At 70.9% G+C, this 56,604-nt stretch carries 49 protein-coding genes and 7 tRNA genes (1 of these 56 cut by a window edge); 14 read left to right on the top strand and 42 right to left on the bottom strand.

The window, feature by feature from the left end; genetic code table 11:
* From secF to pgsA, 14 genes are all read right to left on the bottom strand, one after another.
* Window positions 1–767 carry the 5' portion of a protein translocase subunit SecF gene (gene secF / locus ACWD3C_RS22970; protein WP_451146712.1) on the bottom strand. The gene continues 346 nt to the left of window position 1, outside the view, so the window shows 767 of its 1,113 coding nt (coding positions 1–767); the start codon lies at window positions 765–767; its stop codon lies off the left edge, out of view.
* A 1-nt stretch (window position 768) separates the two neighbouring features.
* Complete coding sequence (secD, locus tag ACWD3C_RS22965) at window positions 769–2,520, bottom strand: protein translocase subunit SecD (RefSeq protein ID WP_451146710.1); 1,752 nt, start codon at window positions 2,518–2,520, stop codon at window positions 769–771.
* A gap of 144 nt (window positions 2,521–2,664) precedes the next feature.
* Window positions 2,665–3,162, bottom strand: coding sequence for a preprotein translocase subunit YajC (yajC, locus tag ACWD3C_RS22960; RefSeq protein ID WP_451146708.1), 498 nt, complete (start codon window positions 3,160–3,162; stop codon window positions 2,665–2,667).
* A 166-nt stretch (window positions 3,163–3,328) separates the two neighbouring features.
* Complete coding sequence (ruvB, locus tag ACWD3C_RS22955) at window positions 3,329–4,423, bottom strand: Holliday junction branch migration DNA helicase RuvB (protein ID WP_451146706.1); 1,095 nt, start codon at window positions 4,421–4,423, stop codon at window positions 3,329–3,331.
* Between the two features lie 191 nt (window positions 4,424–4,614).
* A complete protein-coding gene (gene ruvA, locus ACWD3C_RS22950) occupies window positions 4,615–5,220 on the bottom strand; it encodes a Holliday junction branch migration protein RuvA (protein ID WP_451146704.1) in 606 nt (201 codons plus the stop codon).
* The gene (gene ruvC, locus ACWD3C_RS22945; RefSeq protein WP_451146702.1) at window positions 5,217–5,747 is read right to left on the bottom strand and encodes a crossover junction endodeoxyribonuclease RuvC; all 531 of its coding nucleotides are present in this window, start codon (window positions 5,745–5,747) and stop codon (window positions 5,217–5,219) included. The genes ruvA and ruvC overlap by 4 nt, the downstream gene beginning before the upstream one ends.
* Window positions 5,748–5,951: 204 nt before the next feature.
* Window positions 5,952–6,704, bottom strand: a complete 753-nt coding sequence (locus tag ACWD3C_RS22940; protein ID WP_451146698.1) for a YebC/PmpR family DNA-binding transcriptional regulator — start codon at window positions 6,702–6,704, stop codon at window positions 5,952–5,954.
* Between the two features lie 48 nt (window positions 6,705–6,752).
* Window positions 6,753–7,358, bottom strand: coding sequence for a pyridoxal 5'-phosphate synthase glutaminase subunit PdxT (gene pdxT, locus ACWD3C_RS22935; RefSeq protein WP_451146696.1), 606 nt, complete (start codon window positions 7,356–7,358; stop codon window positions 6,753–6,755).
* 6 nt (window positions 7,359–7,364) lie between these two features.
* The gene (gene pdxS / locus ACWD3C_RS22930; protein WP_451146694.1) at window positions 7,365–8,279 is read right to left on the bottom strand and encodes a pyridoxal 5'-phosphate synthase lyase subunit PdxS; all 915 of its coding nucleotides are present in this window, start codon (window positions 8,277–8,279) and stop codon (window positions 7,365–7,367) included.
* 426 nt (window positions 8,280–8,705) lie between these two features.
* A complete protein-coding gene (locus ACWD3C_RS22925; protein WP_451146692.1) occupies window positions 8,706–9,251 on the bottom strand; it encodes a hypothetical protein in 546 nt (181 codons plus the stop codon).
* A 78-nt stretch (window positions 9,252–9,329) separates the two neighbouring features.
* Window positions 9,330–10,286, bottom strand: coding sequence for a formylglycine-generating enzyme family protein (locus tag ACWD3C_RS22920; RefSeq protein WP_451146690.1), 957 nt, complete (start codon window positions 10,284–10,286; stop codon window positions 9,330–9,332).
* Window positions 10,287–11,447, bottom strand: coding sequence for a glycosyltransferase family 4 protein (locus ACWD3C_RS22915; RefSeq protein WP_451146688.1), 1,161 nt, complete (start codon window positions 11,445–11,447; stop codon window positions 10,287–10,289).
* Window positions 11,444–12,391: a phosphatidylinositol mannoside acyltransferase gene (locus ACWD3C_RS22910; protein ID WP_451146686.1), complete on the bottom strand. Its 948-nt coding sequence runs from the start codon at window positions 12,389–12,391 to the stop codon at window positions 11,444–11,446. Before ACWD3C_RS22910 ends, ACWD3C_RS22915 begins: the two co-directional genes overlap by 4 nt.
* Entirely contained in the window at window positions 12,388–13,134 is a 747-nt protein-coding gene (gene pgsA / locus ACWD3C_RS22905) for a phosphatidylinositol phosphate synthase (protein ID WP_451146722.1), read from the bottom strand. Before pgsA ends, ACWD3C_RS22910 begins: the two co-directional genes overlap by 4 nt.
* A 244-nt stretch (window positions 13,135–13,378) precedes the next feature.
* Between pgsA and ACWD3C_RS22900 the strand changes: the two genes are divergently transcribed.
* The gene (locus ACWD3C_RS22900; protein ID WP_451146684.1) at window positions 13,379–15,574 is read left to right on the top strand and encodes an elongation factor G-like protein EF-G2; all 2,196 of its coding nucleotides are present in this window, start codon (window positions 13,379–13,381) and stop codon (window positions 15,572–15,574) included.
* A 264-nt stretch (window positions 15,575–15,838) separates the two neighbouring features.
* The gene (locus tag ACWD3C_RS22895; RefSeq protein WP_451146682.1) at window positions 15,839–17,515 is read left to right on the top strand and encodes a hypothetical protein; all 1,677 of its coding nucleotides are present in this window, start codon (window positions 15,839–15,841) and stop codon (window positions 17,513–17,515) included.
* Between the two features lie 455 nt (window positions 17,516–17,970).
* Here ACWD3C_RS22895 and ACWD3C_RS22890 read toward each other — a convergent pair whose 3' ends face one another.
* Entirely contained in the window at window positions 17,971–18,531 is a 561-nt protein-coding gene (locus ACWD3C_RS22890; protein ID WP_451146680.1) for an HIT family protein, read from the bottom strand.
* Between the two features lie 67 nt (window positions 18,532–18,598).
* Between ACWD3C_RS22890 and ACWD3C_RS22885 the strand changes: the two genes are divergently transcribed.
* Window positions 18,599–19,258, top strand: coding sequence for a potassium channel family protein (locus tag ACWD3C_RS22885; protein WP_451146678.1), 660 nt, complete (start codon window positions 18,599–18,601; stop codon window positions 19,256–19,258).
* Between the two features lie 30 nt (window positions 19,259–19,288).
* Here ACWD3C_RS22885 and thrS read toward each other — a convergent pair whose 3' ends face one another.
* From thrS to ACWD3C_RS22870, 3 genes are all read right to left on the bottom strand, one after another.
* Window positions 19,289–21,265: a threonine--tRNA ligase gene (thrS, locus tag ACWD3C_RS22880; RefSeq protein WP_451146676.1), complete on the bottom strand. Its 1,977-nt coding sequence runs from the start codon at window positions 21,263–21,265 to the stop codon at window positions 19,289–19,291.
* Window positions 21,266–21,360: 95 nt separating this feature from the next.
* Window positions 21,361–22,590, bottom strand: coding sequence for a hypothetical protein (locus ACWD3C_RS22875; RefSeq protein ID WP_451146674.1), 1,230 nt, complete (start codon window positions 22,588–22,590; stop codon window positions 21,361–21,363).
* Entirely contained in the window at window positions 22,587–23,153 is a 567-nt protein-coding gene (locus ACWD3C_RS22870; protein ID WP_451146672.1) for a DUF4365 domain-containing protein, read from the bottom strand. Before ACWD3C_RS22870 ends, ACWD3C_RS22875 begins: the two co-directional genes overlap by 4 nt.
* Before the next feature lie 168 nt (window positions 23,154–23,321).
* Here ACWD3C_RS22870 and ACWD3C_RS22865 point away from each other — a divergent pair, with 168 nt between their 5' ends.
* Window positions 23,322–24,047: an exonuclease domain-containing protein gene (locus ACWD3C_RS22865; protein ID WP_451146670.1), complete on the top strand. Its 726-nt coding sequence runs from the start codon at window positions 23,322–23,324 to the stop codon at window positions 24,045–24,047.
* A 103-nt stretch (window positions 24,048–24,150) separates the two neighbouring features.
* On the opposite strand, the gene ACWD3C_RS22860 is transcribed toward ACWD3C_RS22865, so the two are convergent.
* A tRNA-Val gene (locus ACWD3C_RS22860) sits at window positions 24,151–24,222 on the bottom strand.
* Between the two features lie 39 nt (window positions 24,223–24,261).
* Entirely contained in the window at window positions 24,262–24,720 is a 459-nt protein-coding gene (locus tag ACWD3C_RS22855) for an SRPBCC family protein (protein ID WP_451146668.1), read from the bottom strand.
* A gap of 102 nt (window positions 24,721–24,822) precedes the next feature.
* On the opposite strand from ACWD3C_RS22855, the gene ACWD3C_RS22850 reads away from it, so the two are divergent.
* Complete coding sequence (locus tag ACWD3C_RS22850) at window positions 24,823–27,213, top strand: SCO7613 C-terminal domain-containing membrane protein (protein ID WP_451146666.1); 2,391 nt, start codon at window positions 24,823–24,825, stop codon at window positions 27,211–27,213.
* 82 nt (window positions 27,214–27,295) lie between these two features.
* Here the strand turns inward: ACWD3C_RS22850 and ACWD3C_RS22845 are convergent, their stop codons facing one another.
* From ACWD3C_RS22845 to ACWD3C_RS22815, 7 genes are all read right to left on the bottom strand, one after another.
* On the bottom strand, window positions 27,296–30,043 hold the full coding sequence (locus tag ACWD3C_RS22845; RefSeq protein ID WP_451146664.1) for an exo-rhamnogalacturonan lyase family protein: 2,748 nt from the start codon (window positions 30,041–30,043) through the stop codon (window positions 27,296–27,298).
* Window positions 30,044–30,166: 123 nt separating this feature from the next.
* Complete coding sequence (locus ACWD3C_RS22840) at window positions 30,167–30,814, bottom strand: hypothetical protein (RefSeq protein ID WP_451146662.1); 648 nt, start codon at window positions 30,812–30,814, stop codon at window positions 30,167–30,169.
* A 12-nt stretch (window positions 30,815–30,826) separates the two neighbouring features.
* A complete protein-coding gene (locus tag ACWD3C_RS22835; RefSeq protein WP_451146660.1) occupies window positions 30,827–31,714 on the bottom strand; it encodes a carbohydrate ABC transporter permease in 888 nt (295 codons plus the stop codon).
* The gene (locus tag ACWD3C_RS22830) at window positions 31,711–32,682 is read right to left on the bottom strand and encodes a carbohydrate ABC transporter permease (RefSeq protein WP_451146658.1); all 972 of its coding nucleotides are present in this window, start codon (window positions 32,680–32,682) and stop codon (window positions 31,711–31,713) included. The genes ACWD3C_RS22835 and ACWD3C_RS22830 overlap by 4 nt, the downstream gene beginning before the upstream one ends.
* Window positions 32,682–33,971 carry an ABC transporter substrate-binding protein gene (locus ACWD3C_RS22825; RefSeq protein ID WP_451146656.1) on the bottom strand — a complete coding sequence of 430 codons (1,290 nt, stop codon included), beginning with the start codon at window positions 33,969–33,971 and terminating at the stop codon, window positions 32,682–32,684. The genes ACWD3C_RS22830 and ACWD3C_RS22825 overlap by 1 nt, the downstream gene beginning before the upstream one ends.
* Before the next feature lie 1,418 nt (window positions 33,972–35,389).
* Window positions 35,390–35,461, bottom strand: a tRNA-Val gene (locus ACWD3C_RS22820).
* A 77-nt stretch (window positions 35,462–35,538) separates the two neighbouring features.
* Window positions 35,539–35,997, bottom strand: a complete 459-nt coding sequence (locus tag ACWD3C_RS22815) for a TIGR02611 family protein (protein ID WP_451146654.1) — start codon at window positions 35,995–35,997, stop codon at window positions 35,539–35,541.
* Window positions 35,998–36,188: 191 nt separating this feature from the next.
* Here ACWD3C_RS22815 and ACWD3C_RS22810 point away from each other — a divergent pair, with 191 nt between their 5' ends.
* A complete protein-coding gene (locus ACWD3C_RS22810; RefSeq protein ID WP_004002642.1) occupies window positions 36,189–36,602 on the top strand; it encodes an SsgA family sporulation/cell division regulator in 414 nt (137 codons plus the stop codon).
* A 256-nt stretch (window positions 36,603–36,858) separates the two neighbouring features.
* Window positions 36,859–37,419: a CGNR zinc finger domain-containing protein gene (locus ACWD3C_RS22805; RefSeq protein WP_451146652.1), complete on the top strand. Its 561-nt coding sequence runs from the start codon at window positions 36,859–36,861 to the stop codon at window positions 37,417–37,419.
* Window positions 37,420–37,721: 302 nt separating this feature from the next.
* Here ACWD3C_RS22805 and ACWD3C_RS22800 read toward each other — a convergent pair whose 3' ends face one another.
* Both ACWD3C_RS22800 and ACWD3C_RS22795 read right to left on the bottom strand, forming a co-directional pair.
* Window positions 37,722–37,877: a hypothetical protein gene (locus ACWD3C_RS22800; protein ID WP_451146650.1), complete on the bottom strand. Its 156-nt coding sequence runs from the start codon at window positions 37,875–37,877 to the stop codon at window positions 37,722–37,724.
* A gap of 181 nt (window positions 37,878–38,058) precedes the next feature.
* On the bottom strand, window positions 38,059–38,502 hold the full coding sequence (locus ACWD3C_RS22795; RefSeq protein ID WP_451146648.1) for a hypothetical protein: 444 nt from the start codon (window positions 38,500–38,502) through the stop codon (window positions 38,059–38,061).
* A gap of 251 nt (window positions 38,503–38,753) precedes the next feature.
* Here ACWD3C_RS22795 and ACWD3C_RS22790 point away from each other — a divergent pair, with 251 nt between their 5' ends.
* A complete protein-coding gene (locus tag ACWD3C_RS22790; protein WP_451146646.1) occupies window positions 38,754–39,272 on the top strand; it encodes a DsbA family protein in 519 nt (172 codons plus the stop codon).
* 49 nt (window positions 39,273–39,321) lie between these two features.
* On the opposite strand, the gene ACWD3C_RS22785 is transcribed toward ACWD3C_RS22790, so the two are convergent.
* From ACWD3C_RS22785 to ACWD3C_RS22775, 3 genes are all read right to left on the bottom strand, one after another.
* Complete coding sequence (locus tag ACWD3C_RS22785; RefSeq protein ID WP_451146644.1) at window positions 39,322–40,146, bottom strand: GNAT family N-acetyltransferase; 825 nt, start codon at window positions 40,144–40,146, stop codon at window positions 39,322–39,324.
* Window positions 40,147–40,248: 102 nt separating this feature from the next.
* Window positions 40,249–41,070 (bottom strand): aminotransferase class IV, encoded by an 822-nt coding sequence (locus ACWD3C_RS22780; protein WP_451146642.1) that lies wholly within the window; start codon window positions 41,068–41,070, stop codon window positions 40,249–40,251.
* Window positions 41,067–42,110, bottom strand: coding sequence for a chorismate-binding protein (locus tag ACWD3C_RS22775; RefSeq protein WP_451146640.1), 1,044 nt, complete (start codon window positions 42,108–42,110; stop codon window positions 41,067–41,069). The genes ACWD3C_RS22780 and ACWD3C_RS22775 overlap by 4 nt, the downstream gene beginning before the upstream one ends.
* 168 nt (window positions 42,111–42,278) lie before the next feature.
* Between ACWD3C_RS22775 and ACWD3C_RS22770 the strand changes: the two genes are divergently transcribed.
* From ACWD3C_RS22770 to ACWD3C_RS22750, 5 genes are all read left to right on the top strand, one after another.
* A tRNA-Gly gene (locus ACWD3C_RS22770) sits at window positions 42,279–42,351 on the top strand.
* 39 nt (window positions 42,352–42,390) lie between these two features.
* A tRNA-Cys gene (locus ACWD3C_RS22765) sits at window positions 42,391–42,464 on the top strand.
* Between the two features lies 1 nt (window position 42,465).
* Window positions 42,466–42,537, top strand: a tRNA-Val gene (locus tag ACWD3C_RS22760).
* Window positions 42,538–42,573: 36 nt separating this feature from the next.
* Window positions 42,574–42,645: transfer RNA gene (locus ACWD3C_RS22755), tRNA-Val, on the top strand.
* 33 nt (window positions 42,646–42,678) lie between these two features.
* Window positions 42,679–42,750: transfer RNA gene (locus tag ACWD3C_RS22750), tRNA-Val, on the top strand.
* 67 nt (window positions 42,751–42,817) lie between these two features.
* On the opposite strand, the gene ACWD3C_RS22745 is transcribed toward ACWD3C_RS22750, so the two are convergent.
* The 4 genes from ACWD3C_RS22745 to ACWD3C_RS22730 all read right to left on the bottom strand — a co-directional run bounded on the left by ACWD3C_RS22745 (window position 42,818) and on the right by ACWD3C_RS22730 (window position 45,226).
* Complete coding sequence (locus tag ACWD3C_RS22745) at window positions 42,818–43,108, bottom strand: TFIIB-type zinc ribbon-containing protein (RefSeq protein ID WP_451146638.1); 291 nt, start codon at window positions 43,106–43,108, stop codon at window positions 42,818–42,820.
* Window positions 43,109–43,203: 95 nt separating this feature from the next.
* Window positions 43,204–44,121: a phosphotransferase family protein gene (locus ACWD3C_RS22740; RefSeq protein ID WP_451146636.1), complete on the bottom strand. Its 918-nt coding sequence runs from the start codon at window positions 44,119–44,121 to the stop codon at window positions 43,204–43,206.
* 420 nt (window positions 44,122–44,541) lie between these two features.
* Entirely contained in the window at window positions 44,542–44,751 is a 210-nt protein-coding gene (locus tag ACWD3C_RS22735; RefSeq protein WP_451146634.1) for a hypothetical protein, read from the bottom strand.
* Between the two features lie 199 nt (window positions 44,752–44,950).
* A complete protein-coding gene (locus tag ACWD3C_RS22730; protein WP_451146632.1) occupies window positions 44,951–45,226 on the bottom strand; it encodes a hypothetical protein in 276 nt (91 codons plus the stop codon).
* Between the two features lie 196 nt (window positions 45,227–45,422).
* Between ACWD3C_RS22730 and ACWD3C_RS22725 the strand changes: the two genes are divergently transcribed.
* Window positions 45,423–46,838, top strand: coding sequence for a serine/threonine-protein kinase (locus ACWD3C_RS22725; protein ID WP_451146720.1), 1,416 nt, complete (start codon window positions 45,423–45,425; stop codon window positions 46,836–46,838).
* Between the two features lie 27 nt (window positions 46,839–46,865).
* Here ACWD3C_RS22725 and ACWD3C_RS22720 read toward each other — a convergent pair whose 3' ends face one another.
* The 6 genes from ACWD3C_RS22720 to ACWD3C_RS22695 all read right to left on the bottom strand — a co-directional run bounded on the left by ACWD3C_RS22720 (window position 46,866) and on the right by ACWD3C_RS22695 (window position 56,499).
* Complete coding sequence (locus ACWD3C_RS22720; protein WP_451146630.1) at window positions 46,866–47,684, bottom strand: TrmH family RNA methyltransferase; 819 nt, start codon at window positions 47,682–47,684, stop codon at window positions 46,866–46,868.
* Between the two features lie 66 nt (window positions 47,685–47,750).
* Window positions 47,751–49,013, bottom strand: a complete 1,263-nt coding sequence (cobA, locus tag ACWD3C_RS22715) for a uroporphyrinogen-III C-methyltransferase (RefSeq protein WP_451146628.1) — start codon at window positions 49,011–49,013, stop codon at window positions 47,751–47,753.
* A gap of 230 nt (window positions 49,014–49,243) precedes the next feature.
* Entirely contained in the window at window positions 49,244–53,176 is a 3,933-nt protein-coding gene (gene cobT, locus ACWD3C_RS22710; protein WP_451146626.1) for a nicotinate-nucleotide--dimethylbenzimidazole phosphoribosyltransferase, read from the bottom strand.
* A 344-nt stretch (window positions 53,177–53,520) separates the two neighbouring features.
* The gene (gene cbiE, locus ACWD3C_RS22705; protein WP_451146624.1) at window positions 53,521–54,732 is read right to left on the bottom strand and encodes a precorrin-6y C5,15-methyltransferase (decarboxylating) subunit CbiE; all 1,212 of its coding nucleotides are present in this window, start codon (window positions 54,730–54,732) and stop codon (window positions 53,521–53,523) included.
* A 113-nt stretch (window positions 54,733–54,845) separates the two neighbouring features.
* A complete protein-coding gene (locus ACWD3C_RS22700) occupies window positions 54,846–55,484 on the bottom strand; it encodes a GNAT family N-acetyltransferase (protein WP_451146622.1) in 639 nt (212 codons plus the stop codon).
* A 187-nt stretch (window positions 55,485–55,671) separates the two neighbouring features.
* On the bottom strand, window positions 55,672–56,499 hold the full coding sequence (locus ACWD3C_RS22695; protein WP_451146620.1) for a MetQ/NlpA family ABC transporter substrate-binding protein: 828 nt from the start codon (window positions 56,497–56,499) through the stop codon (window positions 55,672–55,674).
* Window positions 56,500–56,604 lie beyond the last annotated feature (105 nt).

Below are 56,604 nucleotides of genomic sequence, written 5' to 3'. Positions count from 1 at the left end.
ACCGGCAGCAGTGCAACTACTGTGGTGTTGATGGAGCGCACCAGGGTGCTGTTGATCGAGCGGTTGGCGATCTCGCTGTACGTCCAGCGGGTCTGCTTGGTGAGGTCCTTCGTCTGCTCCTTGAGGCTGTCGAAGACGACGACCGTGTCGTAGAGCGAGTAACCGAGGATCGTCAGCAGACCGATCACCGTACCCGGCGTCACCTCGAAGCCGACGAGGGCGTAGATGCCGACCGTAATGGTGATGTCGTGGATCAGGGCGACGAACGCGGCGAGCGCCATGCGCCACTCGAACGCGATCGCCAGATAGATCACGACGAGAACCAGGAAGATACCGAGGCCCTGCCAGGCCTTGTTGGCGATCTGCTCACCCCAGCTGGGGCCGACCAGGTCGGCGTTGATCTTCTCCGCGTCGACCTTCAGGTCCCTGGCGAGCTCTTCCTTGATCTGGTCGGACTTGGCGGTGTCGGTGCCGGCGATCTGGATGCGCAGGCTGCCGTTGCCGAGCTTCTGGACGATCGCGTCGTGGCCGGAGGCCTCTTCCGCGTACTCCTCGGCCTGGGCGACCGACACTCTGGTCTCCGGGGTGGTGAAGACCGCACCACCCTGGAACTCGATGCCCATATTCAGGCCGCGGACCGCGAGGCCCACGATGGCCAGGATGGTGATCAGGATGGAGACGCCGTACCAGAGCTTGCGGTTGCCGACGAAGTCGTAGCCGACCTCGCCGCGGTGGAGCCGGGCGCCGAGGTTGCCGAGCTTCGACATCTCACGCCTCCTTCGGTTCGACGGGGACGGCGGGACGGCGGGTACGGCGCAGCGGGGGCTCGACGCCCAGGCTCTTCGGATCGAAGCCAGACCAGCGGTGGCCGTTGGCAAAGAACTTCTTCCGGGCGAGGATCGTCAGCAGCGGCTTGGTGAACAGGAAGACGACGACCACGTCGAGCAGGGTGGTGAGGCCCAGCGTGAACGCGAAGCCCTGGACCTTGCCGACGGAAACCACGAAGAGCACCGCGGCGGCGAGGAACGACACGAAGTCGGAGACCAGGATGGTGCGCCGGGCACGCGGCCAGGCCCGCTCGACGGCGGGGCGCAAGGTGCGGCCTTCCCGGATCTCGTCCCGGACGCGTTCGAAGTACACGATGAACGAGTCCGCCGTGATACCGATCGCGACGATCGCACCGCAGACGGCCGGCAGGTTCAGCGCGAAGCCGATGGCCGGACCGAGCAGCGACATGATCGCGTAGGTCAGGACACCGGAGATCAGCAGCGAGACGATGGCGACGAACGACAGGCCGCGGTAGTAGACCAGCAGGTAGAGCACGACCAGGGCGAGGCCGATCGCACCGGCGATCAGACCGGCCTGCAGCTGCTCACCGCCGAGCGCGGCGGTCACCGTAGTGACGCTCGACTCGTTGAAGGAGATTGGGAGCGCGCCGTACGACAGCATGTTGGCGAGGTTCTGAGCCTCCTCCTGGGTGAAGTTGCCGGAGATCTCGGCTTTGCCACCGGTGATGGTCGTGTTCACCTCGGGGTGGGAGACGACCTGGTCGTCGAGGACGATGGCGAACTGGTTCTGCGGCGAGGGGTTCTGGGCCAGCTGGCCGGTGATGTCGGCGAACTTCTTGCCTCCGCTGGAGTTGAAGTCCATCTGGACCTTCCAGCCCGCAGCGGACAGCGAGTCGAAGACCGCCTCGGCATCGTCGATCTCAGTGCCGTCGACGGCGACCGGACCGAGCACGAACTTCGTCCAGAGCCCGTTGTCCTCACCGCACGCGACCGTGGCTTCGGTGGGCTTGGCGCCCTTGCCCGCTTCAGCCCGCTGTGTCTCGTCACTGCAGTCGAGCTTGGCGAACTCCTCCTGGAGCTTGCTGCTCTCGTCGTCGGAGCCGGTGCTCTCGTCCTCGGCGTCGGCGGAGGCGCTCGCGGACGGCGTGGGATCGGCCTTCAGTGCGTCGGTGACCGCCCGGCCCTGCGTGGTGGCGCTGGTGGACGGCGCCGGTGACTCCGAGGAGGCAGCCTCGTCCTTGTCACCGTTCTCGTCGGCGGACTCGGAGGCGCTCGGCGAGCCGCTGGGACTGGGACTCGCGCTGGGGGCGGCCTCATCGGCGCCGGAGACCGCGCTCTGCAGCAGCGGACGGAAGTAAAGCTTGGCGGTGGTACCGACCTGGTCCCGGGCCTGCTCGGAGTTCGTTCCCTTGGGAATGTTGACGATGATGTTTTCTCGGCCCTGGGTCTGGACCTCGGCCTCCTGGACACCAAGACCGTTGACACGGCGCTCCATGATGGAGACCGCGGTGTCCATGTTGGTCTTGTTGATCGCGTTGGGCTGGCCCGGCTCGCTGACCGCTGTCAGGGTGATGCTCGTACCACCGGCGAGGTCGATGCCGAGCCGTGGAGTGGTGTGTCCAGAGGCGAACATCCCCCCGGTGAGCGCCACGATGGCGATCAGGATGAAGACCAGCGTGCGCCCGGGCTTGCCCTGGGCGCTCGCGCTTCGACCCTTCTTCGGTGCTGCCACCTTCTCGTAACTCCCTCTCGGGCCGTCCCCGCGCCGGTCGGGCGCGCGGACGGCCATGACATGGTGTCGGGACTCCGAGCGAGAACGGCACGTCCCGGGTGTCGCGGGGCGCGAGTGGATCGCACCCCGCTCCCCGGGCCGTGACTACTTCGCGTCGGACTCGCCGTCGGTCTTCTTCAGCTCTGCCTCGTCGGCGTCCTTCGCCTCGGCGGGCTCGTCGGTCGCGTCGTCGTCCGCGTCCTTCTTGCCGAGGTCGAGGCGCTTGTCGTCGGAAGCGGCGGAAGCGTCGTCGGAGGGCTCGTCGGTCTCGGTGAGGGAGGAAGCGTCGTCCGGCACGACGTCGGACTTCAGGTCGTGCTCAATGCCGTGGACGATGCGGTTGTACTCGTCGTCGGAGAGGACGGCGCCGATCGCGTTCTTCGCGAAGAGCAGTTCCACGCCCGGCCCGGCGTCGACGAGGACCGTGTCCTCGCTGACCTCCTTGACCGTCGCGTACATGCCCCCGATCGTGCGGACGCCGGAACCGGGCTGCATCTGGTTCCGCATGTCCGCAGCCTGCTGCTGCTTCTTCTTGGCCGACCGGGTCATCAGGAACATGGCCCCGATGAGCACGATGAACGGGAGGAGGGTCACGAGACTCACGGGTCGGAACTTCCTTCACACGACCGCGATGGTGAGCGGCCTGATGGATGGGGGTATGAGGTGCCGCCGACAAAGGCGGCATCGGCGGAGTCTAAGCGAGTCCGCGCGCATGGAACAACGCTCAGCATCGCACCCGGGTTCCTGACCCGGCCAATACCCCGCGCCGTCACGCCCCGAACAGGTCCTGTTGTCCGTTTCCCCCGGCTGCCCCTCGGGGCGGGGTGAGGCCGAGATGCGCCCAGGCGGCGGGGGTGGCGACGCGGCCGCGCGGGGTACGGGCGAGCAGGCCCTCGCGGACGAGGAAGGGCTCGGCGACCTCCTCGACGGTCTCGCGCTCCTCCCCCACCGCGACGGCGAGTGTGGACAGGCCCACCGGGCCGCCGCCGAAGAGCTTGAGCAGGGCCTGAAGTACGGCACGGTCCAGGCGGTCGAGACCACGGGCGTCGACCTCGTAGACGGCGAGGGCGGCCCCGGCGATGTCCCGGTTGATCACCCCGTCGGCCTTGACCTGCGCGTAGTCCCGTACGCGGCGCAGCAGACGGTTGGCGATACGGGGCGTGCCCCGGGAGCGGCCGGCGATCTCGGCGGCGCCGTCGGAGTCGATCGTGACGTCGAGGAGGTGCGCCGAGCGGTGGATGACGCGCTCCAGCTCGGGGGGCTCGTAGAACTCCATGTGCGCGGTGAAGCCGAAACGGTCGCGCAGCGGCGGCGGCAGCAGTCCCGCGCGCGTGGTGGCGCCGACCAGGGTGAACGGGGGCAGCTCCAGCGGGATGGCGGTGGCGCCCGGGCCCTTGCCGACGATGACGTCGACGCGGAAGTCCTCCATCGCCATGTAGAGCATCTCCTCGGCGGGCCGTGACATGCGGTGGATCTCGTCGAGGAAGAGGACCTCGCCCTCCTGGAGGGAGGACAGGATCGCCGCGAGGTCACCGGCGTGCTGGATGGCGGGGCCGCTGGTGATGCGGATGGGGGCGCCCATCTCGGCCGCGATGATCATGGAGAGGGTGGTCTTGCCGAGGCCCGGGGCGCCGGAGAGCAGCACATGGTCGGCGGTGGCTCCACGCGCGCGTGCCGCCCGCAGGACGAGGTCGAGCTGCTCGCGGACCTTCTCTTGTCCGATGAACTCGTCCAGGTCCTTGGGGCGCAGGGCCGCCTCGACGGCCTGGTCCTCACCGTCGGCGACAGAATCCACCAGCCGCTCCGCGGCGGAGCCGCCGAGCCGCTCGGCGGCTCCGCCGTCGGTCGTGTCGTCCCAGTTCACTGAAGTTCTCCTAGCAGGGCGTGCCGGGTGCATCGGTCGGCCGGGGGTCCGGCCCGCGGCCGGATGCCGCTGTCAGGCGCTGCGTCCCCCGGATAGCACAGCATGGGCTGTGTCTCGCGGGTCGCGGTCGGATGGGTCGTGCCCGGGGCCCTTGGAGGGGCTGTTTCCGGCCCATCTGTGAGTCCCTTCGGTCAGCGCGCTCTGTTGAGGGTCTGCAGGGCGGCCTTGAGGAGCACGCCCACCTGGGGCGCGCCCTCGGAGGCCTCGGCCTGCGGGGTCACGGCGGCGACCGCCTCGTCGGCCTCCCGGGAGGCGTACCCGAGGCCGATGAGCGCGGCGTGCAGCTGGTCGTGCCAGCCGCTGGTGACCGGCCTGCCGACCGCGGGGGCGCCGATCGGCTCGCCGAGGCGGTCCTTGAGCTCCAGAAGGAGCTTCTGGGCGCCCTTCTTGCCGATGCCGGGGACGGCGGTGAGTGCCTTCTCGTCGCCGGTCGCCACCGCGCGGCGCAGCGCGTCCGGGCTGTGCACGGCGAGCATCGCCTGGGCGAGCCGCGGGCCCACTCCGCTCGCGGTCTGCAGCAGCTCGAAGACCTGGCGCTCGTCGTCGTCCACGAAGCCGTACAGGGTCAGTGAGTCCTCCCGTACGACCAGGGAGGTGGCGAGCTTGGCCTGCTGGCCCATGCGCAGTCCGGACAGCGTGTTGGGCGTGCACTGGACCGCGATGCCGATCCCGCCCACTTCGACCACCGCGGAGTCGGGGGCGAGGGCGGCGACCGGGCCGCTGACGAAGGCGATCATGCCGTACGGCCTTTCGATGCGTGCAGGGCGACGGCCTGCTGGAGTCGGTTCTGGGCGGGGGCGCGCCAGATGTGGCAGATGGCGAGCGCAAGGGCGTCGGCCGCGTCGGCGGGCTTGGGGGGCGCGTCGAGCCGCAGCAGGCGGGTGACCATCGCACCGACCTGGGCCTTGTCCGCGCGGCCGTTGCCGGTGACGGAGGCCTTGACCTCGCTGGGGGTGTGCAACGCGACGGGGATGCCGCGGCGGGCGGCGCAGAGCGTGGCGATGGCGCTGGCCTGGGCCGTGCCCATCACCGTACGGACGTTGTGCTGGCTGAACACCCGCTCCACGGCGACGAATTCGGGCTTGTGCTCGTCCAGCCACTGTTCGATGCCCTGCTCGATGGCGACGAGGCGCCGCCCCAACTCGGCGTCCACGGGCGTACGGACGACGCCGACGCCGAGCATCGTGAGCGGCCGCCCGGGAACGCCGTCGACGACGCCGACACCGCACCGGGTCAGTCCCGGGTCCACACCGAGTACGCGCACCCCGCCCCTCCCCTCTTTGCGGCTGAACCGCCGCCGCTCTCGCGGACCTGGCTGAGCACCGCCGGGGTTGCTCAATTGTCGGTTGCGGTCCATGGACGGTGATCTTTGACTATCGCCAGGCTATCCGCTGCCACCGACAACAGCGGCGGGCCGGTGGAACGTGTCCCACCGGCCCGCCGAAACCTGCGGCATACGCGGCAGCGTCTACGCGTCGGCCTTCTCCATGATCTCGTCGCTCACGTCGAAGTTGGCGAAGACATTCTGCACGTCGTCGCTGTCTTCCAGGGCGTCGATGAGCTTGAAGATCTTCTTGGCGCCCTCCTCGTCCAGCTCGACCTGCATGGTCGGGACGAAGTTGGCATCGGCGGAGTCGTAGTCGATGCCGGCGTCCTGGAGGGCGGTGCGGACCGCGACCAGGTCGGTGGCCTCGCTGAGCACCTCGAAGGACTCGCCAAGGTCGTTGACCTCCTCGGCGCCCGCGTCGAGCACGGCGCCCAGGACGTCGTCCTCGGTCAGCTCGCCCTTGGGGACGATGACAACGCCCTTGCGGTTGAAGAGGTACGAGACGGAGCCCGGGTCGGCCATGGAGCCGCCGTTGCGGGTCATGGCGACGCGCACGTCGGAGGCGGCGCGGTTGCGGTTGTCCGTGAGGCACTCGATGAGGACCGCGACGCCGTTGGGGCCGTAGCCCTCGTACATGATCGTCTCGTAGTCGGCGCCACCGGCTTCGAGACCGCCACCACGCTTGATCGCGGAGTCGATGTTCTTGTTCGGAACCGACGACTTCTTCGCCTTCTGCACGGCGTCATACAGCGTCGGATTGCCGTCCAGGTCCACGCCGCCCATGCGCGCCGCGACCTCGATGTTCTTGATCAGCTTCGCGAAGAGCTTGCCGCGCTTGGCGTCGATCACGGCCTTCTTGTGCTTCGTCGTGGCCCATTTAGAGTGGCCGGACATCTGCCTGTCTCCTTCGCGTAACCCGTCTCTGTACGAACGCCAGAGATCCTACAAGGACTCCACTGTCCGGTTCGCGCTCACCATCTCGACGAACAGGGCGTGCAACCGGTGGTCGCCGGTCAGCTCCGGGTGGAACGACGTGGCGAGCGCGTTGCCCTGGCGTACGGCGACGATGTGGCCCTCGTGCTCGGCGAGCACCTCGGTCTCCGCGCCCACGGATTCGACCCAGGGGGCGCGGATGAAGACGCCCTCTACAGGATCGCCCTCGATTCCCCTGACGTCGACCGCCGCTTCGAAGGATTCGTTCTGCCGTCCGAAGGCGTTGCGGCGCACGATCATGTCGATGCCGCCGATGGTCTCCTGGCCCGAGCGCGGGTCGAGGATCTTGTCGGCGAGCATGATCATGCCGGCGCAGGTGCCGTAGACGGGCATGCCGTCCCGCACGCGCGCGCGGAGCGGGTCCATCACGCCGAAGAGGACGGCCAGCTTGGAGATGGTCGTGGACTCGCCGCCGGGGATGACGAGGCCGTCCACCTCGGCGAGTTCTTCGGGGCGCCGCACGGACCTGGCCACGGCGTCGGCCGCGGCCAGGGCGATGAGGTGCTCCCGTACGTCGCCCTGGAGGGCCAGGACGCCTATGACAGGAGTGTTCATGAGTGATTACCAGCCGCGGTTGGCGTAGCGCTCGGTCTCCGGGAGGGTGTCGCAGTTGATGCCGACCATGGCCTCGCCGAGGTTGCGGGACGCGTCCGCGATGATCTTCGGGTCGTCGTAGAAGGTGGTCGCCTTCACGATGGCGGCGGCGCGCTTGGCCGGGTCGCCGGACTTGAAGATGCCGGAGCCGACGAAGACGCCCTCGGCGCCGAGCTGGCGCATCAGGGCGGCGTCGGCCGGGGTGGCGACGCCGCCGGCGGAGAACAGCACGACCGGGAGCTTGCCGAGCTCGGCGACCTCCTTGACGAGCTCGTACGGGGCGCGCAGGTCCTTGGCGGCGGCGTACAGCTCGTTGTTGTCGTAGCCGCGCAGCCTGGCGATCTCGTTCTTGATCTGGCGCAGGTGGCGGACCGCCTCGACGACGTTGCCGGTGCCGGCCTCGCCCTTGGAGCGGATCATGGCCGCGCCCTCGGCGATTCGGCGCAGGGCCTCGCCGAGGTTGGTGGCGCCGCAGACGAAGGGGGTGGTGAAGGCCCACTTGTCGGAGTGGTTGACCTCGTCGGCCGGGGTGAGGACCTCGGACTCGTCGATGTAGTCGACGCCGAGGGACTGCAGGACCTGGGCCTCGACGAAGTGGCCGATGCGGGACTTGGCCATCACGGGGATGGAGACCGCGCCGATGATGCCCTCGATCATGTCCGGGTCGGACATGCGGGCCACGCCGCCGTCCTTGCGGATGTCCGCCGGGACCCGTTCCAGGGCCATGACCGCCACGGCGCCCGCGTCCTCGGCGATCTTCGCCTGCTCCGGGGTGACGACGTCCATGATCACACCGCCCTTGAGCTGCTCGGCCATGCCGCGCTTCACGCGCGCGGTGCCGGTCTCGGGGGTCTGGGCGGAGTTGGAGAGCGTGCTGGACACGGGTTCGACCTCACTCGGGGAAGAGGGTTTCTGCAAGCCTTGAGGAAACGTGAGGGAACCAGGCCACTGCAAGGGCCAATGGGGAGGCAGTGGCTCGTTTTGGTGCGGAGGAGGGTGCGGGACTGCTCCGGGCCGAAGCCGCGCCCTGTCAGGGCCGAGGTGGTTGTCTTCGCCCCTGCCGCCCCTACCCGTCCCATCCTCCAGGGGCCGCCGCCCCTTCGACCCCGCGTGGGGGCTGCGGCCCCGGATCCTCGCTGAGGGCCGGGGGTTCGGGCGGGTGAGCTGTATGTGGGTGGGTGTTGGGCGGGGGTGGGTGGTGTGGGTTGTGGGGTGGGTGCGGGTTGTGTGTGGCTGGTCGCGCCCACGCGGCGGAGCCGCATGATGTCAGAGCCCCGCGCCCCTTGCTGGGCGCAGCCCCGGGCCCCCTTACGTCCCGGCCCGGTCCACCAGTGCCGGCGGTGGCTCGTCGTCCATCTCGAAGGCCATGGGGAACGGCGCGTGGCCGGCGAGGTGGAACCAGCGGACCTTGCGGTGGCGGCGCAGGGCGCGGGCGGCGCGTACGGAGTCGTTGTGGAAGCGCCGGGCCATGGGCACCCGCCGCACGGCCTGCGCCAGCTCCTTCGTGGCCTCCTCACCCCCCGGCACCTCCCGCACCACCTCGACCTGCTGCGCCTCGGCGAACACGACCCGCAGCGCCTGGCTCAGATCGCTCTCGGCGACCTCACGCTGCTCCTCCTCGGCCTGCCGGGCCGCGTGAGCCGCCTCGTAGAGGACGATCGAGGCGGCCGGGTCGAGGACTCCGGAGGTGGCCAGCTCCTGGGCGACGGAGGCCCGGCGGAGCAACTGCGCGTCGAGGGCCGCACGGGCGGCGTCGATGCGCGCGTGCAGCCGGTCGAGCCGCCCGGCTGTCCAGCTCAGGTAGAGGCCGATCACGACGAGGCCGACCAGGATCCAGATGAGGGTTGCGCTCACGGGCGGCAAGGCTACCCGCGTGGCACCCCGCACCCGGCTACCGCGCTCCGGGTACCTTCGGCTCCGCCGGGAAGAGGGTCACTGGCCCGTGACGTCCCACGCGCACCGGAACCCGCCGTGCCCCGTCGAGGAGTCCGGCGTGTTCCTGGAACGGGCCGCGACCCGGTACCGGTTGCAGTACGAGACGTGGCACAGATACGAGCCACCTCGGATGACCCGCTGTTCGTCGCCGGGGGCGAACGAATCGGCACACCACTCCCAGACGTTGCCCGAGGTGTTGTACAGGCCGAAGCCGTTGGGCTCGTACGCGGCCACGGGCACGGTGCCCGTGGCTCCGTCCGGGCGGGTGCTGAGCCGTGGGAAGTCACCCTGCCAGGTGTTCATGCGGTCCTGCGCGAAATCGTCGCCCCAGGGGTAGCGGCGGCTCTCCAGGCCCCCTCGGGCCGCGTACTCCCACTCCGCCTCGGTGGGCAGCCGAGCGCCCGCCCAGGCGCAGTACGCGAGCGCGTCGTGGTACGAGATGTGCACCACCGGGTGGTTCTCGCGTCCCTCCACGTCCGAACCGGGACCCTCGGGCGCGTTCCAGTACGCCCCTTCGACAGCCAGCCACCAGGGCGCCCCGGCGACGGCACCGAGGACGGCGCCCCGCGCGCGTGGGTGCAGCAGCAGATGGAACACGAACGAACTGCCGTACCGTTCCGCCTCGGTGCGGTACCCGCTCTCGCGCACGAACTCGGCGAACCGGGCGTTGGTGACGGCGGTCGTGCCGATACGGAACGGCTCGACGGTGACGGTCCGGACGGGCCCCTCGGCGTCCTCGGGATAGCCCTCGTCGAAGGCGTCCCCCATCCGGAACTCCCCGCCCGGCAGGAGCACCGCCCCCGTGTCGTGCGCGGAACGCGTGTCGCCGCGCGGCCCGGGGGCGGTGAGTTGGAAGAGCGAACCGTCTCCCTCGCGCGCGGGGGCGCAACACGAACCCCCATGGGCAGCCGATATGTCCGTGTGCCGCTCTCGCGGCGAGTGGTCAGTGGTCATTCAGTCCCGTGCCAGTCCCAACCGTGCCCGCAGCCCCGTCCGCTCGTCGGCGGCCACGGCGGCGGCGCCGTCCGTGACCGTCTCGTACACGGACAGGATGTCCGCCCCGACGGTCGACCAGTCGAAGCGCCGTACGTGCGCGCTCCCCCGCTCGCGCAGTTCCTCCCGTCGTGCCGGGTCGCCGAGGAGCCGTACGGCCGCGGCGGCCAGCGCGTCGGCGTCCTCGTTGGCGAAGAGCTCGCCCGCCGCGCCCTGGTCCAGTACCTGCGCGAAGGCGTCCAGGTCGGAGGCGAGCACGGGCGCGCCCGCCGACATCGCCTCGACCAGGATGATCCCGAAGCTCTCGCCACCGGTGTTGGGGGCGACGTACAGGTCGACGCTGCGCAGCAGCCGTGCCTTGTCCTCGTCGCTGACCATGCCGAGGAACTCGACACGCGGGCGCATCTCCTCGGGCAGGGACTCCACCGCCTCCTTCTCGTCGCCGCGTCCGGCGACCAGGAGCCTGGTCGCCGGACGTGCGGCGAGGATCTTCGGCAGGGCCCGCATCAGGACCGGCAGGCCCTTGCGGGGCTCGTCGATCCGGCCGATGAAGCCGATCGTGTCCCCCTGCCAGTCGGGGTTGGGCTTGGCCCCGACGAAGTAGTCGACGTCGACGCCGTTCGGGATGACGACCGCGTCGCCGCCCAGGTGTTCCACGAGGGTGCGGCGGGCGTACTCGCTCACGGCGATCCGCGCGCTGATCTTCTCCAGGGCCGCCTGGAGGATCGCGTACGCGGCGACCATCGCCCGGGAGCGTGGATTGGACGTGTGGAACGTGGCGACGATCGGGCCCTGTGCGGCCCAGCAGGTCAGCAGGCCCAGCGACGGCGAGGTCGGCTCGTGGATGTGGATCACGTCGAATGTGCCGTCGTGCAGCCACCGGCGCACCCGGGCCGCCGACAGGAACCCGAAGTTCAGGCGGGCGACCGAGCCGTTGTACGGCACCGGGACCGCGCGGCCGGCCGAGACGACGTACGGCGGAAGGGGTGTGTCGTCGTCGGCGGGCGCGAGGACGGACACCTCGTGCCCGAGGCCGATGAGGTGGTCGGCCAGGTCACGGACGTGGAACTGGACGCCGCCCGGCACGTCCCAGGAGTACGGGCAGACGATGCCGATCCTCACGGTGTCTCCCCGTCAGGATTCCCATCTGGATCCCCGTCAGGAGCCCGTGCGGGGTCCAGGTCGGCGAGCCACAGTCGCTGCAGCATGTGCCAGTCCTCCGGATGGTCGGCGATCCCCGTGGCGAAGGCGTCGGCCAGCGCCTGCGTCATGACAGACGTCTGCTCCGCGCGCGTACCTGACTCGGGTACCTCGATCGGCGGATGCACGCGCCCCTGCATCACGGGCGAGTCGTCGTACCAGAGTGTCACCGGCAGCAGCAGCGCGCCCGTCTGCTGGGCGAGGAGGGCCGGTCCGGCGGGCATACGGGCCGTGTCGCCGAAGAACTCCACCTCGACCCCCGACGCGGACAGGTCGCGGTCGGCCACCAGGCACACAAGGCCGCCGTCCCTCAGGCGCCGCGCCAGGGTCCCGAAGGCGCTGCCCCCGGTGTGCGGCAGGACCTCCATGCCGAGGCCCTCGCGGTAGGCGACGAAGCGGTCGTACAGCGTCTCGGGCTTCAGGCGCTCGGCGACCGTCGTGAACGGTGTCTTCAGCTTGGTGGTGACCCAGGCGCCCGCGAGGTCCCAGTTGCCCAGGTGCGGCAGCGCGATGATGACGCCCTTGCCGGAGGCGAGGCCGTCGGTCAGGTGGTGGACGTCCTTGGGGTCGAAGCCGGTCCTGACGCGCTCCTCGCTCCACGCGGGGAGGCGGAAGGACTCCATCCAGTAGCGCAGGTACGAGCGCATGCCCGCGCGGGAGAGCGCGGCGAGCCGCTCCGGGGTCGCGTCGGGCACCACGCGCGCGTAGTTGCTCTCCAGCCGCCGTACGCTCTTGCCGCGCCGCTTCCAGGCGATGTCGGCGATGGACCGGCCGAGGCGCACGGCGACGGGCTCCGGGAGCTTCTTGACGGTGCTCCAGCCGACGCCGTACAGCGTGTCCGCCAGCCGCTCCCGCACCCTGCTCACGGAGCGGCCTCACTGCTCTGCTGCGAGGCGTTCTCCTGACCGTCCGCTTCGGCTGCCGCGTCCGCCTCCGCGGCCTCCCTGCGTACCGTGACGACACGCTGGACCAGTGTGACGAGACTGCCGACGGCGACGATCCACAGGGCGATCGGCAGCAGCACGTGGATGCCGGGCACGCCGAAGGTCTCGAAGCCCGCGAGTCCGGCCGCGACCAGCGAGATCACCAGGCGCTCGGCACGCTCCACCAGGCCGTTGACGGCGACCGGCAGGCCGATCGACTCGCCGCGGGCCTTGGTGTACGACACGACCTGGCCGCTCGCCAGACAGAAGATCGAGACGGCGCACAGGATGTTGTTGTCCCCGCCGCCCGCGTACCAGAGGGCGAATCCGCCGAAGACCGCGCCGTCGGCCACCCGGTCGAGCGTGGAGTCGAGGAAGGCGCCCCAGCGGCTGGAGCGGCCGAGCTGGCGGGCCATGTTGCCGTCGACGAGGTCCGAGAAGACGAACAACGTGATGACGATCGTGCCCCAGAAGAACTCGCCCCGGGGGTAGAAGACCAGCGCGCCCGCGACCACCCCGGCGGTGCCGAGGAGAGTGACCGTGTCGGGGCTGACCCCGCGACGGATGAGAAACGCGGCGAACGGTGTGAGGACACGCGTGAAGAATGCACGCGCGTACTTGTTCAGCATGGCCTTCCCGAGGGTCGGTTTCGCCGGGCGGCCCCTGCTGGCCACCGGCTGGCCCATCGTAGCCACGCGCGTGCGTGTACGACGGTCGGGCACCCGCACACGGGGCCACCCAGTCCGGCGCGGACGGTCCGCCCGTCCCCGGCCACCGGTGACCTACGGGCACGATCGCGTCCGTCGTATGGACGCACCGTGACGGGAGTGGAAAGCTCGAAGACACCGCGGGCGTCATCGGAGCCGCCATCGCACGCGGATCCGCATGTCCGCGCCCACAGTGACCTCACCGTGCACGGGAGGCAGGATCATGGGCGACAAGGCGAACGCACACCCCGGAGCCGCCGGCAGGGCTACGGCGGCCGACCATCCCGCGTCCGTACGGAATGTGGTGCTGGTCGGCCACTCCGGATCGGGCAAGACGACTCTGGTGGAGGCTCTCGCGCTGACGGCGGGAGCGGTGAACCGGGCGGGCCGTGTGGAGGACGGCGGCACCGTCTCCGACTACGACGAGATCGAGCACCGGCAGCAGCGCTCGGTGCAGCTCTCCCTGGTACCCGTCGAATGGGACGGGTACAAGATCAACCTTCTGGACACTCCCGGATACGCCGACTTCGTCGGGGAACTCAGGGCCGGTCTGCGGGCGGCGGACGCGGCCCTGTTCGTCGTCTCGGCCTCGGACGGGGTGGACGGCTCGACGCGGATGGTGTGGGAGGAGTGTGCGGCGGTCGGCATGCCGCGGGCCATCGTCATCACGCATCTGGAGGCCGCCCGGGCCGACTTCGACGAGATGACCCGGATCTGCGCGGAGGCCTTCGGCGCGGACGACCCAGACGCCGTACTGCCGCTGTACCTGCCGCTGCACGGCCCGCAGGGGCCGGACGGGCACGCGCCCGTGACCGGGCTGACCGGGCTGCTCCCGCAGCGGCTGTTCGACTACTCCTCCGGGGAGCGCAAGGAGTCCGAGCCGGGGGCCGACCAGCTGCCGCTCATCGAGGAGGCCCGCAACCGGCTGATCGAGGGGATCATCGCCGAGAGCGAGGACGAGACCCTCATGGACCGCTATCTCGGCGGCGAGGAGATCGACGTCAAGACCCTCGTGGAGGACCTGGAGCGGGCCGTCGCGCGCGGGATCTTCTTCCCCGTGCTGGCCGCCGCCCCCGCGGCCGAGGGTTCCCGGCAGGGTCTCGGCACGGTCGAGCTCCTCGAACTGGTCACCGGTGGCTTCCCGACCCCGCTGGAGCCCGTGGCGCCCACGGTGACCACGCCGGACGGCAAACCGCGCGAGATCAAGGCCTGCGACCCGGGCGGGCCGCTGGTCGCGGAGGTCGTGAAGACGGCCAGTGACCCCTATGTGGGCCGCATCTCGCTCGTACGGGTCTTCTCGGGCACCCTGCGCGCCGACGAGACGGTGCACGTTTCCGGGCACGGTCTCGCGGACCGCGGGCACGAGGACCATGACGTGGACGAGCGGATCGGCGCCCTGACGACGCCGTTCGGGAAGCAGCAGCGGACCCTCACGCACTGCATCGCGGGTGATCTGGCGTGTGTGGCGAAGCTGAACCGCGCGGAGACCGGGGACACCCTTTCGGCCAAGGACGACCCGCTGCTCATGGAGCCGTGGGAGATGCCCGACCCGCTGCTGCCGCTCGCCATCCAGGCGCACAGCAAGGCGGACGAGGACAAGCTCTCCCAGGGGCTGGGCCGGCTCGTCGCCGAGGACCCGACCATGCGGCTGGAGCAGAACCAGGACACCCACCAAGTGGTGCTCTGGTGCCTGGGCGAGGCCCACGCGGACGTCGCCCTGGAGCGGCTGCGCAACCGGTACGGCGTCCAGGTCGACGTGATCCCGCACAAGGTCTCCCTACGGGAGACGTTCGCCGACAAGTCCGCGGGGCGCGGCCGGCACGTCAAGCAGTCCGGCGGGCACGGGCAGTACGCGATCTGCGAGATCGAGGTGGAACCGCTGCCCGGCGGTTCGGGCATCGAGTTCGTGGACAAGGTCGTCGGCGGTGCCGTGCCCCGGCAGTTCATCCCGTCGGTCGAGAAGGGCGTAAGGGCCCAGGCGGGGAAGGGAGTTGCGGCCGGGTACCCGCTCATCGACGTCCGGGTGACGCTCCTCGACGGCAAGGCGCACTCCGTGGACTCGTCGGATGCCGCGTTCCAGACGGCGGGAGCACTCGCGCTGCGCGAGGCCGCGGCCGACGCGAAGATCCATCTGCTCGAACCGGTGGCCGAGGTGGCGGTGCTGGTCGGTGACGACTACGTGGGCACCGTGATGAGCGACCTGTCCGGGCGGCGCGGCCGGGTCGTCGGCACGGAGCAGGCGAACGGGGGGCGCACGCTCGTCCGGGCCGAGGTCCCGGAGATCGAGATCGGGCGGTACGCCGTCGATCTGCGCTCGCTCTCCCACGGCACCGCGCGCTTCAGCCGGCGGTACGCGCGTCATGAGCCGATGCCGCCGCAGGTCGCCGAGAAAGTCCGTGAACAGGCGAAGGAGAACTGATGGTTCGGACTGGCGGTTCGGACTGATCGTTCGGCTCCCCACAACCGTCGGCGGACGGCTTTGGCCGTCCGCCGACGGTTGAGGACGGTTGTGAGGGTCTTGAGTTGTCCGCCGACGGATGTCGGTGGGTGCGGATACGCTGATCACTTGATCGCGGTTGTGGCCTGATCTCTGTTTGATCGTGTAGTGATCAGGGCGATCAACTGATCAACAGGTGTGCGGAGTACGGAAGTCGGGAAGGGCCGCAGCAGCGGAACTGTGGCGATGGGGGCGGCGGCGGTGGCGGACGAAGGATTCGATTTCACACCCGGGGCACAAGTCCCGCTCACGGGCTCGGCCGGACAGACGGCGGCGACCTTCGCCCTGGCGTCCGCGGCCTATCGGGACAACGAGGTCGAGGAGATCCTCAAGGCCAACAACGAGTGGCACAAATCCACGGTCAGTAAGGGCCGCAAGTGGGCGACGATCTTCCGGCCCAACCTCGGTGAGGCCTTCTCGCTGGCGGTGCGGGACCGGATGCTGGGGGCCGGCCGCAAGCCGCTCATCCAGTCCTTCGGCACCGAGCCGCAGGTCATCGTGGAGCACTGCCTGGCGGCGACCAACATCCGCAGGGAGCGGGACAACTGGCTCTCGGCGGTGATGGTGCTGTGCGGGGTGCTCTTCCTGCCAGGGCTGCTGCTGTGGCTGCTGGTCTTCCAGATCCGGACGACGATCGGCAAGCGCGAGGACAAGCGCGCGGGTGCCCTCGCCACCACGCTGCTGGTCGCCGTGGGCGCCCTTGCCGTGATCTTCCTGCTGCGGATGCCGTTCACCGGGTTCTGGGCCTGGTACGCGCGTGCGTGCATCATCCTGCCCGTGGTCGGCTGGTTCTGGGCCAAGCAGATCTGCGAGCGTACGGCCAAGGATCTGCGGGATCGCTGGGACAGCCTACTGTCGGGTGGCGGTGTCGGTGCCAAGATCCCCGAGGCGGTGCCCGGCAGTCCCGGCGAGAGCAAGGCCGAGCAGCTGCGCAAGGAGCTTGCCCGGCTCAGCGCGGAGCAGCGGTCCAACGTGGTCTTCTACGCGGGGCCCAAGGGCATACTCGGCATGGGCACCCGGTGGGGCAGCTGGCAGCTGGCCGAGGACCTGGTGCCGGCCGATCCCGACAAGGAGATCCATCCGTTCAGGAGTTGGGACGTCATCCGGTCGGTGCACGACCAGTTGCGGATGCTGGAGCGGGGGCCGCTCAACACGGGTGGTTTTCCGACTCCTTCGCTCACGCACTGGGTCGTGAAACCGATCGGTGAGAACGCCGGTGCCGTGGCGCGGCCGGAGGGTACCGACGTCGAGGCATACCAGATCAAGTCCCATGCGATACAGGACGTCTGCAACAAGCAGCACTTCGGGAGCGGGGACCGGCACTACCTGGGTGTGCAGTGGACGCTCTGGGACGGGCAGTTGATCATCACCATGCTGATCAACGTGACCGTGCTGCACCAGACGTTGCGCATCGAGGTCACCGGGCATGCGCTGGGTCCGGTGCACTCGCTGTTCACCACCAAGCCGGCGGCCAAGGAGAAAGAGGTCCAGAAGTCGATCAGGTTCTGGGAGACCCGGAAGGTGAAGCTCCCACTGGTCGACACGGACGAGGTGGTGCGGCTGGCCGCGCGGGCGCCGCTGACCTGGTATCCGCCACTGCTGAACTGGCTCGGCGGGTCGATGGCACTGCCCGAGCCGTTCGGGCTGCGCCATGCCTGGGCCGATCAGCCGTGGCGGCACCGGTTCATGGCCGACGACGCGCTGCGGGCCGCTACGCCTGTGCTGCGGGTGGTGCATGCGGCCGCGATCAAGGTGCTGGAGGAGAACGGAGTGAACACCGAGAAGTTCGGTACACGCTCGTCGTTCCTCAGCACGGCTGTGCAGGATGTTTCGCCTCGGAAGGCGGACGTCTACGACGCGTAGTGCCTCCGGCGGTTGAGCGGGGGGGGTGCGTTGTGGCGTGGGGTTGCGTGCGGTTGGTTGTCGGTGGTCGGTGCTCCTGCGGTTGGTTGTGAGTGGGCGGCGCGGGTGGCTGCCGTCCGGGGGTCGGCGCGTCCGGTGCGTTGTGGGTCGGGGGCGCGCCGGGGGTCTCCGTCCTCGGTCTGACGCGACAGCTGTGGAGGGGGCGCACGGCCAACCTTTGTTGTCGCGACATCCGCTGCGGGCGGACACTCCCCGACCCACCCCCTTCCCGCCGTACGCGACCGACCGGCACGCGCGGCCGCAGGCACACCCGCCGCCTGGCCGCCGACGGTACCGCGCCGTCGTAGCTGCGGGCAGTCGTGCCGCTGGGGCGGCACGGGTGGGCGCGGCGGCACCCGGCATGCGCCGGTGAGCGGACCCGGCCTCCGCCCCAGCACCTGGAGGGCCGCTTCAGCTCAGGTTGTCGGCCAGGCCTCTGCGAGCATTTTGCGGGTGTCGGCCAGGAGCTGGGGGAGGACCCTGGTGTGGCCGACGACGGGCATGAAGTTGGTGTCGCCGCCCCAGCGGGGCACGACGTGCTGGTGGAGGTGGGAGGCGATGCCGGCGCCGGCGACGCTGCCCTGGTTCATGCCGATGTTGAAGCCGTGGGCGCCGGAGGCGGTGCGGAGGGCGGTCATGGCCTGCTTGGTGAGGGTGGCCAGCTCGGTGGTCTCAGGGTCGGTGAGGTCCGTGTAGTCGGCGACGTGGCGGTAGGGCACGACCATGAGGTGGCCGCCGTTGTACGGGTACAGATTGAGCACCGCGTACACCTGCTCGCCACGCTTGATGATCAGGCCGTCCTCGTCGGACTTGGCCGGGATCGAGCAGAACGGGCAGCCGTCGTCGGCCCCCGGGCCGCTCGGCTTGTTCTCGCCCTGGATGTAGGCCATCCGGTGGGGGGTCCACAGGCGCTGGAACGCATCCCGTGTTCCGACTCCGATCTGCTGCTCCGGCTCACTCGTCATGCAGTGCAGCATATGGCTTCGCCCGTTCGCGGCGTGTCGCCGGGGTTCTTCCGGAGGCGTCCGGGGCCAAGCTGAGCCGATGGACGACGACTCTCGCGCGCTCCGCCGGGAGCGGCTGACCGGGCGGATCCTTGCCGTGACGTCCGTGCTCTTTCTCACGTCTTATGCGGTACGGGTGCTGGCCGACGGTCTGCCTGAGGTGTGGCGGCGTGTATGCCTGGTGGTGACGCTGGCGGCCTGGGCCGTCTTCGTCGTCGAGTACGTGACGCGCTGGCGCTCCAGCGGACTGCGGCTGCGGTTCGTGTGGGCGCACTGGCTGGACACTCTGGTGCTTCTGCTGCCGCTGCTCCGGCCCCTTCGGGTCGTGCGGAACTATGAGTCCGTGCAACGGCGGCGCCACTACCGGCCCCGTCTCGCCCTGCACGCGCGCGTGGCCGTGTATTCGGGGCTGTCCGTGTTCTTGTTGGGGTTCGCGGGGGCCCTGGCCGTCTATCAGCAGGAGCACGCGGCGCCGGGTGCGACGATCCGTACCTTCGGGGACTCGGTGTGGTGGACCTGCGCCACGCTCGCGACGGTGGGGTACGGGGATGTCGCGCCCGTGACGCCGCTGGGGCGGGTCATCGCGGTGGGGCTGATGCTGTGCGGGCTGGGGTTGCTGGGGACGGTGGCGGGGGCGTTCTCGTCGTGGCTGGTGCAGGCGTTCGCGCGGGAGGACGGGCGGAGGCCCTCGGGGGACTGAACTCCCGAGGGCCTCCGGTCGGGCGACGGCTCAAACCTGTACGCGGTCCTCCACGACCTTCGCGATCTTGGCGATCGCCTCGTCGACCGGGATGCCGTTCTCCTGCGAGCCGTCGCGGTAACGGAAGGAGACGGCACCGTTGGCCATGTCCTCGTCGCCCGCGATGACCATGAAGGGCACCTTGGCCTTCTGGGCGTTGCGGATCTTCTTCTGCATGCGGTCGGAGGAGGAGTCGACCTCGACCCGCAGCCCCTTGCGCTTGGCTTCGGTGGCGAACTTCTCCAGGTACTCGACGTGCGCGTCGCCGATCGGGATGCCGACCGCCTGGACGGGCGCCAGCCACGCCGGGAACGCGCCCGCGTAGTGCTCCAGGAGCACGGCGAAGAAGCGCTCGATGGAGCCGAAGAGGGCTCGGTGGATCATGACCGGGCGCTGCTTCGAGCCGTCCGGGCCCGTGTACTCCAGGTTGAAGCGCTCGGGCAGGTTGAAGTCGAGCTGGACCGTCGACATCTGCCAGGTACGGCCGATGGCGTCCTTGGCCTGGACGGAGATCTTCGGACCGTAGAAGGCGGCGCCGCCCGGGTCGGGGACGAGCGGGAGGCCCTGCCGCTCGGCGACCTGGCGGAGGGTCTCGGTGGCCTCCTCCCAGGCCTCGTCGGAGCCGACGAACTTCTCCGGGTCCTTGGTGGACAGCTCCAGGTAGAAGTCGGTCAGGCCGTAGTCGCGGAGCAGGTTCAGGACGAAGGTGAGCGTCTTTTCCAGCTCGTCCGCCATCTGCTCCTTGGTGCAGTAGATGTGCGCGTCGTCCTGGGTGAAGCCGCGGGCACGGGTCAGGCCGTGCACGACGCCCGACTTCTCGTACCGGTACACGGTCCCGAACTCGAAGAGTCGCAGCGGCAGTTCACGGTACGAGCGGCCGCGCGCGTCGAAGATCAGGTTGTGCATCGGGCAGTTCATGGGCTTGAGGTAGTAGTCCACGCCCTCGTCGAGCTGCATGGGCGGGTACATACCGTCGGCGTACCAGTCCAGGTGGCCCGAGACCTCGAAGAGCTTCCCCTTGGTGGCATGCGGGGTGTAGACGAACTCGTAGCCCTCTTCCTCGTGGCGGCGCCGCGAGTAGTCCTCCATGACCCGGCGGATGACGCCGCCCTTGGGGTGGAAGACGGCGAGGCCGGAGCCGATCTCGTCCGGGACGGAGAACAGGTCCAGTTCGTTGCCCAGCTTGCGGTGGTCGCGCTTCTCGGCCTCGGCGAGGAAGTCCAGGTGGGCCTTCAGCTCGTCCTTGGACGGCCAGGCGGTGCCGTAGATGCGCTGGAGCATCGGGTTCTTCTCGCTGCCGCGCCAGTAGGCGGCCGCGTTGCGCATGAGCTTGAACGCCGGGATGTTCCGGGTGGTGGGCAGGTGAGGACCACGGCAGAGGTCCTTCCAGCACAGGTCGCCGGTCTTGGCGTCCAGGTTGTCGTAGATGGTCAGCTCGCCGCCGCCCACCTCGACGTCCGCGCCGTCGTCCGAGGAGGCCGAGCCCTTGAGGCCGATCAGCTCCAGCTTGTACGGCTCCGACGCCAGCTCCTCGCGGGCCGCGTCGTCGGTGACCACACGGCGCGCGAAACGCTGGCCGCGCTTCTGGATCTCCTGCATCTTCTTCTCGATGGCCTTGAGATCCTCGGGGGTGAACGGCTTCTCGACGTCGAAGTCGTAGTAGAACCCGTCCTTGACCGGCGGTCCGATGCCGAGCTTGGCCTCCGGGAACAGCTCCTGCACCGCCTGCGCCATCACGTGCGCGGTGGAGTGGCGCAGGATGCCCAGGCCGTCCTCGGAGGAGATCTCGACGCCCTCGACGGTCTCGCCGTCCTGCGGCTGGTACGCGAGGTCCTTGAGCTCGCCGTTCACGCGGGCGGCGACGATGGTGCGCAGGCCGGTGAAGAGGTCGGCGGCCGTAGTGCCCGTCGTCACCACGCGTTCTTCCCGCTCGGAATCGCGTTGGATGATCAAACGGACGTCGGACACCGGTTTCTCCTGACTGAAGGGCGAGTGCGTACGCGTCCGCGTACGCAGACAGGAATCGTACCGAGCCCGGCGTCCTGCTCGCGAAACAGTTACCGTCAGTCCCCGCTGCAGGCCTCCTCGAAGAAGGCTGTTATCTCTGCGGTCTCTTGGAGTGACTTCATGAGGCGGTCGCGCTCAGCCTCATCCACCTGCACAGGGACGACCCCGGTGGCGTCCGTGAGGCGGCGGAAGCCTCCCCGGCTCTCCAGGCGGCCGTGGACCCGGACCGGCAGGCCGACCAGGTGGGCGTGGCCCGCGATGCGGTACGACTCCTCGTCCAGGGTCATGCGGACGTGCGGGACCTCGGCCCCGGCGAGGACCCGGAGTCGTACGGTGCCCTCGCCGCGCGGCCCCGACCTGCGCATCCGTACCACGGCGCCCGTGATGCGCACGGACACCGACGGCTCCTCCCGCAGATAGCGGGCCCCTGCCTCGCGCAGCACGGGCAGGTCGCCCGGGGAGAACTCGACGGGCTCGGCGGGGGTGGCGCAACCCTCGGGGGCGTCGGCGGCCGGGGCCCACTCGATGGCGACGCGGGCGCCCTCGGTGCCGCGGACGAGGGCGACCAGGGCCTCGGTGAGCTCGTGGCTGACGCCGGCCTCGACGGCCGCGTCGAAGGCGTCCATGCCGCCGGTGGCGCGCTGGTAGTCGATGGCCTCGCGGGCGGCGTACAGGGCCTGGTGCAGGCGTACGGCGAGGGGGCGGCCGGTGGAGACGGGGACGAAGGCGGTGAGCCGGCGGCCGCCGGGGGCGGCGCCGACGAGGACGGTCTCCAGGGACGCGGCGGCGGGGCGGCGGTGGCGGGAGCCGTAATAGCCCGCACGCGCGCGTGTGGCGAGTGCGGCGGCGAGGAGCATCTGGCGGGCGGCCGAGCGGAGCCGGTCCTCGACCGCCCAGGGCGCGGTGTCGACGGGTCCGGTGGGAACGTCCCGCCACCAGCGGACTTCGTCGCTGGGCACGGTGAGGCCGACCAGGACGTCGCGTGCGGAGGGCGAGCCGCTGCGGGAGAGCGCGACGAGGGCCTCCCCGAGGAGGTCGTCGCTGTCGGGGAAGGCGCGGTTCTCGGGCACCAGGAGGCTCGTCCCGCTGCCGCCGGGACCGGGCGGGGTCCAGCGGCCGTAGCGTCCGGCGGCTCCGCCGCGCCGCTGCCAGCCGTGGCGGTGCAGGAGGGCGCTGAGTACGGCGGGGTCGACCTGTCCGGGCTCGGGCGGCCGGTGCGCCCAGGGGCCCTCGGCGGGGTGGGGCCGGACGGGGCGCAGTGGTTCGTCGATGGGGCGGTGCGTCACGGTCTGCCTCCCGTTCCGACCCGCGTCATGATCTCGCAGAGCGCTCGGTCGTCGAAGATGCGCGTGGTCGGTATCCGCACGGTGGTCCTGCGCCGGCCCGTGATCGGGTGTCCGGCCAGGTTGCTCCAGTAGCAGCAGTGCCGCAGGTCGAGGCGGTCGTGGCCGGCCCGCAGCCATTGGTCCGGTGACCGCGGGACGATCATCACGACGAGGATCTTGTGCACCGAGACGGGGGTGCGGGCGAGCTTCGCCAGGTGCTCGTTGTCGAGCGTGAAGGAGAAGAACCGTCCCGGAGGGTTCGGCGGGACCTGGTACGTGGCCTTGAGCTGCACCTTGATGGTGACCTCGTCGTCGACCGTGTGCCCGGGGGCGCTGTGGCTGACGTGCCAGTCGATGCCGTTGTCGGGAAAGGGCTGGGACAGGGAGCAGCCGGCCGCGGCCGCCACGGCGTGCAGGTAGCCCACCTGCAGTGTCTCCATGCAGGCGGTGGTGGCGAGTGTGCCGCGATGGGGTGCCGTGCGCTCGGGCAGCAGCCCGCCCCGTTCGGGCTGCGCTATGGCCATGACCAACAGCCTTCCCAGCCAGGTGAATTGTCGCGCCGAGCCCCTGAACTGCACAGACCCGTACTTCTGTTGTCTCCTTCCGGCGTACGGCGCAAACAGCCCGGGTATCACCAAACAGGCAGAAGACGGGGCGTCAGCTGCCGTGGGTGAACGAGGAGTTGTGTACGTATGACGTACTGGTACGAGGGCCCTTTGGCGGCGTTCGACACGGAGACCACGGGCGTGGACGTCGAGACCGACCGGATCGTGTCGGCCGCCGTCGTCGTCCAGGACGCACCGGGCACCTGTCCGCGGGTGACCCGGTGGCTGGTGAACCCGGGGGTGCCGGTGCCCGCCGGGGCGACGGCGGTGCACGGGCTGACGGAGGAGCATCTGCGGCTCAGCGGCCGCTGGCCCTCCCCCGTGATGGAGGAGATAGCCAAGGCGCTGGCCGAACAGGCCGTGCGCGGGCGGCCGTTGGTCGTGATGAACGCGCCGTTCGATCTGACGCTGCTGGACCGGGAGCTGCGCCGCCATCGCGCCTCCACGCTGGACCACTGGTTCGAGACGACCCCGCTGCACGTCCTCGACCCGCGCGTCCTCGACAAGCACCTGGACCGCTACCGCAAGGGCCGCCGCACCCTCACCGACCTGTGCGAGCACTACGGTGTCGCCCTGGACGGCGCGCACGACGCGGCCGCGGACGCGCAGGCCGCGCTGGACGTCGTACGGGCGGTGGGGCGCCGTTTCGCGACCCGCCTCGAACGCCTCTCCCCCGCCGAGCTGCACACCCTGCAGGCGGTGTGGCACGCGGCGCAGGCCCGTGGCCTCCAGGCGTGGTTCGCGCGCAGCGGCTCGGAGGAGGCGGTGGACCCGGCGTGGCCGCTGCGGCCGGATCTGCCGGCGGCGGCGTAGAAGCACCGGCGGAGCAGCACCACAGGCGCGCAATCAGGTGCACATCAGATACGCATCAGCTGCACAAAAAGCCGGTCCGCTGTGGCGGACCGGCCTTTCCCGGTGGGCGATACTGGGTTCGAACCAGTGACCTCTTCGGTGTGAACGAAGCGCTCTCCCACTGAGCTAATCGCCCGGGAACGGACTGAACAATACAGGTCCCCGCGGGTCCGGTTCAAACCGCTTGCCCGGACGCCGTCAGGTACGCGACGAGCCCGCGCCGTCCCGCCCACATCATCAGGGCGTGGTTGGCGCGGAAGACGAGCCGCCCCGGCACGGCGAGCCGGCGCAGCAGGGGCTTGGCCACGTCGACCTCCTGGTCGTAGCGGGCAAGGGTGCCGGAATCGTCGGCGGTGAGCGTCCAGCGCGCCCAGCCGACGACGTCCCCGGTCATCGCGATCTCCAGCACCCCGGCCGCTGGATCGCGGCGCACCTCCCGCCCGGTGAAGACGAGGTCGTACGGCAGGACCGAGCGGATGCGCGTGATCCCGCTCGTGTCGTCGATCCGGGTGACCTCCCGCACCTGGGGCCACCAGCGGGGATACTCCTCGGCCCGTTCGAGCACGTCGTACACGGCGGCGGGCGGCGCGGGCAGCGCCCACAGGCTGCGGAAACGGTAGTGGCTCCAGTCCATGGGCAGAGTGTGCCCGCGCGGGGACCGCCTGTGCGGGATCTGAGTACCTCCTGAGTACGCGCACTCATGCCGTACGACGTGACCGGGGCCACACTCCGAGACATGACGCACATTCCGCCACCGGCCGAGGAGTTGGCGCTCCTCGACGCCGAGCTGCGCCAACTGGACACCCGGCGTGCCGTGTTGCTGGCCCGTCGCACCTGGTTGGTCGGCATGCTCTGGTCCACGGCACCCGCCGCCCCCGTCCCGCCCGCACGCCGGCCCGAGGCGACGGCGCCCGGCGTCCAGAACGTGCTGCTCCTCCTCGGCGGCATCCTGCTGACCGTGGCGGCGATCGCGTTCACCCTGGTCAGCTGGGGGCACATGGGGATCACGGGGCGGGCGCTGGTGCTCGGCGCGGTGACTCTGGCCGCCCTCGGTGCGCCTGTCCTGCTGCTCCGCCGGGGGCTGTGGTCGACCGCCGAGTCGGTGGCGGGGCTCGGGCTGGCGCTGACGGTGCTGGACGCGTACGCGCTGCACGAGGTCGCGTTCGCCGGGGCGGACGGCACCGGGTACGCGGCGGGCGCGTCGGCGGTGCTGGCGGGGGTGTGGGCGGCGTACGGCCTGGGGGTCGGCGCGCTGGTACGCCCGGACACGGGCCGTGTCCCGCTCCGCCTGCCCCTCCCCCTCGCGCTGGCCGCCGCCCAACTCCCGCTCCTTCTCTGGGCGGTCGCGGCGGGCGCGGGTCCGCACACGCTCACGGCCGCGCTGCTGGTGACCGCGGCGGCCGACACCGCTGTGGCACTCCGGGTGTCCCTCACGCCGGTACGGATCGTCGCCGTCGTCGGCGCCTGCGGGATGGGGGCCTGGGGTGTTCTGGCGGCCGGATCGCTCTCCTGGAGTGCGTCCGGCCCGAGCGCCGCCGCCCGTGCGGCGGCGCTCCTCGCCCTCGCCGCGGCCGTCGCCCTGGCCGCCGCGTGGCACGCCCCGAAGCCGGGCCTCGCCCTCGGCGCGGCCCTGACCGGCGGTCTGCTCGTGGTCGCCGGGCCCGGCGGAATCCTGCGGGCCGCGCTGCCCGGGGTGTGGACGGTGCCGGGCTATCTGGTGTGCGGGGTCGCGCTGCTGGCCGTCGTACGGACGCGGCTGCCGGAGTCGGTACGGCACGGTCTCGCCCATGCCTCCGCCGTTGTCCAGGGGCTCGCGGTGCTCTGTGCCGTGCCCGTCGTCGCCGTCACGCTGCTGGGGCCGGTCGGCTGGGTGGGGCGGGTCTGGTCCGGTGTGCCCGCGGACGCGCGGGACGCGGTGACGGTGGATGCGCCGTGGCCGCCGGACTCGGCGACCGTGCCGCTGGTGCTCGCCGTCGTCGCCGGGGTGGTGGCCGTGGTGAGTCGGGGCACGGCGTGGCGGGTTCCCGCGCTGGTCGGCGCGTTCACGCTGGCGTGGGCGACGGCCCTCGTCGTTCCGGCGGTGCTCGAACTGCCGTACGGGGCGGGGATGGTGGTGCAGGGGGCCACGGTTGTGGTCGCGGTGTGCTCGGCACGTATGGCTCCGTCCGTCTCCGCGCCGCTCCCCCTCACCGCCTGCGTCCTGGCTCTCGTGACGTCGCTGAGCCTCGCCGTGGTCTCGCTGGCCTCCGAGGGAGCGACACTCGGCGTACTCGCCGCCCTGGTGGTCCTGTTCGCGGCGGCAGCGTGGCGCACGGGGCTCGGCCCGGTCGCCGCGCCCGCGTCCCTCACCTACGCCACCGCCCTGACCTGCGCGATCGGCGCCTCCGCCGGCTGGCGGCCCGAGCACACCGCTCTGCTCGTCCTCGTCGTCCCGGCCGCCGCGGCCCTGCTGGCGGCACGCCTGAAGGACTCCCCCGCGACCGTTCCCGTCGAGGTGACGGGAGCCGTCGCGGGGCTGCTCGCCATCGGCCTCACCGTCACCGAGCCGCCGTTGCTGGCCCTGACCCTGGCCCTCTGCGGTGTCGTCGCCGCGGGCACCGCCGTACGACCGGACCGGCGGTACGTCGGATACGCGGCCGCGGTCCTCTTCGTGCTGGCCACCTGGGTGCGCCTCGGGGCCTGGGGCGTCGGCTCCCCGGAGGCGTACACCCTGCCGGTGACCGTGCCGGCGCTGGTGGTCGGTGTCCTGCGGCGACGGCACGACCCGCAGGCCTCGTCCTGGACGGCGTACGGCCCCGGGCTTGCCGCCACCCTCGTGCCGAGTCTCCTCGCGGCCTGGGGCGACCCGCACTGGCTGCGCCCGCTGCTGCTCGGCGCGGCGGCGCTCGCCGTCACGCTGACCGGCGCGCGGTACCGGCTCCAGGCGCCCCTTGTCCTCGGCGGTGCGGTGCTCGCGCTGGTCGCGCTGCACGAACTCGCGCCGTACATCGCCCAGGTCGTGGGCGCGCTGCCGCGTTGGGTACCTCCCGCACTCGCCGGTCTGGCGCTGCTCGCGGCGGGTGCCACGTACGAGCAGCGGCTGCGCGACGCACGGCGAGTGCGGGAGGTGTTCGGACGCCTCCGCTAGGGGGGCGGGGCGGAGACTGCGGGTCCGTGGTGGGCCGGTCGCCCCCACACGGCGGAGCCGCTATGTCACAGACGGGGTGCGCTTACGGCATCTTGTCGCCCACCAGGGCCAGGTTCTGGATCGCCGCCAAGCCGTACAGCGCCGTCGCGTTGGTCGACACCCACGCCGCCTCGCTGCCCGGCACCAGGGCGGTCGGGCCCTCGATCTTCTTGGTGGACCAGTCGGTCGACTCCTTGTAGTCCCAGGTGTCCCGGCTGTTGTAGAACTGCTGCCACGCGCGGGCGGCCAGCGTGTCGTCGCCGGTCTGGACGGCGGCGTAGGCGTCCTGGCGGGAGTGGCCCTGGAAGAGGAGCAGGGTGCCGAAGTGGGAGCCGTAGCGGGCGGACTGTTCTGCTCGGCTGGCGTTGTAGTAGCGGCAGTAGTCGAGCCAGGCCTCCTTGAACGCGGGCATGTCGATCTGGTCGATGAGTTCGGCGCAGAGCTCGACGAGGCCGAACATGGCCGACAGGTGCGAGACGCCGACCCGGGGCTCCGCCGCGACGGCGAACTTGCCGGTGTCGAGGTCGTACAGGGCGTTGCCCTGGACGAAGCCGTTGGGCTGGGCGGCGATGGTCTCCATGGTGGACAGGACCCGCGCCTTGGCCTTCTCCCACTTGGGGCCGCGCCGTTCCCACTCGGTCAGCCAGGCGGAGACCAGTCCGCTCCAGTCGGTGCCGAAGCCGATGGAGAGGGCGTTGCGGTCGGGCTCGTAGGGCTCGGTGCGGATCTTGCGGATGGGGTCGAGGACGAGGAAGGTCTCGTCGGAGTCGACGTTGGCGTGCATGAGGTCGCCGACGCGTTCGTCCGCGGTGAGGAAGTAGTAGTAGCGGCGGTAGGTGGTGTTGGCGATGCGCTGCTGCTTGGCGCTGTCGGCGTAGTGCTGGACGCCGTGGCGGGTGCCGAGGCCCGCCCACTGGCCGATGTGGTAGACGTCGACCTCGCCGGTGTGCCGGGTCATGGCCTCGGCGAAGCGGAAGATGTCGGCGCGGCCCGAGCGCATGTACGCGAACCACAGCCACAGGTCGGGCGAGAGCTCGGAGTTGTCCCAGGCGTAGCCGCCGACGTCGTAACGCCACTGGTGACGGTCGGTGTCGTAGCTGTGCATGATGTCGCCGTAGTCCCAGAAGCCGTACCAACGGCGCATCTCCACCTGGTCCTTGTAGTAGGTGAAGAGGAAGTCGAGGTGGTCCTCGATCTTGGCCTTGGCGTCGGTGGAGCGGTCCGGCTCGGAGAAGAGACCGCCGAAGACGCCCGCGTTGATGAGCTGCTGGGGCGGGGCCGCGAGCTGCGGCGGGGTGCGGACGGCCTCGACCTGCTGGGCCATGGCCTCGGCGCTCGGGGTGGACTCGTGGGCCCAGAAGAGGAGTTCGCTGGTGCGGGCGATGCCGTAGGGGGTGCCGAAGCCGGGCTCGTAGTCCTCGTAGGTGATGTTGAGGCCTTCGAGCTGTTCGGGGTAGGTGTCCTGGCCCATGCCGTCGTGGTAGAAGCGCAGGTCCATGGGCTGTGCCTCGGGCGACCAGAGCCACATGGTGACCTCGGCCTCGTCGGTCTGGGCGTCGCGGATGTCGAGCTGGGCGGGGAACTTCTCCCAGAAGTCCCTGAGGCCGAAGGCGAATCCGCCGCTCGTGCCACCGACGTATCCGAAGCCGCTCGCCCGCCGGCCGCCGCCCGCGCCGATCCAGCCGTGGCCCTTCTTGGTGCGCTTGCGGACCGAGAAGCCGTCGGAGGAGAGCTGGGAGAGGGTGTAGTCGCCCCACTCGGGGATGTACTGCAGGCGGGTCGTCACCCGCTGGTCCCACGTGGAGGGGTCCGGCAGCTTCTCGCCCTCGAACTGGGCCTGCCGCACGACCGCTCCCGGGTCGCGCCGCAGCCCGGTGATGCCCTTGACGGCCTCGCGGAGCAGGCCGGTGCCTTCGCCGCCGATGCGGATGTGGCGGTCGTACGCCTCGTCGCGCATCGGCACCTTGAAGCGCACCCCGAGGCCGCGGATGAAGTCGCCGCTGGCCTTGCCGGGTTCCTGGGCGCCGTCGAAGGTGACGGTGTGCATCATGCGGAACGACTCGGCGCCCGCGTAGAAGTAGAGCCGGATCGAGAACGGCAGCCAGCTCCGCCTGCCCTTGCGGTGCTTGCCGTCGATGCGGACGACGGCGCGGACCGGGCCGTCCTGTTCGACCTCGACCTCGTCGATGACGCTCTCGAACCGCTCGACCTTGGTCGCGGTCTGGTCCCCGTCCTCGATCTCGGGCTGGCGCAGGAGCACCAGACGGCCGTCCTTGGCGACCTCGGTCGAGCCGCGCAGCACCGACTTCACCAGCGTCGAGCCGCTCTTGCCGATCTTCGCGGTGATGACGCCGGTGTTCACGTCGATGGTGCCGCCGCGCCTGTCGACGGTGACCTTCTTCGCGGGCGCCGCCGGAGCTCCCGCGGCGAGCGTGAGCTTTCCGGCGCCGGCGCCCGCGCCGACCGCGTGGGCGGTCCACTTCAGGGAGCCGTCGGGCCAGTAGGCGATGGGCCAGGACTGGACCGGGACGTCCTTGCCGTTCGCGTCCGTCACGGCGAACGTCTGGTCCTTCTCGTACGCGCCCTTGGGCCACGGCACGCCCACGGTGGACCCGGGGGCGGCGCCGAGCCCGCCGTCCTCCAGCCAGTCCAGGGTCACCGGGTCGGCCTCCGCGGCCGCGGCTCTCGGGGCGGCGTGGGCGCTCGAACTGCCCAGCACCCAGCTGAACTGGGAAGCGGCTCCGGCGACGGCGGCCGCCTTGATGAGGGACCTGCGGTCGATGGGGGACATGGCCTTTCCTTTCCGTGCGGGGAAGTCAGGGGCATGACAGAGAGGGTTACGACGCCCAGGGCGCCGACCTGTTCAGGGGGCACGCGCGTCCGACGGCGCCCGCCTGCTGAAGCGCACCGCCGGTCAGCGGTGCCGGTACCGCTCCTCCACGGCGACGGCCGCCGCCGCGACGGCCCCGAGGACCGGGACCGCCAGCGGCGCGATGAACCAGGCGGACAGGGCCACCACGGCCAGCCCGCCGACGAGCAGGAAGGATCCGGCGGGGTCGAGCACGGTCCGCCGCCCGGCCGCACCGAGCAGGGCCCGCCAGGCGGCTCCGGGCTCCCAGGCCGCCGCCGCGCGCAGCCCGGCCACGGTGGCGCCGATCAGCGCGAAGATCCCGATGGCGCCCACGAGCGGGCCACCGGGGATCCCGGCCCGTACGGCCTGGACGTCGACCCACACCGCCGCCGCCGCGGCCCACCCGGCGAGCCCGACGAGCCACCCGCCGCGCACCGCCGCCCGGAAGTCGGCCACGAACTCCCGCCAGCCGCCGCCCTGATGGGTCGTACGGCGACGCAAGTGCCGCGCTCCGGCGGCGAACGCGGCCGGGTAGGTGACCACTGGCAGCGAGGCCACCGCGATCCACACCCCGGTGAGCAGACACTCGGCGAACACGGCGAACCGCTCGGCGAGGGCCGATTCGCGCCGTTCCGTACGGGAGTTCGTGCGAGAATCCGCACGGGAATTCGCACGACGCTCCGCACCGGCCTTCACACGCGCCTGAGTCATGACCGGATCACCTCAGCCCTTCAGCCCGGACGTCGCCATGCCGTCGATCAGATAGCGCTGGAAGGCGAGGAAGAACAGCAGCACCGGCAGCAGCGCGGCCAGCGACATGGCGATCAGGCCGCCGTAGTTGGACACGGTCTCCTGGTCGCGGAACATCATCATGCCGAGCGAGACGGTGTACTTGCCGGGCTCGTTGAGGTAGATCAACGGGCCCATGAAGTCGTTCCAGGCGTTGATGAAGGTGAAGATCGCGCTGGTGATGAGGGCCGGCCGGCACAGTGGCAGCACGATCGACCAGTAGATCCTCAGGTGCCCGCACCCGTCGAGCCGCGCCGCCTCGTCCAGTTCCTTCGGCAGGTTCCGCATGAACTGCACCATCAGGAAGACGAAGAACGCCTCGGTGGCGAGATACTTGCCGATCAGCAGCGGTACATAGGTGTTGATCAGCTCCATCTTCTGGAACATCACGTACTGCGGGATCAGCAGCACGTGGTACGGCAGCAGCAGGGTGCCGATCATCAGCGTGAACAACAGGTTCCGCCCGGCGAACCGGATGCGCGCGAAGGCGTACGCGGTCAGCGAGCAGGAGATCAGGATGCCGGCGACCGAACCGAGCGCGTAGAACAGGGAGTTCTGGAAGAACACGGTGATCGAGATGTCGGCGATGCCGTCGGCCAGGCCCTTGAAGTTGTCCAGGATCGGGTCGGCCGGGAACAGCTCCAGGCTGTTGATGATCTCCTTGCTGGGCTTGAACGAGGCGCCGATCACCCAGACGACCGGGTAGAGGACGACCGACAGGATCAGCAGCGAACCCACGTGCCAGGCGAGCGACCCGGTGTGCTTGCGGCCGAGGCCGAGCGACTTTTTGGGGGTGGGTGTCGGGGTCGTGGTGGCGCTCATCGGGCGGCCTCCTCGTAGTGCACCCACTTCTTCTGGGACCAGAAGAGGACGGCCGTGACGAGGGCCACGGCGAGCAGGAGCATCCAGGCCATGGCGGAGGCGAAGCCCATCTGGGCCTCCTTGAAGCCCTTCTGGTACAGGTAACAGGTGTAGACGAGCGTGGAGTCGGCCGGACCGCAGTACGTGTTGGAGACGACGTACGCCGAACCGAAGATCTGGAAGGAGTGGATGGTCTCCAGCAGCACGTTGAAGAACAGCACCGGGGAGATCATCGGCAGCGTGATGCTCCAGAACCGCCGGAAGGGCCCGGCGCCGTCGACCTCGGCGGCCTCGTACAGCTCCCTCGGCACCTGCTTGAGCCCGGCCAGGAAGATGACCATGGGCGCGCCGAACTGCCAGACGGTGAGCGCGACCAGGCAGTAGAGGATCCAGTCGGGGTTGCCGACCCAGCCGCCGACCTCCCAGCCGAAGAACGACTGCGTACGGTCCACGATGGCGTCGTCGGAGAACAGCGCCCGCCAGACGAACGCCACGGACACACTCGCGCCGATGAGCGAGGGGGCGTAGAACGCGGCCCGGTAGAAGGCCTGCCCGCGGCGGCTCTGCGCGAGCAGCAGTGCGACTCCGAGCGCGAGCAGCAGTTTCAGTGGCGTGCCGATGACGACGTACTTGGCCGTCACCTCGACCGACTTCTGCCACCGGGGGTCCTCGAACATCTTGGTGAAGTTGTCGAGGCCGATCCACTGCGGCGAATTGAAGAGGTTGTAGTCGGTGAAGGCGAAGTAGAGAGAGGCGGCCATGGGGCCCGCGGTCAGCAGCAGGAAGCCGGCGATCCACGGGGACATGAAGAGATAGCCGGCGAGGTTCTCCCGGCGCCCCCGCCGCCTCTGGGCAGCGGGGGCCGCGGGGCGCTTCTCCTGCGCGTCCGGCGGAGATTCCTTGACGAGCGTCGTCACTGCGGTTCCCATCAGGCGGCGAGGGCGGCTTCCGCCTCGGAGAAGAACTGCTTGACCGCGTCGGACACCTTCGTCTTGCCCTGCGCCAGGTCACCGGCGATACGGAGGAAGGCGGCCTCCACGGTGTCGGCGCCGGCCGGGTGCGGGGTGACCTCCCCGAGGACTCCGGCCGCGGCCACGTCCTCCTCGTACTTCTGGATCGCCTTGTTGGGGGCGTCGGTCGGCTCGTACGCCTCGAACTGGGCGGTGCTGGCGAGGATGCCGCGGTCGTAGCCCATGATCTCGCCGACCTCGGGGTCATGGACCATGAAGTCGATGAACTGCGCGGCTTCCTTCGGGTGCGAGGTGCGCGCGGAGACGCTCAGCATCAGCGAGGCGAGGTACTGGCCCGTCTCCTTGCCGTCGGTGGTCGGGATCGGCGCGAGACCGTAGGTGCTGTCGCCCTCCGCCGAGTAGCGGACGGTGAAGTTGTCCCACGTGAACTCCGACGCACCGTGGGCGGCGGCGAGCGAGGACTTGGGCTTGTCCTGCTCGACGATCTTCGGGTCGGTGACGATCCCCGCCTTGACGCGGTTGTACCCGTCCTGCCACCACTCCGTCAGATCGGCGTCGTCGAAACCGAGTCCGTCCGCAGTGAAGAACGCCTTGCCGTTCTGCCGCAGGTAGAGGTCGTAGAGGTACATGATGCTGAAGTAGCCCGTGTCGCCCGCGACATTCTGGGAGTCGCGGATCTTCTCCAGGGCGGCGAAGTAGTCGTCCCAGGTCCAGCCCTGCTCCGGAGTGATCCCGGCCTTGTCGAAGACCTTCTCGTCAATGACGAGTGACATGGTGTTGGAACCGACGGGAACGCCGAGCAGCTTTCCGTCCACCTCGCCGACCTTGGCGAGATCCGCGCGGAATCCGTCCATGTTCAAATGGCCCTCGTCCACCTGGGACTTGAGGTCGAACAGAATTCCTCGGTTGTCGTACTTCCGGAGAAACGCGAGAGCGTTCTGGAAAACGTCCGGCGGATTTCCACCCGCCGCCTGCGTCTGGAACTTCTCCCAGAACGAGACGTAATCCTGGAAGTCCGTCTTGATCTTGATCTTCGGGTACTTCTCCTCGAAGAGCGCGATGGAGTCGTTGATTCTCTTCGCCCGCTCGTCCGCACCCCACCAGCTGAAGCGGAGCGTGACCGTTCCGTCCCCGGAAGCACCACTGTCCCCGCCGCACGCGGTCGTGGCCCCCAGCCCCACCGTGGCCACCGAGGCTCCGGCCACCTTGAGAACCGTGCGCCTCTCAACGTTCCCGACTCTGTGCATGGTTGGGCCTCCCCGCGACATTGCGTTCGATCATGAATCGTTTCAAGTAAGCGCTTGCTGCCACAAGGTACGGAGGCCCCACGAGCACGTCAATGATTCGGACAGGAATTGATGGAAAGCGGAGGCCCGGCCGATGGCTCAAGAGCGTGCGGGGAGGCGGGAGTTGGGGTGAGAATGCGCAGGTCGGGGGGCCGTGGTCGAGGCGTCGAACGAGGGTGGGAGCTGAGAAGGAGTTGGGAGTCGGGGGCAGGATGTGAGCGGATCGCCGCGTGCGGGTGGGGAGTTGCCGCGCCGGGTGACGGGCTGTCGGCAGGTGCGCCCATCGGTGGGTTGACGTCTGGATGACCTCCGTACGCGCCAAATGTCCTGCGTCGGCTTGGGGTTCAGGTCTGTGGGGGGCCTGCGCCCGGGGCAGTCGGCTCGTGCCGACCGCGCGGCGGGACGCCACCCTCCACGGCGGCGGGTGTTGTGCGGTACTACGGCTTCGGGGGAGGGCGGCAGGCGACGGGCAGGATGGCGTCCCGCCAGGTGGTTCAGTCGATCAAAGCGCTCGGAATGCACAGGTCATCGGCGCATCGGCGAAGGGTCGGGGCCGTCAATGGCGCCGACGGCCGGCACAGTCGCACGCGACGCGGGAGCCACCTCTCACGGGGTGGCCGACACGCGGATGGCGTCCCGTCGGGTGGTGCAGCCATGCGGACCGCGCAGGTCCGCTCGGAGCCCGTGGCGGAGGACGCCGGTCGGCTCGCCCCCGGTCGGCCGTGCTGCTCGCGGGTGTCAGCGCCGCGATCCGGCGCGCAGGTGGCTGGGCCCTGCTCGATTGACCTGCGGAGTCACGAACTCCGCACCGCTACAGCACATCGTCAATGTCATGCTGCGAGTGGCTTGCCGGAACGCGTCGAGCAAGGTCGCTTGCACCACGAGGCGGGACACGACCACGGGCAGTGCACGGCTTCAGTACGGGCGATGGCCGACTGTTGTGGACCACCCCGACGCCGGGGCGGGCGCGGGCGCGGCACGGTGCACGCGGGGCTCGTTGCCGCACGGCCCCCATGGGGCTGACGGTACCCATCCGGGCCCTGCTCAGGCACGGCCGCCATGTCGGCGGGGCACGGCGGTTGGCCTGGTCTCGGCGGGTCGGGCATACCCCTGCGGTCACCACCAGGTTCGAGGCGGCGGGCGCCAACGCGTCTTCGCCGAAAGGCAGTTTCAGAAATGGCCGATTCCGGTCGGCCCGCACCAGCGCCGCGTACGGCCTTGCCGCCTCCCCGAGGGATTCACAGAGACGACCGCCGACCGCGCCGCACCCCGGCGCTTGTCCTGCCACAGAGGCGCCGACTTCCGCTCTCCCGGGCCATACGCCCGTGACGCATTCGGCCCGCCCACGGGAACGGTGGACGGGCCGGATAATGATCAAGTGGGCGATACTGGGTTCGAACCAGTGACCTCTTCGGTGTGAACGAAGCGCTCTCCCGCTGAGCTAATCGCCCGGACACAGGAAGAACATTACCCCATGTCAGGGGGCACCTCGGACCAGGTACGGGTCACCGGACCGCCCGATGTGCGATCACTGGTCCTTTACGTTCCAGGGCATCTCGAAGCCGAACTTCCAGAAGTAGATGCCGACGATGACCGCCGCTATGACGAGGCCGGCTGTCGTCAGGATGATGTTGCGGCGCCGAACCCTGGGGTCGAGGGCACGCTGTGCGGCCTCGGTCACCTTGCGTTTGGTCCAGCGGAGCACGAGCTGGGCCCAGACGAACTCCGTCGCCCAGATCGCCATGCCGCCGAAGATCACCACCCAGCCTGGACCGGGCAGTGGCAGCATGATCACACCGGCTACCACGACCGCGAGCCCCAGGACGAAGACGCCCACCTGCCAGCTCAGATGCAGCATCCGCCGCGCCTTGATGAATTCCGGCGCACGAGATCCAAGCACCCTCTCGACCTTCGTACCGTCGGCGTCGCCCTTGATTCCGTCGGTCGCCGCGGCGACCTCCCCCGTCGCGTCACTCCCCGTATTCATACGGCCAAACCCTACCGGAGAGAAACCGGTCACCGGAATGGTCGTATCCGACGAACGCTCCCTCGGCCGGATGAGCTACCAAAAGCGACGCAAAACACTCAGAGGGGTTTACAACGGCACCGTAGGTGGCATGTCGATTTCGCCGACGTGCGAATCCCCGAGCGCACACTGAGCGAAAGGCCCTGGCGCTTATGAACACCACGGTCAGCTGCGAGCTGCACCTGCGCCTCGTTGTGTCGAGCGAGTCCTCACTGCCTGTTCCCGCGGGACTGCGGTATGACACGGCCGATCCCTACGCCGTGCACGCCACCTTCCACACCGGAGCCGAGGAGACCGTCGAGTGGGTGTTCGCCCGCGACCTCCTCGCCGAAGGCCTCCACCGGCCGACCGGCACCGGCGACGTCCGCGTCTGGCCGTCGCGCAGCCACGGTCAGGGCGTCGTATGCATCGCCCTGAGCTCCCCGGAGGGCGAGGCACTGCTCGAGGCCCCGGCGCGGGCCCTGGAATCGTTCCTGAAGCGGACGGACGCCGCCGTACCTCCCGGCACGGAGCACCGGCACTTCGACCTCGATCAGGAGCTGTCGCACATCCTGGCGGAAAGCTAGGGCGCGGCGGCACAGAGCCGCCCGGCGCCGTCCACTCGGGGAGACGGCTCGGGCCAAGACAACCGCATATGGCACGCATCGGCGCCGTCGCCGCGGATTTCCGCGGGGCGGCGCCGATGTGTGCCGTGCCGGAGACGTCGTCCGGCCACAACGAGAGTCCCCAGCGTCGGCCGCACCGGTCCCTTGCGCCGTCGAGCGATTACCATCGGCCAGCATCGGCGGGCGCACGCCCGACCTCCAGGCCAGGGAGCGAAACGTGCTGATCACCCACGACACCCGGTGCGCCCTCGACACCGTGGTGGATCTGGTGAACACCGCGCCGGACGGTGACGCGACGGCGGAAGGACTCGCCGATGTCGCGGCCCTCGGCGATTTCGTACGAACGCACGAGGTCAGCGACGTCGGGGTACTGTCGGAGCTCGACCTCGCGGCTGTGCGCAAGGTCCGCGGTCGGTTCGCGGAGGTCTTCGCGGCCTCCGACGCGCACTCGGCCGCCGTGATCATCAACGATCTGGTCGCCGCCGCGGGCACCACACCCCGGCTCACCGACCACGACGGTTACGACTGGCACGTGCACTACTTCGCGCCGGGCGCCTCCGTCGCCGACCATCTCGCGGCCGACTGCGGTATGGCGCTCGCCTTCTTCGTGGTCGCCGGAGAACAGGAGCGGCTGCGCCGCTGCGAGGCCCCCGACTGCCGCCGCGCCTTCGTCGACCTCTCCCGCAACCGCTCCCGCCGCTACTGCGACAGCCGCACCTGCGGCAACCGCCTCCACGTGGCCGCCTACCGAGCCCGCCGCAAGGAGGCCGCAGGCTGACGTCAGGCTCGCGCGCGTGGCGCGCAGTACCTTGCCGCGACAGCGATGCGCCTCCCAGGCCGACGGACCTCCGCTCACGCGCAGCGCAGCGGCGCAGGGGCGCCACGGGCCGGTCTATGGCCGTCAGATCGGCAAGGAGCGCCAGGGCGTGCGTGGGCCGCGTGGCTCCCGGTGGCGCGCTGTGGCGCGACGCTGGACGCCCCCTCACACCGGACCTCCGGCCCTCCCCAGCTCCTCGGCGGAGCCGCACGCTGGGGCTGACGGAGCCCTGGGCGGGTGGCGCCTGGGGCTCCGTTTACGGCTCAGAGCATCAGCAGATCGTGCAGTGACGCCATGAGCAGCAGACAGCCGATCACCGCCAGGAAGATCATCAGCGGTGGCTGGGAGAGCGCGAAGAGACAACCTCGCCGCTCCTCCTCGGGAGGCGCGGCGGTGTCGCTCTGTGTTGTGTCCAGCATCTCGCGGGCGATGATGACGCAGGTAACACCCCCTCCGCGATCAACACGCCCGTAATGACCGGGAGTTCGCAGATATCCGTGAGTGCGAGAACGATCCTGTACGTTTCCGCGCCCTCGGTGGATCTTCTGTGTGGATCTTCTGTGTCGTTTCAGTCCGGCGGAGGCGAAGCCGGCGGAGCCGTCATATGCCGTGCTTCTTCAGGATGGCCTCGATGTCGCTGAAGTCGTCCGAGGAGTCGGCGGCCCGGGGGGCCGCAGCGGGGCGAGCCGCCGGGCGGCTGCCCTGGCCCAGCGAGGGCGCCGAAGCCGCAGGGGCTATCGCGTCGCCGTGCGCGCCCTTGGCCGCCTTGCGCTCCTTGCGGGTGCCACCGCCCCGCCGCTCCACGGCACGCGTGGTCATGAAGAGCAGCCAGGCGCCACCGAGCACGACAAAGCCCGCCCACGCGGTGGGGCTGAAGGCGGTGTCGGCCACCCACTCGACGACCCCGGTCATCACCAGACCGAGGGGCACGAGCGAGTAGGCGGCGATACGGGCCGCCCTGAGGAAGCGCTTGCGGTAGGCCGTGACCGCGGCGATGCCCAGGCCTGCCGCGGCGACGGCGGAACAGACGGTCTCGGCAATCATCCGGTCCTCCAGGCATGCTCGGTCGGGCAGGGTCGGTTCGTCCCTTCTCCCATCCTGCACCTTCCCGCGCCCGGAATGCCATGGTCCGAGCGGACCTCAGGGACATCTCCGGGTTGCCTCGGGGGTGCCTCCCCCTTCAGGAGCAGACGCGGCTTCCGCCCTTGCTTGCCAGTCGTCCGCCCCCGCTGGTTGCAGTCGGCCTCCGCTGTCCGGATTGGGCCGGTGAGGCCCGGGCTGGGAGACTGGGGCCCATGAGCGACTCCTCCCCCGCACGCCCCGCCGCCGTCGTCCTGGACGTCTGGTGCGAACTCCAGTGCCCCGACTGCCGCAGCGCCCTCGCCGACGTCCGCGCGCTGCGCGCCCGCTACGGCGACCGGCTCGACGTACGGCTGCGTCACTTCCCGCTGGACAAGCACAAGCACGCCTTCGCCGCCGCGCAGGCCGCCGAGGGGGCCGGGGAGCAGGGCAAGGCATGGCCGTACGTCGAGGCCGTACTCGGCCGGGTCGAGGAGCTGGACCGCGAGGGCGAGCCGTTCCTGGTCGAAGTCGCGCGCGAACTCGGCCTCGACGCCGAGGAGTTCGATACGGCGCTGATCGACGGCCGGCACATCCTGATCGTCGACGCCGACCAGGCCGAGGGCAAGGCGATCGGTGTGACCGGCACCCCGACCTACGTCATCGACGGCGAACGCCTCGACGGCGGCAAGAGCCAGGAGGGCCTGCGCGAACGCATCGAGGAAATCGCCGACCGGCTGCTGGCCGGGCAGTAGCCCCCGGACCGGACCCCGTACCCCGTCTCCCGCCCCCGTACCCCCTGCCCTAGAGCAGGTTCTTGTACAGGTAGTGCATGACCGTCCCGTACCCCAGTGACTCGTAGAGCCGCTCGGCCGCCGTATTGCCCGCGAAGACGTTGAGGCGGATCGTGGTCCAGCCTGCCGTGATCGCCCGGACCTCCGCCAGGAGCATCAGCGTGCGGCCGTGGCCCCGGCCGCGGTGGCGTTCGTCGGTCTCCACGTCGTAGACGAAGGCCACGCCGTCGCGTGCGCCGACCCAGAGCGTTCCGACTCGGGTGCCCTCGTACTCCAGGACGTCGAGCGTCAGGCCCTCGGTGGCCAGGCCGTCGGGGAGCAGGACGAGGTGGTCCTGCTCGGCCTTGGCGCGGGCCTCGGGCTCGGGGACTCCCCGGGAGATCCAGCTCCGCGCGTACCCCTCCTTCTCGTGTTCCTGCCAGACGTCGAATTCCTCCGGGGTCATGGACCGGCTGCGGCTCCCCGGGGGCAGGTCGGGCGGGGTGTCGGGGAGGGGCTTCTCCATCAGGCGGTTGCGCGGGAGATAGCCGAGCGCGGTTGCCATCCGCAGGGCCCGCTCGGCGGTGGCGGGCACCCCCGCCTCGATCCCCTTGCAGCCCCAGCCGCGTGCCACCTCCTCCGCGGCGAGCGCGGCCACCGTGCCCCGGCCGCGCCGGCGGTCCGGGTCCTCGATGCGCAGATCCAGAATCCGGGCCACCGAGTCCCCGAACGCGGGGCTGGTCGCGAGGTGTATCGCGCCCACGGGACGGCTGTTCACGCACACCTGGTAGCGGCGTGAACGCGTCCCGTCGGCTTTGTGCTGAAGCGGCTCGGACGGCCGCAGGGTCGTGGTCATCAGGGGTGTTGTACCCGGCGCAACGCCCCGCGTCATCCGCATTTACGGGTTACGGATCATTTATGGGTTACGGATCATTTGCGGGTCACGCGTCGTTCACGGTCACGGATCGAGGTCGTCCCCGGCCCGCTCGTCGAAGATCCGCATCGCCTTGGCGGTCACCGGGCCCGGTGCGCCCGGGAGTTGGCGGGCGTCGACCCGGTGCACGGCCTGGACGTCGCGCAGTGTGGAGGTCAGGAAGACCTCGTCGGCGCGTTCCAGGACGTCCAGCGGCAGGTCGGTCTCGTGGGCGCCCGTCCACTCGGCGACGAGCGCGCGCGTGATGCCCGCGAGGCAGCCGGAGGCAACCGGCGGGGTGTGGATCTCACCGTCGAGGACGACGAAGACGTTCGAGCCCGTGCCCTCGCACAGTTGCCCGACCGTGTTGCCGAACAGCGCCTCGGACGCGCCCTGTTCGCGGGCCCGGGCGAGGGCGACGACGTTCTCGGCGTACGACGTGGTCTTGAGGCCGGTGAGGGCGCCGCGTTCGTTGCGGGTCCACGGCACGGTGATCACGGCGGTGGAGTCGGGGCGCCGGGCGGACCGGCCGAGGGCGACGACCAGGGTCGGCCCGTGCTCGCCGCGGTCGGAGCCGAGCGGGCCGTGGCCGCCGGTGTAGGTGATGCGCAGGCGGCCGAGCGGCATCGGGTTGGCGTCCAGGACGGCGGCGCAGGCACGGCGCACCTCGTCGTGGTCGGGGTCGGGCAGGCCGAGGCCGCGTGCCGAGCGGGTCAGGCGGTCGAGGTGGCGGGTCAGCGCGAACGGCTGCCCGTCGACGGCCTTCACGGTCTCGAAGATGCCGTCGCCCACGGTCAGCCCGTGGTCGAACACGGAGACACGGGCGGACTCGATGTCCTGCAGCCCGCCGTCGAGCCAGATCTTCACCTCGGGGTCCTCCCACTCGCCTCGTACGTTCCCGACGCTACCGCGAGCAGCCGCGCCGCCTTCAGCTCGGTCTCCCGCCACTCCCGCTCGGGGTCCGACCCCCAGGTGATGCCCGCGCCCGTGCCGAAGCGCAGCACGCCCTCCGCGCGGTCGATCCAGAAGGTACGGATGCCGACGGCCAGCTCGCCCGTGCCGCGGTCGGCGTCGACCCAGCCGACGCCTCCGCAGTACGGGCCGCGCGGGGCGGTTTCCAGGGCGTCGATGATCCGCAGAGCGCTGGACTTGGGGGCGCCGGTGACGGAGCCGGGCGGGAAGGCGGCGGCCAGCAGCCCGAGCCAGCCCGCGTCGGCGCGCAGTTCGCCGCGCACGGTGGAGACGAGGTGGACCAGTCCCGGGTGCTTCTCGACGACGCACAGGTCGGGGACGGTCACGGAGCCGGTGGCGCAGACGCGGCCGATGTCGTTGCGGACCAGGTCCACGATCATCACGTTCTCGGCGTGGTCCTTCTCCAGGAGGTCCGCCTCGGTGCGCCCGGTGCCCTTGATCGGGCCGGACTCGACGACACGGCCGTCCCGGCGCAGAAAGAGTTCGGGCGACGCGGTGGCGATCTCGACACCGTGGCCGGGCAGGCGGATCGTTCCTGCATACGGTGCCGGGTTGCCCCGCGCCAGCAGCGCGGTCAGCGCGTCCACGTCGGCGTCGGCGGCGACGGGCGCGGACAGTACCCGGCAGAGGTTCGCCTGATAGACCTCGCCGGCGGCGATGTGCTCGCGGATCCGGCGCACGGCCGCTGTGTACGCGGCGCGGTCGAGCGACGACGTCCAGTCACCGATGGCCGGACCACGCCACTCCCCCGGCACCGGCACGGGCACCGGCTCACGCCGTACGTCGCTGAAGCGCGCACACACCAGGCGGCCCTCGAAGTCGGCGGAGACGGCCCAGAAGCCGGAGGAGTCCAGGGCCGCGGGATCGCTGGTCACATCGGTGAGACCAGTCGCGACGAGGTTGCCGAAACGGGCGAGGGGAGGGAGGTCGAGCACACCGTCGAGTCTAGGGCGGCGCTCCCCGCCGACGCCCCTGACCATGTCCTGACCAGGTCTGGGAGCAGACGCACCGCAGCACGCTGCACAAACGCGTTTTTGTTCCGGCCTCGGAATCCGCTAGAGTTCAACTCGTCGCCGAGACGCGGGAGCGGATCGAAACGACAAGCGGACGTAGCTCAGTTGGTAGAGCGCAACCTTGCCAAGGTTGAGGTCGCGAGTTCGAGCCTCGTCGTCCGCTCGAAGGAACCAGGGGATCTTCCCGAGCCCCTGCACTCCTGGTGGAGTGGCCGAGAGGCGAGGCAACGGCCTGCAAAGCCGTCTACACGGGTTCAAATCCCGTCTCCACCTCCAAGGACGATTAGCTCAGCGGGAGAGCGCTTCCCTGACACGGAAGAGGTCACTGGTTCAATCCCAGTATCGTCCACTGGATCTTCCAGCACGTACGGCGAGATCCGAGCCCGCGCGATTAGCTCAGCGGGAGAGCGCTTCCCTGACACGGAAGAGGTCACTGGTTCAATCCCAGTATCGCGCACGCAGTGCCCACGGCCCCGGGTCGTGGTCCCGAGGACGATTAGCTCAGCGGGAGAGCGCTTCCCTGACACGGAAGAGGTCACTGGTTCAATCCCAGTATCGTCCACACACCGGAGCCCCCGGCCGTCTCGTACGGCCGGGGGCTCTGTCGTCCGCGGGGTTCGTCCGTCGTCTCAGGACGAGAACAGCATGTGGCCGAAGCTCTTCTTGCGGCGGCCGTGGCCGTAGTGGCCGCCGTGGCCCGCGTGCGGGGCGCCCCAGGCGGGAGCCGCCGGTGCGGCCGGGTAGGCCTGCGGGGCGGCCGGCGGGGGCGGCGCGGGCTGGGACCACTGCGACTCGAGGCGGGTCAGCGCCTCCAGCTCGCCGAAGTCGAGAAATATGCCGCGGCAACCGCTGCACTGCTCGATCTGGACGCCATTGCGGTTGAACGTGTGCATCGGTGCGTGGCACTTCGGACACTGCATGGTCGGCTCAACTCCTCGCCGTTCGGTGCTGCTTCGCGTTCCGCCAGGACAGACACTGCCCGGCTTCGATCGGTTGCACCCTACTTCGCGTGGCCTCAGGGCAACTCCGGCGGGACGGCGGCCATTCGGTCACAGGCGTCGACGACCGCCTGTTCCACTTCGTCCAGGGGACGGTTCGCCGCTACGGACTTGGTGATGGCCTGGGCCGCGGTCTGGACCGTGAGGGCGCGGGCCGGGACGTCCAGGGCGGGCCACGGGTCGCCCGCGGCGGGGATCGCGGGGCCGGCTGCCTGCTGGTACGCGGTCAGGAAACGGGTCCATTCGTCCGGCGGGAGCAGGCCGCAGGCGTACCAGACCGCCGGGCGGGCCAGATCCCAGGCCGGGACGCCCACGCCGAGATCGTCGACGTCGATGAGGCGCCACGAGGTGTGGGGACCGGGGTGGCGTACGAGCTGGCCCAGGTGGAGGTCGCCGTGGCACAGGGTCGTGGTGTCGGGCATCGGGGTCTCGGCGCGGGCCCAGGGCGGAAGGGTGGCCCAGGCGCGCAGGACCGGGGCTGTGGCGGGGTGAGGGCCGGCCGCGTGCAGGCGGGTGAGGGCGCGGGCGACCTTGGTGGGGCCGCGCATGGGAGGCAGGGCCGGTGGTGCGGGGGCCTGGTGCAGGGCGGCGAGGAGGGTGGCGGCGGCTTCCCAGGGGGCGTCTTCGGGTGTGTCGGGGTCTACGGGAGTGCCGTACGGCCAGAACGTGACCAGGCGGCCGTGGAGGTCGGCCGGGGTGGGGTGGAGCGGGGCGAGGAGGGTGTCGGGGAGGGCCGTGGCGACGGTGAGGCGGAGGGCGAGTTCGGTGGGGTCGGTGTCGGGGGCGTGGGCCTTGGCGACGGTGTCGGCATGGCGGACGACTGTGCCGTCCGCGCGCTCGGCGAGCACGGTGTCGGCGTGCGCGCAGGTGGTGTTTCCGGGGTGTGCCGTGCGCCGTGCCTTCGCGGTGAGGGCGGGCAGTACGTCTGCGGTCACGGGTCCCCCTGGGTGGTGCTGGGCTCTTGGTGGGGTGAGCGTATGCGGGTGGGTGGGGGCCGGGGTGGGTGGATTTTCTTCCCCAAGCCCACCCCTTCCCGAAACCATGGGTGGGTGACTGGCTGGGCATCGTTGTCGGGTGCGGGTGGTCGTCGTGCTGTGCCCACCCTCCCCCAGTCTCGACTTCGCTCGACCGGGGGGACCCCCATCGCCCTGCGGAACGACTGCCCACAGCACGACGGCGGCGCGGCGCACGTGCCCCGCTCCGCAGCACACGCGAGAATCCGCGCACAAAAAACAACGCCCGCGCAGCTCCCCAGCTGCGCGGGCGTTTGTGCCGTCCGCCGCACCCCCGTCCCCACGGGGTTTCATGGGTGGATGTCCCCGCCCGGACCGCTCTTCCGGGCCTGGGGTCGCCGCTCAGCGCCCCAGCATCACTCCCACGGACGACGCTTGTGTGGCCACTGTCTCCCAGCCGTCGAAGACGACCAGGAGCAGGACCGCCAGGGGAAGGGCCATTGCCGTGGCCACCAAGGGGTGGCGACGGCCCTCACGGCGGCTGCGGAACGCGGCGCCGTACGCCCTGCGTCCCTGTGCGCGGACCGCTGTCCGCGATGCCGTGTGGGCCATGGCCCCTCTCCTGATCGAGATGGTGTTGTGGTTGGCAGCGGCGGGTGTCTGACCTCGGGGGACGAGTGCTGCACCCGCCGCTTGACCTCAAATCTAGGCGCGCGGCCGGTACGGGTCGTCATGCCCTCGTACCGATTGACCGGCCTCCCGGAGGATGAGCGATGACCTGCGGCGTACTCCCCTGGGTGGAGACGAAGTCCTAGGTCTCGGGGTCTTCCCCGAGGGGACGCCCGGTGTGCCCCTTCTGCTCCGAGCTGTCCTCGCGGGGCACCGGCTGCTCGACCAGCGCCAGCACCCGGTTGGCCATGAAACGGGCCGTGCGCACCACCGAACCGCTCCGCGTGACTTCGCTCACTTCCACCACGCCTCGGCGTACCGCGGTCTCCACCCGGCGGCCCGCCCTGCTCGCCACCACCTCGTATGTGCGCGTCGTGTCCCCGGCGTCCACGACTATCTCCACGCGATCACCCTTCACGGGCTCAATCCCCCTTCTGCGACGGGTGGTTGGTGTCACAGGCAGCCCAACACCGTTCCGAACTCCTGTTCCCTGACCACCTTTCAAGTTTCCCACCCGGCACTGACAATCGATCGGACCGTGAGGGCGCGGCCTCTGCGCGCACCCGGCCGTGGAAACGTAAGCTGTGGCTCGTCAAACGGACCGGGCAGCGGGGATGGACATGGCGATGATGCGCCTGAGGCGCGAGGACCCGCGCGTCGTCGGCTCGTTCCGGATCCACAGACGGCTCGGCGCGGGCGGCATGGGCGTGGTCTACCTGGGCTCCGACAAGCGAGGTCAGCGGGTCGCGCTGAAGGTGATCCGGCCGGACCTGGCGGAGGATCAGGAGTTCCGGTCGCGGTTCGCACGCGAGGTGTCGGCGGCGCGGCGGATCAGGGGCGGTTGTACGGCCCGGCTGGTCGCCGCGGACCTGGAGACGGACCGTCCGTGGTTCGCCACGCAGTACGTGCCCGGGCCCTCCCTGCACGACAAGGTCGCCGACGAGGGGCCGTTGTCGGCCGCCGAGGTCGCCTCGATCGGTGCCGCCCTCTCCGAGGGGCTGGTCGCCGTGCACGAGGCCGGTGTCGTACACCGTGATCTCAAGCCGTCCAACATCCTGCTGTCCCCGAAGGGACCGCGGATCATCGACTTCGGCATCGCATGGGCCACGGGCGCGTCGACGCTCACGCATGTCGGTACGGCTGTCGGGTCGCCCGGGTTCCTCGCGCCCGAGCAGGTGCGCGGGGCGGCCGTCACCCCGGCCACGGACGTCTTCTCCCTCGGGGCCACGCTCGCCTACGCGGCGACCACCGACTCGCCCTTCGGGCACGGCAGTTCCGAGGTCATGCTGTACCGGGTGGTGCACGAGGAGCCGCAGCTGCACGGCGTGCCCGACGCGCTGGCTCCGCTCGTCCGCGCCTGTCTGGCGAAGGATCCGCAGGAGCGGCCCAGCACGCTCCAACTGTCGCTGCGGCTCAAGGAGATCGCGGCCCGGGAGGCCCAGGGGCTCGCCGATGTGCGTCCGCCCGCGTCGCGCAACGATCCCGACCGGCCGTCGGGGCGCCTCGCGAAGCCGTACGCCGACGAGCGCACCCTGCGGCGGCCGCAGCCGGACACGCGGGTGGCACGGGATGCGCGGGACACACGGGACATCCGGGAGACGCGGGTGGCTCGGGACACCCGGGGTTCCCAGGGCGGTCAGGGCGGTCCGGGGGGCCAAGGTGCCCAGGGGACTCCCCTGCCCCGCGGTGGATCGCGGCAGGGCGGTGGCGCACGGACCGGTGGTTCGCGCACCGGCGGCGGCTCCCGGTCGGGTGCGCGGCCCGCGCGCAACACCAACCCGCGCTCCGGCGGCAGGGCGGCACCGCGCAGTGGTGCCGGGCGTTCGGGGCCCCGGTCCGGCGGGACCGGGCGGCGCCCCGCCAACCCTCGTCTGCTGCGTCAGCGGCTCTTCGTGTTCGTGGTCGTCACCCTGCTGGTGGCCCTGGGCATCGCGGCGGCCCAGGGATGCCAGGGGCCGAGCCGTGGGCTGGGCGACGAGGGCGACCCCAAGGGCGTACGGCAGGAGCAGCCGTACCAGTCGCGGGACTGACTCCTGGAAGGGCCGGCCCCGGCCGGACTACGCCTGCGGGCGCGCCGTCGCCACCGCGTAGAACGCGACCGCGGCCGCCGCGCCGACGTTGAGGGAGTCGACGCCGTGGGCCATGGGGATACGGACCCATTCATCGGCGGCCATGAGGGCCTTGGTGGAGAGGCCGTCGCCCTCGGCGCCGAGCATGAGGGCGACGCGGTCCATCTTGTGCGGGGCGGCCTCGTCGAGGGAAGCGGCCTTCTCGTCCGGGGTGAGGGCGAGGAGGGTGAAGCCGGCGTCGCGGACGGACTCCAGGCCCTTGGGCCAGGTGTCGAGGCGGGCGTACGGCACTGAGAACACGGCGCCCATGGAGACCTTGACGCTGCGGCGGTAGAGCGGGTCGGCGCAGTCCGGGGAGAGCAGGACGGCGTCCATGCCGAGGGCCGCGGCGGAGCGGAAGATCGCGCCGATGTTGGTGTGGTCGTTGACCGACTCCATGATCACGACCCGGCGTGCGGTCCGGAGGAGGTCGGCCGCCGTGGGCAGCGGCTTGCGCTGCATGGAGGCGAGGGCGCCGCGGTGCACGTGATAGCCCGTGACCTGCTCGGCGAGCTCCGGGCTGACGGCGTAGACCGGGGCCGGGAGTTCGTCGATGACGTCGCGCATGACGTCGACCCACTTGGCGGAGAGCAGCATCGAGCGCATCTCGTACCCGGCGTCCTTGGCCCGTCGGATGACCTTCTCGCCCTCGGCGATGAACAGGCCCTCGGCGGGTTCGCGCTTGCGGCGCAGCTCTACGTCGGTCAGGCCTGTGTAGTCGCGCAGGCGGGGGTCGTCGGGGTTCTCAACGGTGATGAGATCGGCCACAGGGGTGATACTGCCTTGTCCTGGGTGCGGTGCCAACGGCTCGGGACGGGATTGTGTTACCTCGGGTTACGCCGATGTCTCCGGGCGCCCGGTGTCCGGACGTACGGTGTCCGGCCCCACGTTCACCACCTCGCCGATCACGATGACCGCCGGCGGCTTCACGTCCTGTGTACGGACGGCCTCGGCGACCGTCGCGAGGGTCGCGTCGACGCGGCGCTGGGCGGCCGTCGTGCCCTCCTGGACCAGGGCGAGGGGGGTGTCGGGGGACTTGCCGTGCGCGACGAGGGTCTCGGCGATCCTGCCGATCTTGTCGACGCCCATGAGGATCACAAGGGTGCCGGTCAGCTTGGCGAGCGACGGCCAGTCGACCAGGGAGCGCTCGTCGTCCGGGGCCACATGGCCGCTGACCACCGTGAACTCGTGGGCCACACCCCGGTGCGTGACCGGGATGCCGGCCGCGCCCGGGACCGAGATCGAGCTGGAGATGCCAGGGACGACGGTGCAGGGGATGCCCGCCTCGGCCAGCGCCTGGGCCTCCTCCATGCCGCGGCCGAAGACGAAGGGGTCGCCACCCTTGAGCCGTACGACCGACTTGCCCTGCTTGGCGTGTTCGACGAGCGCGTTGTTGATGGCCTCCTGGGCCATGAAACGGCCGTACGGGATCTTCGCCGCGTCGATCACCTCGACGTGCGGGGGCAGTTCCGCGAGCAGGTCGCGCGGGCCCAGGCGGTCCGCGATGACCACGTCCGCCTCGGCGAGGAGGCGGCGGCCGCGGACGGTGATCAGGTCCGGGTCGCCGGGGCCGCCGCCGACGAGGGCGACGCCGGGGGTGCGGGTGCGGTGATGGGGGGCGACCAGCGTGCCGTCGCGCAGGCCCTCGACGACCGCGTCGCGGACGGCCGCCGTGTGGCGGGGGTCGCGGCCCTGGGCGCTGGTGGTGAGGACGGCGACCGTCACGCCTTCGCTGTGGCCGGTGGCCGGGGTCCAGGCCGTGGCGGCGTCGGCGTTGTCGGAGCGGACGCACCAGACGCGGTGGCGTTCCGCCTCGGCGGAGGCGGCGGCGTTCGCTTCGGGGTCGCTGGTGGCGATCAGGGCGTACCAGGCGTCCGCGAGGTCGCCCTCCTCGTAGCGGCGCCTGGTCCAGGTCAGCTCGCCCGCGTCCGCCATCGCCTCGACGGAGGGTGTGGCCTCGGGGGATACGAGGTGGATGTCGGCGCCCGCCGCGATGAGGGCGGGGAGGCGGCGGCCGGAGACCTGGCCACCGCCGAGGACGACCACTCGGCGGCCGGTGAGACGGAGGCCTACGGGGTAGGCGGGGTGTTCGGCCATGGGAGGTGCGGCTCCTCGTGCGGCGGGTGGTGCGGTGGGGCGCTGCGGCTTTGGAGCGGCCCTGACGTGCGGATTTTACGGCGCGGGTGGGGTGCGTGGCTGAGGTGGGGGTGGGGGTGGGGGTTCTTTCCCCAAGCCCACCCCTTCCCGAAACCGGCGGCGCTGCCCCCGGACCCCCTGGGTGGGTGGTTGAGCGTCGTTGCCGGGTGCCGGTCGTCGTCGGTCCGGGCTTACTTCTCGGTTACCCCCGCCGAGTCGAACGTCGCCACCTCGTGCATCGCGCGTGCCGCGCTCTGCACCACCGGCAGTGCCAGCAGCGCGCCCGTGCCCTCGCCGAGGCGGAGGTCGAGGTCGACCAGGGGGCGGAGGCCGAGCTTGTTGAGGGCGGCCACGTGGCCCGGTTCGGCGCTGCGGTGGCCTGCGATGCAGGCGGCGAGGACCTCGGGGGCGATGGCGCGGGCCACCAGGGCGGCGGCGCCGGCGCTGACGCCGTCGAGGATCACCGGCGTACGGAGGGACGCGCCGCCCAGCAACAGGCCGACCATGGCCGCGTGTTCCAGGCCACCGAAGGCTGCGAGGACACCGATGGGGTCGGCCGGGTCGGGCTGGTGGAGCTCGATGGCACGGCGGACGACCTCGGTCTTGCGGGCAAGCGTCTCGTCGTTGATGCCGGTGCCCCGGCCGGTGACCTCGGCGGGGTCCGCGTCCGTGAAGACGGAGATCAGGGCGGCCGACGCCGTGGTGTTGGCGATGCCCATCTCCCCCGTCAGCAGGGCCTTGTTGCCCGCCGCCACCAGGTCGCGGGCCGTCTCGATGCCGACCTCGATGGCCTGTTTGACCTCCTCGCGGGTCAACGCGGGGCCGGTCGTCATGTCGGCGGTGCCCGCGCGGACCTTGCGGGGCAGCAGACCGGGGGTGGACGGGAGTTCGGAGGCCACGCCCACGTCGACGACGCAGACCTCGGCGCCCACCTGGCCCGCGAAGGCGTTGCAGACGGCGCCGCCGCCGAGGAAGTTGGCGACCATCTGGGCCGTCACCTCCTGCGGCCAGGGGGTGACGCCCTGGGCGTGCACGCCGTGGTCGCCCGCGAAGATCGCGACGGCCGCGGGCTCCGGGATCGGCGGCGGGCACTGGCGGGACAGGCCCGACAGCTGCGCGGAGATGATCTCCAGCATGCCGAGCGCGCCCGTAGGCTTCGTCATGCGCTTCTGCCGCTCCCAGGCCTCGCCGAGGGCCTTGGCGTCCAGCGGGCGGATGTTGGCGACGGTCTCGCCGAGCAGGTCGTGCGGGTCCTCGCCGGGCAGGGCGCGGCGGCCGTACGTCTCCTCGTGGACGACCCAGGACAGCGGGCGGCGCTTGGCCCAGCCCGCCTGCATCAGCTCGGGCTCCTCCGGGAACTCGTCGACGTACCCGACGCACAGGTACGCCACGACCTCCAGGTGCTCGGGCAGGCCGAGGGCACGGACCATCTCGCGCTCGTCGAAGAAGCTGACCCAGCCGACGCCCAGGCCCTCGGCGCGGGCCGCGAGCCACAGGTTCTCGACCGCGAGCGCGGAGGAGTACGGGGCCATCTGCGGCTGCGTGTGGCGACCCAGGGTGTGGCGGCCGCCGCGGGTCGGGTCGGCGGTGACGACGATGTTCACCGGGGTGTCGAGGATGGCCTCGATCTTCAGTTCCTTGAACTGCTTCGCCCGGCCCTTGGGCAGCGACTTGGCGTAGGCCTCGCGCTGACGCTGGGCCAGTTCGTGCATCGTGCGGCGCGTCTCCGCCGAGCGGATGACGACGAAGTCCCAGGGCTGGGAGTGGCCGACGGAGGGTGCCGTGTGGGCTGCCTCCAGGACGCGCAGCAGCACCTCGTGCGGGATCGGGTCGCCGCGGAAGCCGTTGCGGATGTCGCGGCGCTCGCGCATGACCTTGAGGACGGCCTCGCGCTCGGCCTCGTCGTACGGCGGCGCGGCGGGGCCCGTGGACAGTCCTGCTTCTTCCACGGGCGTGCCCTCTTCCTGATCGGCGGCCCTGGTGTCCAGGTCCTCCGCGCTCTGTACGACATCGGGGTCCGGGTCCGCCGCGAGCGGCTCCGGGGCGGGGTTCTCCGCTACGGCGGGGGCCTCCTCCTCGGCCTCTCGGGGGGCGGGGATCTTGGCGGGGGGCTCTTCTTCGGCGGGTGCCTCTTCGGAAGGGGCTTCTGGAGACGGGGCTTGTTCGGAGAGGGCTTCTGTGGAGACGGCTTCTGGGGGTTCGGGTGTCTCTTCCGCCGCGGGTGCCGTCGGTTCGGCCTCGGCCGGCGGGGTGGGTGCGGCCGGCGGGGTGAGTACGGCGACTTCCGGGGCCTGTAGCGCCATCGGAGCCTCGGCCGGTTCCTGCGGCTGCACCGGCTGCTCCTGCGGCTGCGGCTCCACGGGCTGCTCCTCCGTGGGGAGCGGCGGGACCGTCATGGCGTGCGGCGGGGTCGGGGCCAGGTGCGGGGTGGTGGGCACTGTGCCCTCTACGGGGACGAACTGGCCGATGGGCTGGTCCGCCTGGGGCTCCAGGGGCGCGCCCGGGACCGGGCCCGCTGCTCCGTGGGGCGCCTCTGCGTGGGCGGCCACACCCACGGGCACCGCGTACACCGGCTCGGGCTCGGTGGCGGCGGGCTCGGCGAGCGGGGTCTGCGCCTCGATCAGGGGCGCAGGCTGCTGGGCGGGGACGGTCTCCTGGGCGACGGGTGCCGCCTGCGGAGGCTCCGCGTGCGCTGCGGTGTCCGCGAACTGGGCGGCGGGGTCCGGAATGTGGACCGCCGCGTCCGGGGTGGCCTCCGTCGGGGGGACCATCTGAGGGCCCTGTTCAGCGAGCTGAGGGCCCTGCTCGGCGAGCTGCGGCTGGTCCGGCTGCGGGGGCTCGGCGGGCTCCGGCGCCTGGTCGGACATCGTCACCTGGTCAGGCATCGCCACCTGGCCCGGCGCCACTGCCTGCGGGTCCTGTGCGGGCTGGGGCTCCGGTGCGAACTGCTGGTCTTCCACGACCGCCACGTGCTCGGGTTCCGCGAACTGCTCGGCCGGGACCGGTGCGGGGGCCTCCGCCACGGGAGCGGCAGCGTCGGCCGCCTGCGGGGCCTCCGGGGCGGGAGCCGCAGCGTCAGCCGCCTGCCGGGCCTCCGGGGCGGGAGCGACAGTGTCAGCCGCTTGCGGGGCCTCCGGGGCGGGAGCGGCCGGGAACGGCGTGGGTTCGGGAGCCGGCGGGGCCAGGGAGCCGTCCACCGCGTGCTGGAACTCGGGACTCTGCGGGGCTTCGGCCACGGCGGGCGCTTCCTCCACCGCACCAGGCGCAGGGACGCCAGGAGCTGGGGCAGGGGCAGGAGCTGGGGCAGGGGCAGCTTGCGTCGCCTCAACAGGCTCAGCAGCCTCGACGACCTGCGGAACCTCGACGACCTGTGGGACCTCGGCGCCCTGCACCACCTCCGCGCCCTGCGCCGACTCCGCCTCCCCGCCCCGCGGAACCGTCGCGTCCACGGCAGCCTCCGGCGTCTGCGGCACCCCCGCGGCCACAGCAGTCTCAGCCCCCTGTCCACCCTCCGGGACGACCGTTTCTGCAACGGCCACATCCGTGGGCGTACCCTCCGCGGGCGTACCCTCGGCAGGCGCCGCACCCGGCGCGGCACCCCAAGTCTGCGCCGCCTGCGGCACGTTCTCCGCAGGCTGGAGCACGTCGAGGTACTCAGGCCCGGTCATCGGCGCCCCGGGGTGGCTTACGGAAGGTGCGGCTGACGCGGGCGCGGCCGGGACCGGCGCTCCCGCCGGGCCGCGGTCGGCGAGGGAGCGGACCGGGCCGGCGGAGGTGTTCGGGATCGGTGGGCCGAGGTGCAGCGGGCGGCGTGCGACGGGGGCCTGTGGGGCGGGGGCGGCGACCGGCGTACGGACGGCGCTGACGTCGACCGAGCCGCTGTCCCGGCCGGAGGTCTCGTGCGGACCCGGCTCGTGGACGACCTGGACGACCGGCTCGGGGGCGGGCGGGGCCACCTCGTTGCCCCACGCGCCCTGGGCACCCGGCAGCAGCAGGAGGTCTTCGTCCTCGGCGGCGGTCTCGGAGAGGTAGGCGTACGCACCCGGCGCGGGGACGCCCGGCTGCTCCACCATGCCTGCGCTCTCCGGCTGTCCCTCGCCCGGGACCTGGCCGGTGTCGGTCATGCGTACCCCTCGCCCATCGGTTAGTGCTCCTACGCCAGCTGACCCGGAACGGCGCACCGACCGCCCCGCAGTGAAGAACGAGCGTGCGTGCCCAGCGGCACGAACGGCCCGCCGACAAAGACGACAAAGCCATCAACTGGCATTGTCGCGGTCGCCCCGCCGTCGCGTCAGCTTGATCCGCGGCGGTTTGGTGTGGACTGCGCCACGTTGCGCACCCTCCGGCTCCGCCGTACCACACACGCCCTCAAAACGGACGCGCTTTCCGGACATTGACCAACGAAGTGCCGGTCGCCGGAGTGCGGTACAACGGTCGGCCAGCCTACCGCGCCGGTACGACAACAGGATCACTGGGCGCGATCGGACAACGCCCCTGTGAGCAGGAACGCGACACTCCGTTCGGTCTCCGTCCAGGCCCGTGTGTCGAGTTCGACGGACTGCACGAGGGCGCACTGGACGTCGTATCCGTGCTCGGTCAGGTCCCTGCCGATGAGTTCGGCCGCGTCGCGGGTGGCGGCGTGTGTGACGATGCGCTGCGGGCGGCGGTCGGCGACGGCGGAGACGACCGCCGCTCCCCCGCCGCCGACGCGGACCACGTCGGGCTCGGGGAGGTTCTCCAGGACGTGCGGTGCGGTGCCGTACGCGATCTGCACCTGGACTCCGAAGCGGCGGGCCGCGATCGCCGTACGGCCGCAGGCGTTCGCGTCGCGGTCGACGGCGATGACGGCGGCACCGCAGCGCGCGGCCTCGGTGGCGAACGCGCCGCTGCCGGAGCCGATGTCCCAGACGAGGTCGCCCAGGCGCGGTCCCAGGTGGGCGAGTTGGGCCGAGCGCAGCAGCTCGGACTCGCCCTCGCCCAGCTTGCCGCCGTACACCTCCCCGGGCAACGCCCAGCCGCGCTGTCCGACGGCGGGGTCGCGTCCGGCGATCCAGCCGCCGCCCTCGGCCGCGGCGACCGGGCCGCCCATGACGATGACGACGTTGGGGTCGCGCCAGGTGTGGTCGGCGGCCTTGTCGGAGGTGAGGATGGTGACCTGTTCGCGTTCGGTGCCGAGTTCCTCGCAGATGACGAAGGTGCGGTGGACCCCTTCGAGGAGCAGGCCCAGCTCGGCGGGTCCGGCGCCGGGTGAGGTGAGGACGGCGACCTTGGTGTGGGCACGGCACACGTTCACGGCGCGGCGCAGGGTGCGGCGGTGGGCGACGACCACGTGGGCGTCGTCCCAGGGCATGCCCGCGCGCGCGAAGGCGGCGGCCACGGAGGAGACGGCGGGGACGACCTCGACCTCCAGGCCGAACTCGGGTGCGCGCAGGGTGCGTACGACGCCGAAGAAGCCCGGGTCCCCGTCGGCGAGGACGACGGCGGTGCCGCGGTGGCCCGCGATGCGGCGGGCGGCGAGGGCGGCGCTGCCGAGCCGGATGCGTTCGGCGTGTGCGGGCACGTCGGCGAGCGCCAGGTGGTGCGCCGCGCCGGCCACCAGCGTGGCGGCGCCGAGGGCGGAGCGTGCCGCGGCGGTCAGCGGCGAGCCGTCCCAGCCGATCACCGTGACCCGGTCGGCCATCGTTGTCAGTCTCCAGGGTTCGCGCGGGTCGTCAGGGTCAGCCCGGACGCGGGCTCCGTGAGGGTATCTGGTGAAAGCGGGTAGTGCAGGGGCGCGGTGCCGTGCCCGTGAAGTCAGCTCCAGTCGGAGAATGACGTGTAACCGCTGGTGTCGGCGAACAGCTCGCCGACACCGGCAAGGTCCTCAGGCAGGAGGCTCCAGACGATGACATCGGTCCGCACCTCGGTCCACTCCCCGTCCTCGGTCCTGCTGCGCGCTATCCAGGCGTTGCGCAGCACCCCCTCGCTGACGCAGCCGATCTTCTGAGCCACCTGCTGGGAGGCGGTGTTGTCGGCGGCGGTGCGCAGCTCCAGCCGCTCGAACTGCTGGTCGCGGAAGAGCCAGCAGGCGGTGGCGAGGGCCGCCTCGGAGGCGTAGCCCTCGCCGCGGGCCCAGGGCGCGACGACGTACGCGATCTCACTGGAGCGGATGCGCCAGTTCGTGTTCTGCAAGTGCACGATGCCGACGAGTCGCTGGGTGAGGAACTCGGTGACGGCGAAGACGATGCCGCGACCCTCGGTACGTTCGGCAGGGGCGAGCTTGGTGATCCAGGCGCGGGCGTCTGCCTCTGTGTAGGGGTGCGGTGCGGAGGTCCAGGCGGTGACCAGCTCGTCGTTCATCATCTCGGCGAACGCCTCGACGTCCGGCTCCTCGAAGGGGCGCAGAACCAACCGCTCCGTGCTGATGGAGATGTTGGGGAAGGTGGTAGTCATGCGCCGCTCCGTAACCTTCGGAAACCTTCGGGCCTGGTGAACTGCCCAGCATGCAGCATGAGAGCACTGAACGGCACCACGGGGTCCTCCCCCACTGCTCAAGGGCGTGGGGGGACCCCCACCGAGTGACGAGCGGACCCCGTGCGGTGGCGTCAGGCGTCAGGCGTCAGGCGTCAGGCGTCAGGCGTCAGAAGGACGCGACCACCGAACCGGCGTACGTGTCCTCGATGAACTTCCTGACCGCGTCGGAGGTGAGGAGCTCGGTGAGCTTCCGCACGCGCGGGTCGTCCTCGTTGCCCTCCTTCACGGCGAGGAAGTTGCCGTACGGGTTGTCCGTGGCGGACTCCAGGACGAGGGCGTCCTCGGCGGGTTCGAGGTCGGACTCGATGGCGTAGTTGCCGTTGATCACCGCGGCGTCGACGTCGTCGAGGGAACGCGGGGTCTGGGCCGCCTCCAGCTCCTTGAACTCCAGGTTCCTGGGGTTCTCGGCGATGTCCGCGGGCGTCGCCTCGTTGCCCACGCCGTCCTTGAGCGTGATGATCCCGCCCGCGTCGAGCAGCTTGAGCGCCCGCGCCTCGTTGACCGTGTCGTTGGGGATGGCGACGGTCGCGCCGCTCTTCAGGTCGCCGGCCTTGTCGACCTTGCGGGAGTACAGGCCGAGCGGCTCCAGGTGCACCGTGACGACGGGCACGATGTGGGTGCCCTTCTTCTTGTTGAAGTCGTCGAGGTACGGCTGGTTCTGGAAGTAGTTGGCGTTCACGGAGCCGTCCTCGGTGGCCGTGTTCGGCGTCACGTAGTCGGTGAACTCCTGGACCAGGAGGTCGAGTCCCGCGTCCTTCGCCAGGTTGTCCTTGACGAAGTTGAGGATCTCGGCGTGCGGGGTCGGGCTGGCGGCGACGACCAGCGGGCCGCTCGTGTCGGACGCGGAGTCGGTGTCCGAGCCGCAGGCGGTGAGCCCGAAGGTGAGGGCTCCGGCGGCGAGGGCGGCGGTGGTGATCTTGGCGGTGTTGCGCACGAAAAGTGCCTTTCCTGAGGGGTGGTGCGACCCCGCGAATCAAGGGGTGCCGGCACGAAGCGCCGTCGTTGAGGGGCGGTGGTCGGGTGACGGGTGGGCGTATGC

The organism is Streptomyces sp. NPDC002845 (assembly GCF_053591955.1).
This window is presented reverse-complemented; position numbering and strand designations above follow the sequence as displayed.

Excerpts from the sequence above, each read along its gene's own strand:
- ACWD3C_RS22900 (WP_451146684.1), top strand. The coding sequence starts at position 13,379 with ATGGGCGACAAGGCGAACGCACACCCCGGAGCCGCCGGCAGGGCTACG.
- ACWD3C_RS22835 (WP_451146660.1), bottom strand. The coding sequence starts at position 31,714 with ATGAGCGCCACCACGACCCCGACACCCACCCCCAAAAAGTCGCTCGGC.
- ACWD3C_RS22940 (WP_451146698.1), bottom strand. The coding sequence starts at position 6,704 with ATGTCCGGCCACTCTAAATGGGCCACGACGAAGCACAAGAAGGCCGTG.
- ACWD3C_RS22855 (WP_451146668.1), bottom strand. The coding sequence starts at position 24,720 with ATGGACTGGAGCCACTACCGTTTCCGCAGCCTGTGGGCGCTGCCCGCG.
- ACWD3C_RS22785 (WP_451146644.1), bottom strand. The coding sequence starts at position 40,146 with ATGACCACGACCCTGCGGCCGTCCGAGCCGCTTCAGCACAAAGCCGAC.
- ACWD3C_RS22815 (WP_451146654.1), bottom strand. The coding sequence starts at position 35,997 with ATGAATACGGGGAGTGACGCGACGGGGGAGGTCGCCGCGGCGACCGAC.
- ACWD3C_RS22890 (WP_451146680.1), bottom strand. The coding sequence starts at position 18,531 with ATGCTGCACTGCATGACGAGTGAGCCGGAGCAGCAGATCGGAGTCGGA.
- ACWD3C_RS22885 (WP_451146678.1), top strand. The coding sequence starts at position 18,599 with ATGGACGACGACTCTCGCGCGCTCCGCCGGGAGCGGCTGACCGGGCGG.
- ACWD3C_RS22830 (WP_451146658.1), bottom strand. The coding sequence starts at position 32,682 with ATGGGAACCGCAGTGACGACGCTCGTCAAGGAATCTCCGCCGGACGCG.
- ACWD3C_RS22845 (WP_451146664.1), bottom strand. The coding sequence starts at position 30,043 with ATGTCCCCCATCGACCGCAGGTCCCTCATCAAGGCGGCCGCCGTCGCC.
- ACWD3C_RS22895 (WP_451146682.1), top strand. The coding sequence starts at position 15,839 with ATGGGGGCGGCGGCGGTGGCGGACGAAGGATTCGATTTCACACCCGGG.
- ACWD3C_RS22735 (WP_451146634.1), bottom strand. The coding sequence starts at position 44,751 with ATGGCCCACACGGCATCGCGGACAGCGGTCCGCGCACAGGGACGCAGG.
- ACWD3C_RS22840 (WP_451146662.1), bottom strand. The coding sequence starts at position 30,814 with ATGACTCAGGCGCGTGTGAAGGCCGGTGCGGAGCGTCGTGCGAATTCC.
- pdxT (WP_451146696.1), bottom strand. The coding sequence starts at position 7,358 with ATGAACACTCCTGTCATAGGCGTCCTGGCCCTCCAGGGCGACGTACGG.
- ACWD3C_RS22810 (WP_004002642.1), top strand. The coding sequence starts at position 36,189 with ATGAACACCACGGTCAGCTGCGAGCTGCACCTGCGCCTCGTTGTGTCG.
- cobT (WP_451146626.1), bottom strand. The coding sequence starts at position 53,176 with ATGACCGACACCGGCCAGGTCCCGGGCGAGGGACAGCCGGAGAGCGCA.
- ruvA (WP_451146704.1), bottom strand. The coding sequence starts at position 5,220 with ATGATCGCCTTCGTCAGCGGCCCGGTCGCCGCCCTCGCCCCCGACTCC.
- ACWD3C_RS22795 (WP_451146648.1), bottom strand. The coding sequence starts at position 38,502 with ATGATTGCCGAGACCGTCTGTTCCGCCGTCGCCGCGGCAGGCCTGGGC.
- ACWD3C_RS22790 (WP_451146646.1), top strand. The coding sequence starts at position 38,754 with ATGAGCGACTCCTCCCCCGCACGCCCCGCCGCCGTCGTCCTGGACGTC.
- ACWD3C_RS22865 (WP_451146670.1), top strand. The coding sequence starts at position 23,322 with ATGACGTACTGGTACGAGGGCCCTTTGGCGGCGTTCGACACGGAGACC.
- ACWD3C_RS22825 (WP_451146656.1), bottom strand. The coding sequence starts at position 33,971 with ATGCACAGAGTCGGGAACGTTGAGAGGCGCACGGTTCTCAAGGTGGCC.
- cbiE (WP_451146624.1), bottom strand. The coding sequence starts at position 54,732 with ATGGCCGACCGGGTCACGGTGATCGGCTGGGACGGCTCGCCGCTGACC.
- ACWD3C_RS22870 (WP_451146672.1), bottom strand. The coding sequence starts at position 23,153 with ATGGCCATAGCGCAGCCCGAACGGGGCGGGCTGCTGCCCGAGCGCACG.
- ACWD3C_RS22850 (WP_451146666.1), top strand. The coding sequence starts at position 24,823 with ATGACGCACATTCCGCCACCGGCCGAGGAGTTGGCGCTCCTCGACGCC.
- ACWD3C_RS22920 (WP_451146690.1), bottom strand. The coding sequence starts at position 10,286 with ATGACCACTGACCACTCGCCGCGAGAGCGGCACACGGACATATCGGCT.
- ACWD3C_RS22745 (WP_451146638.1), bottom strand. The coding sequence starts at position 43,108 with ATGCAGTGTCCGAAGTGCCACGCACCGATGCACACGTTCAACCGCAAT.
- ACWD3C_RS22725 (WP_451146720.1), top strand. The coding sequence starts at position 45,423 with ATGGACATGGCGATGATGCGCCTGAGGCGCGAGGACCCGCGCGTCGTC.
- ACWD3C_RS22700 (WP_451146622.1), bottom strand. The coding sequence starts at position 55,484 with ATGACTACCACCTTCCCCAACATCTCCATCAGCACGGAGCGGTTGGTT.
- pgsA (WP_451146722.1), bottom strand. The coding sequence starts at position 13,134 with ATGGGCCAGCCGGTGGCCAGCAGGGGCCGCCCGGCGAAACCGACCCTC.
- cobA (WP_451146628.1), bottom strand. The coding sequence starts at position 49,013 with ATGGCCGAACACCCCGCCTACCCCGTAGGCCTCCGTCTCACCGGCCGC.
- ACWD3C_RS22800 (WP_451146650.1), bottom strand. The coding sequence starts at position 37,877 with ATGCTGGACACAACACAGAGCGACACCGCCGCGCCTCCCGAGGAGGAG.